Raw genomic sequence first — 55,412 nt, 5'->3', positions numbered from 1 at the left:
CCGTGAGCGCGTGGTCCGACCATCTCGTCGTCCTGCCGGTGGTGCTGCCGATCGCGGTCGCCGGGGCGATGTTCCTCATGGACGAACGCCGCCGGCAGCTGAAGGGGGCCCTCAGCCTCGCCACGGTGCTGGTCCTGCTCGGCATCGCCCTCGTCCTCGTCGGGCGCGCGGGTGAGGCGGCGCAGGTCTACCGCCTGGGCAACTGGGCCGCGCCCTACGGCATCGTGCTGGTGGCGGACCGGCTCTCGGCCCCGATGCTGGCGCTCGCCAATCTCCTCGGCCTGTGCGCCCTCGTCTTCTCCTTTGCCCGATGGGGCGGAGCGGGGCCGCGCTTCCACGGCCTGTTCCTGCTGCTCCTGATGGGCGTGAACGGCGCCTTCCTCACCGGCGATCTGTTCAACCTGTTCGTGTTCTTCGAGGTGATGCTGGCCGCCTCCTACGGCCTCGTCCTGCACGGCTCGGGCGAGGTCCGGATCCGGGCCGGGCTCGGCTACATCGCCGTCAACCTCGTGGCCTCGCTGTTCTTCCTCGTCGGCGTCAGCCTGATCTACGGCACGACCGGCACCCTCAACATGGCCGACCTCGCCCGGCGCCTCGCCGCCCCGTCCGTTGACGAGGTGGGCCTGTTCGAGGTCGGCTGCGCGGTGCTCGGCCTGGCCTTCCTGATCAAGTGCAGCGCCTGGCCCCTCGGCTTCTGGCTTCCGACCACCTACGCGGCGGCGAGCGCCCCCGCGGCCGCGATCCTGGCCATCCTCAGCAAGGTGGGGGTCTATGTCGTGGTGCGGTTGAGCCTGCTCCTGTTCGGGGAGGGCCTGTCCGCCGGATACGCCCAGAGCTGCATCCTCGCGGCGGGCCTCGCCACGATCGGCTTTGGCACGATCGGGATTCTGGCCGCGCGGGAACTGACCCGGGCGGCGGGCTACGCCGTGATGATCTCCTCGGGCACGGTGCTGGCCGCGCTCGGGACCGGCAGCGAGCGGGCGTTGTCCGGGGCCCTCTACTACCTCGTCGGCTCGACCCTCGCGGCCGGCGCCCTGTTCCTGCTCGCCGAGATCCTCCAGCGGGGCCGCGATCCGGCGGAGGCGACGAAGCCGGTCTTCGCCGACGAGTACCGCGATCCCTTCGACGACCCGGAGGCGACGGAGGTCGGCCGGGCGATCCCCGCCGCGGTGTCGATCCTGGGCGTCTGCTTCCTCGTCTGCACGCTGATGCTCGCGGGCATCCCCCCGCTCGCCGGTTTCGTCGGCAAGCTCGCGATGTTCTCCGGCCTGACGAGCGGGACGATGACGGCATCGGCCTGGGGGCTGATCGCGGCGCTGACGCTGTCGAGCTTCGGCACGCTGATGCCCCTGGTGCGGCTCGGCATCTTCAGCCTGTGGGTGCCGAGCGACGATCCCGCCCCGGTGCTGCGCGCGCCGGAATTCGTGGCCATCGCCGGCCTGCTCGTGGCCTGCCTCGTGCTCGCCCTGTGGGGTGGCCCCGTCCTCGCCTATGCCGACGCGACGGTCGCGTGGCTGAGCCGGCCGCAGGATTACGTCCACGCGGTCCTCGGCGCAGCCGAAGGAGGCCGCCCGTGAGCCGGATCCTGCCCTACCCGCTCCTGTCGGCGGCTTTGACCCTGACCTGGCTGGTGCTCAATGCGCCGCCGACGCCGGGCAATGTGCTGCTCGCGCTCCTCGTGGGGCTGACCGTGCCCGCGGTGATGGGGGCGTTGCAGCCCCGGCCGGTGCGGGTGCGCGCGCCGGCCACGATCGTCCGCCTCCTGGGGATCGTCCTCTACGATATGGTTCGCTCCAACCTCGACGTGGCCCGCGTCATCCTCGGTCTGCGCCGGGGCGAGCGGCGGACAGGCTTCGTCACGGTGCCGCTCGACCTGCGCGAGCCCTACGGCCTCACGGTCCTGGCGATCATCCTCACGGCCACGCCCGGAACGCTCTGGGTGCAGTACGATTCTGACACGCGCTGCCTGCTCATGCATGTCCTCGACTACACCGAGGGCAGCGACTGGGAGCGCCGGGTGAAGGACCGCTACGAGCGCCCCCTGATGGAGATTTTCTCATGAGCGCCACCACCGTTCTCGATTGGGGCCTCGGCCTCGCGCAGGGAATGCTGGTTCTGGCGATGGCGCTCGCCGCGTGGCGGATGCTGCGCGGGCCCCGCGCGCAGGACCGCATCCTCGGTCTCGACACGTTCTACCTCAACGGCATGCTGGCCATCGTGGTCCACGGAATGCGCACCGGCAGCGGACTCTATTTCGAGGCCGCGCTGATCCTCGGCATGATCGGCTTCACCGCCACCGTGGCCCTCGCCAAGTTCCTGATGCAGGGCGAGGTGATCCAATGAACGAGGGCGCATTGCCGGCCTGGGCCGCATGGCTCGTCGTCCTGCTGGCGGTGTCGGGCGCCGGCTTCTCCCTCACCGGGGCGTTCGGCCTGATCCGCCTGAAAACCTTCTACGAGCGCGTTCACGCCCCGACGCTCGGCGCGACGCTCGGCACGGCCCTGATCCTGTGCGGCTCGATGCTGCTCCTGTCGTTGCTCGAGGGGCGCCTCGTCCTGCGCGACGCGTTGATCGGCATCTTCCTGACCGTCACCACCCCGGTCACCCTTCTGCTCCTGGCCCGCACCGCCGCCCACCGGGACCGCTACGAGGGCAATCCCGGCGCGCCGCCGGAGGTCTGACAAGACGGTCGCCGCCCGGGCGATCACGCCATGGAGGCGTCGTCCCCCTCGATCAGCCGCAGGCTGCGGCGCAGGCTCTGCGGTGGATGGCCGAAGGCGCGCAGGAAGGCACGACGCATCCGGTCGCGGTCGACGAAACCGGTGTCGCGGGCGACCACGTCCATCGCGTGGCGGCCCTCCTCCAGCATGGCCTTCGCCGCCTCGAGCCGAAGGCGCTCGACGGCCTTTGCCGGGGATTGCCCGGTCTCCTCGCGAAACAGCCGGCTGAACTGGCGCGGGCTCACGCTCGCGGCCTGCGCCAGCTCCTCCACGGTCAGTGGCCGGCGCAGGTTCTCCTTGGCATAGACGAGGGCCCGCCGGATCCGATCCGAGCGCGGCTCGAGTTCGAGCAGGGCCGAGAATTGCGACTGCCCCCCGGGGCGGCGGTGATAGACGACGAGCTTGCGGGCGATCGCGCGCGCGAGGTCCGCGCCGTGATCGTCCTCGATCAGCGCCAGGGTCAGGTCGATCGCCGCGCTCATCCCGGCCGATGTCCAGATCGGGCCGTCGGATACGAAGATGCGGTCGTCGTCGACGCGGATGAGGGGAAAGCGCTCCTGCAGGACACGAGAATGGGCCCAGTGCGTGGTCGCGGCCCGGCCGTCGAGCAGGCCCGCCTCGGCCAGGGCGAAGGCCCCGGTGCAGAGGCCCGCGATGCGCCGGGAGGTCCGACCGGCTTCGGCGATATAGGCGCGTAAACCTTGCGAGAGCGGGCGTGGGAGCAACTCGCCGACCACCATCAGCGTGTCGGGGGAGCCGGCCAGCGGTTCGGTCTCGATGCCGATGCTGAGCGACGAGCGCACGGTGCCGCCCCGCTCCGACATGACCGTCAGCCGATAGGCCTCCCGACCGAGATGCATGTTCGCGAATTCGAAGGCGGACAGGGCGGCGAGCCCCATCACCTGGAAACCATCCTCCAGGATGAACCCGACCTGGCGCATCGGCCGTCCTCCCTCGCTATGTCTCGATTTGACGTTTATACGTCATTTCAGACATCACCGTCCAGGCTTAGGGTCTTGTGATCGCCCGCCGGCGCGTCCGGACGGGCTTCGGGACAGGACCCACGATCATGACCCAGGGAACCGTGCTCGTCACCGGCGCGTCGTCCGGCATCGGCGCCGTCTACGCCGACCGCTTCGCCGGGCGCGGCCACGACCTCATCCTCGTCGCCCGCAACGCGGCGCGGCTCGAGGCGGTGGCCGATAGGCTAAGGCGCCGTCACGGCGTCGCGGTGCGGACCGTCGCGGCCGATCTGACGGATCGGACGGGCCTCGCCGCGGTCGAGGCGATCCTGGCCAGCGACGCCAGCATCACGCATCTCATCAACAATGCCGGCTTCGGCAGCGCCGCGCCCCTCGCCGCGGCCTCGGTCGACGAGATGGAGCGGATGATCGCCATCAACGTCACCGCGCCGATGCGCCTGACCTACGCGGCGGTGCCGGCCTTCACGGCCCGGGGCAAGGGCACGATCATCAACATCGCCTCGATCGCCGCCATCGGGCCGGAGGTGCTGAACGGCGTCTATGGCGGCTCGAAATCCTTCGTCCTCGGCTTCAGCCAGTCCCTGCGCAAGGACCTCGCCGGGACCGGCGTCACCGTGCAGGTGGTGCTGCCGGGCGCGACTGGCACCGAGTTCTGGGACGTTGCCGGCCTGCCTGCCAGCCACCTGCCCCAGGAATGGGTGATGTCGGCCGAGGATCTGGTCGATGCGGCACTCATCGGCCTCGATCGGGGCGAGTTCGCCACCGTGCCGTCGCTTCAGGAGGGGGAGGAATGGGGGGCCTGGGAAGCCGCGCGCCAAGCCATGCTGCCCCACCTCTCGAATGCGGTGCCGGCCGCACGCTACCGCTCAGCCTGAGCGAATCGCCGGGCTCCGGTTTGGCCCTCGAGGATTCGGAACGAGCATCGGGCCGCCACCGCCGGTGCCCGCAGTCCGTAGGGGGCCGACCGGGTTTGGAGTCGGCGCCCGCCAGGCGCCGGATCGGGCCGGAGCGACGCCCCGGCCCGTTCGGCGCAGCGACACCATCGCGGCGATGTCCGAAATCGCCGCGTTTACGGCGTTGCGAATTGCCAAGGCGACGCCGAGCATGGATATTGCAACGCGAAGACTCGAGGGAGTCGATCGATGATCAGCCTCACGATCAACGGCCGCCAACATAGGATCGATGTTGAGCCGGACACACCCCTTCTGTTCGTCCTACGGGACACGATCGGCCTGACCGGCACCAAGTACGGATGCGGCATCGGTCAATGCGGGGCCTGCACCGTGCTCCTCGACGGGCAGGCGACCCGCTCGTGCCAGCTGCCGGTGGAGAGCGTCGGCGCGCAGGACATCACCACCATCGAGGCGATCGAGGCCGATCCGGTCGGTGCCCGGGTCGTGGCGGCCTGGATCGGAATCGAGGTGCCGCAATGCGGCTACTGCCAGTCGGGCCAGGTGATGGCCGCGACCGGCCTCCTGAAGGAGACGCCGAAGCCATCGGAGGACGAGATCGCCGCGGCGATGTCCAATCTCTGCCGCTGCGGCACCTACAACGCCATTGCCGCCGCCGTGCGGCAGGCCGCGGCCTGAGGAGGCAGGCATGAACGACCTGACCCCCTTCTCCCCGTCCGGCGTCCGGCCCGCATCCGAGCCGGTGCGCAACCTGTCCCGGCGCGGCTTCCTCGGCGTCGCCGCGGGCGCCCTGATCCTCGGCGTGAACCTGCCCGGGGAAGCCGCAGCCCAGGCGCGCGCCGAGGGGGCGGCGGCCGTGGCGCCGAAGCCCGGCACCCGCGTCGCCGCCTTCCTCGAGATCCGTCCCGATGGTGGCGTGCGCCTGCTCAGCCCCTTCGTCGAGGGCGGCCAGGGCATCAACACCGGGCTTGCCCAGACCATCGGTGAAGAACTCGACCTCGATCCGGCCCGCTTCGCGGTGGAATGCGCCCCGCCCGGCCCGGACTATGCCGTCGTCAACGGTCTGCGCATGACCGGCGGCAGCTTCTCGACCCGCTCCAGCTTCGAAGCGATGCGGCGGCTCGGCGCCACCGCCCGGGAGATGCTGCTGCGGGCCGCCGCCGCGCGGCTCGCCGTGCCGCAGCACAGCCTCACCACCGACAACGGCCGCGTGATCCACGCCGCCTCCGGCCGCTCCCTGTCTTACGGCGACCTGGCGCAGGCCGCCCTGGCCTTGCCCCCGCGCGACGACGTGGCGCTGAAGGACCCCAAGACGTTTCGCTGGATCGGACGGCCGGTGGCCCGGCTCGACATGCGCGACAAGGCGACGGGTCGGGCGACCTACGCCATCGATATCCGGGTCGAGGGCATGCTCCACGCCGCCGTGCAGCACGCCCCCCATCTCGGCACCGAGCCGCAGGCGATCGCCAACGAGGCGGATATCCGCGCGATGCCGGGCGTGCACACGATCCACCGCCTGCCCGGCGCCGTGGCGGTTCTGGCCGATTCCTGGTGGCGGGCGCGCAAGGCGGCGGAAGCCCTCCAGGTCACCTGGACCGAACCCGCTTCCGAGGGCATCGCCACGGTTTCGAAGGGATTCTCCTCCGCGGCGATGCTGGCGGCCCTGACGGCCACAACCGAGCCCGGCATCCCGGCGGAACAGGAGGGCGACCCGGACGCCGCGTTCAAGGGCGCCGCCACCGTGATCGAGGCGGCCTACGACGCGCCCTATCTCGCCCACGCGCAGCTCGAACCGCCCTCGGCGGTCGCGCGGTTCACGGCGGATGGCAGCCTCGATCTCTGGCTGCCGAACCAGATGCCGGAGCTGTTCCAGCAGATCGCGGCGAAGACCGCCGGTCTGTCGCCGGAGCAGGTGCGCATCCACTCGCCGATGCTCGGCGGCTTCTTCGGGCGTCACTTTTACTATGGCCCGGCCAACCCTTTCCCCCAGGCGATCCTTCTCGCCAAGGCGACCGGCCGACCCGTTCGGGTGCTTTGGTCGCGGGAGGAAGAGTTCGCCATGGACGCGGTGCGTCCGCTCAGCTTCGCCCGGTTCAAGGCCGCGCTCGGCCCCGACGGAATGCCAGTGGCGCTCCGCACGACCGCCATCGGCGAGGGGCCGATCGGCCGCTGGTTCGGCGCGGTGTTCAAGTCGCCGGTCGATTCCTCCGTGGTCGAGGGGCTCGACAAGAAGCCCTACGCGATCCCGAATCGGCGTCTCGATTACGTGAAGGTCGCCCACCCGGTCACGATCGCCTTCTGGCGCTCGGTCGGCCACTCGATGAACGACTATTTCTACGAGAGCTTCCTCGACGAGATCGCCGCGGCGGGCGGCAAGGACCCGTTCGACCTGCGCATGGCGCTCCTGAAGCAGAGCCCGCGGCACATAACCCTGCTGCGGACGGTCGCGGAGCTGGCTGGCGGCTGGCGCCGCGGGCCGTTCACGGCGGAGGACGGCACCCGCCGGGCGCGGGGTGTCTCGATGGCCTCGCCCTTCGGCTCGGAGACCGCGACCATCGCCGAAGTCTCGCTCAAGGACGGCGAGGCGCGGGTGCACGATCTCTGGATCGCGATCGATCCAGGCAGCGTGGTCAATCCGGCGATCGTCAAGCGGCAGGTCGAGAGCGCGGCGGCCCTCGGGCTCTCGTCCACGCTCCTCGAACAGGTGGTCTACGAGAACGGGCAGCGGCAGGCGAAGAACTTCGACAGCTACCCGATCCTCGACCGGGAGCGGATGCCGCGGGTGCACGTCACCATCGTCGAGAGCGGGGCGCCGATGGGCGGGATCGGTGAACCGGGGCTGCCCGGCGTGCCGCCCGCAGTGGTCAACGCCGTCGCGGCGCTCACCGGGCAGCGGGTGCGCAGCCTCCCGCTCGCCAAGACGCGTCTGTCCGGTGTCTGAGGCGGGCGGCGGAATGGCCGCGCCCCTGGCTCCCGCGGCCCCGGAGGCGTGCCCCGTTCCGCTCCCGCGTTTCGATTACCTGCCGGTCGCCCTGTTCGGGTCCGTGATGGGGCTGACCGGCCTGAGCGTCGCGTGGCGCCTCGCGGCGGCGCGCTACGGCCTGCCCGCCCTCGTCGCCGACGCAATCGGCTGGGCGGCGCTCGTCGCCTTCCTCGCCCTCGCGCTGGCCTATGGCACCAAGGCGGTCACCGCCTGGCCCGCGGTGCGGGCCGAGTTCCGCCATCCGATCGCCGGCAACCTGTTCGGCACCCCGCTCATCAGCCTGCTGCTGCTGCCCTTCGTACTCCAGGGGCTCAGCCCGGCGCTGGCGGCTGCGGCCTGGATCCTGGGCGCGGGCGGCATGGTCGCGTTCGCGGTGCTCATCGTCAGTCGCTGGATGGGCAGCCGGCAGCAACTCGCCCACGCGACGCCGGCCTGGATCGTGCCGGTCGTCGGCCTGCTCGACATCCCGCTGGCCGCCCCGATGCTCGGCCTCCCCCACACCCAGCCGCTGGCGCTGTTCGCGCTGAGCGTCGGGCTGTTCTTCGCGCTTCCGCTCTTCACGCTGGTCTTCGCCCGCCTCGTCTTCGAGGAGCCGCTCCCGCAGGCGCAGCGGCCGACGCTGATGATCCTGGTCGCCCCCTTCGCCGTCGGATTCTCCAGCTATACGGCCACGACCGGGCGGATCGACGCCTTCGCCGAGGCGCTGTTTCTCGTCAGCCTGTTCGTGTTCGTGGTGCTGGTCGGCCGCCTGCGGGACCTGCCCCGCTGCTGCCCGTTCCGCGTGTCGTGGTGGGCGGTCAGCTTCCCGCTGGCCGCGATGGCGGTGGCGGCCCTGCGCTACGCCGAGCATGTCGGCGCGGTCCCGGCCGACCTCCTCGCCGTGGCTTTGCTCGCCTTCGCCACGGCGACGATCGTTGCCCTCGCGGCCCGAACCCTCATCGGCATCGCGCGGGGCGAACTCCGACAACTCGCCGGCTGACCGTGCGCAGCATCCGGCACACCCCGTCTCTCCCGAGGACACGCGCATTAGCGAGGAGGCCAACACCATGAGCTTCGTGACAACCAGCGACGGCGTCGCGCTCTACTACAAGGATTGGGGCCCGCGGGACGCGCAGCCGATCGTGTTCCACCACGGCTGGCCGCTCTCGGCCGACGACTGGGACGCGCAGATGCTGTTTTTCGTGCAACACGGATACCGCGTGGTGGCCCATGACCGGCGCGGGCACGGCCGCTCCTCGCAAGTCGCGGACGGCCACGACATGGACCATTACGCCGCCGACGCGTCCGCCGTGGCCGAACACCTCGACCTCCGGAATGCCGTGCATATCGGCCACTCCACCGGCGGCGGCGAGGCCGCCCGCTACGTCGCCCGCTTCGGCGAGCCGCAGGGCCGCGTCGCCAAGGCGGTGCTGGTCAGCGCGGTGCCTCCGCTGATGCTGAAGACCGACGCCAATCCGGACGGTCTGCCGCTCGACGTGTTCGACGGCTTCCGCGCGGCCCTCGCCGACAACCGGGCCCAGTTCTTTTTTGATGTAGCGAGCGGCCCGTTCTACGGCTTCAACCGGGAGGGTGCGAAGGTCTATCCGGCCGTGATCCAGAACTGGTGGCGCCAGGGCATGATGGGCAGCGCCAAGGCGCATTACGACGGCATCAAGGCCTTCTCGGAGACGGACCAGAGCGAGGACCTGAAGGCGATCGGCGTGCCCACCCTCGTGCTGCATGGCGAGGACGACCAGATCGTTCCGATCGGCGCCGCGGCGCTGAAATCCATCAAGCTCCTGCGCAACGGCCGGCTGAAGACCTATCCGGGGCTCCCGCACGGTATGCTCACCGTGAACGCCGACGTGCTCAATGCCGACCTCCTCGCCTTCGTGCGCGAGAACAGCCCCGCCTGAACCCCCGCGGACGCGGCAGGGGGCTCCATGCGAGCCCGCGTCCTGACGGCCGACGGGCGCGTCGTGATTGGTGGCGGTGGGGCCGAGGCGTGGACCGATGCGATCGAAGACGCGTTCGGGAGCGGGTTGGTTGTTTCGGCTACGAGGGGCGCGACAGGCCCGAGGGCCTGTCGCAGTGAGGTCCGCGGGTGGAGAGCACCGCCGAGCACCCGGCGAGCCGTCACCCTTTGGGCAACCCCGGGTGACGCCTGATACGGTCTCCGGCTGATGGCTTCGTTTCAGCCCCCGATCTCGTCTTTCCGGGGCGCGAAGCGAAGCCGGACCCGCAGAGGCGCGCCGGAGGCGTGCCATCGACGACGGGCCGCGACGCCATGCTTGCGCGTCGCATCGCGGGTGGATCCCGGGTTCCACTGCGCGGCCCCGGGATGACGGCGAGGCCAGACCGAAGGGATCAACCGGAAACGGTCTGATCCGGGCTCCGCTTGATCAAAGCGGAGCCCGTATCAGGCAAGCCCGCGCGGCGTTTGAGCGATGCCCAAATCCGCCATCCCGAAGGGATCAACCGGATTTGGGATGACAAGAGCCCGTTTTGCCGCCACCATCGTGCTGATCGGCATCGGGCTCGTCTGGCGCTTGGTTCCGCTCGGTCTGAGCGGGCTTGCGCTCAAATACGGTGGCTCGGTTCTGTGGGCTGCGATGATCTATTGCCCGTGCGCGGCTTTGCGGCCCCGGGGATCGATCGCTGGATCGATCGCTGCGACGGCGCTCATCGCCAGCCTCGTCGCCCTCGTGACGGAGGAGGCCTCGCGGCTCTTCCATTCGCCCTGGCTCGACGCCTTCCGCCTGACGCTCCCGGGTGCGCTGCTCCTCGAACGGGGTTTTTCGCTTTGGGACCTTGTCGCCGACGCGGTCGGAATTGGAGTTGCGGCCCTGTGCGAGCGGATCCACGCTGGGGGGCGCCGACCGTGACTCACCTTCCGCGCGGGGCCGATGCGGTCCCCGCGCGCTCAGACGATAAGGAAGTCGGCGAAGGTCAGGCCCGGTCTCGTGGTGAGCGTCGCGAACTGGACTTGCGCCGCGCTTCCCGTCCCGTCCGGATCGTAGAACAGGGCGCCGGAGGCGGTGTCGTAGACGATGTGCTGTTGCGCGGTCTTCGCCACCGTCCCGGTGCCGAAATCGCTCGCCTGGAAGGGGCCGCCGGCGAGCGCCGTGAAGACGGCATCGTCGAGATGGATCGTATCGTCCACGGCGCTGAAATCCGTGATCGTGTCGCGATTCGAGGCACCCAACGCCGTGTTGAAGACGAAGCTGTCCGCACCCGTGCCACCGGTGAGCCGATCGCTTCCGGTGCCGCCGACGAGTGTGTCGGCTCCCCCCAAACCGCTGAGGGTGTCGTTGCCGTCCAGGCCCGTGAGGATGTTGCCGGCGCCGTTGCCGGAGAGCGTGTTGGCGGCCCCGTTGCCGGTTCCGTTGATCGCGACCCCGCCGACCAGTGTCAGATTCTCGATCGACTGGCCGTTCAGCCAGAAGCTGACCGACGATCGCACCAGATCCGTGCCGCCGCTGCCGGCTTCGATCACCCGGTCGCCGGTATTGTCGACGAGATAGATGTCGTTGCCGTAGCCGCCTGCCAGCGTGTCCGCCCCCGCGCCCCCGTCGAGTGTGTTGGCGCGCCAATCCCCGGTCAGGCGATCGGCCTGGTCCGATCCGGTCAGGTTCTCGATCGAGAAGAATTTGTCGCCCGCGGCATCGCCCGTGTTGAGCGTCGGATCGGCCAGGTTCGCCGTGACGCCTTGGGTGGCCCAGGCATAGGTGACCGTGTCGCTGCCGGAGCCGGGATAGACCGGCTCCTTTGCGGACACATGAAGCTGATACTGAAACGCCGTATTGTAATAATTGTCGACATTAATGTAGTAATCGCCAGTATGCTGCACCGTATAGGTGACGAACGGATCGTTCGTATTGGTAGATCCTGGATCGAGTGGCCCGTTCGCGTCGTAGCCGGTCACAAGCGTGTTGTTCCGGGCGTCGAGCAATCGCAGGGTGATATCTGTGGTCGCCGCCGGTGTCGTGCGGTCGATATCGAGCGTGAGCACGGTGCCGGCGAGAAGCCGCACATGGTAGTAGTCGAATCCGTTTTCGACCGTCGAACCGTTGACCGTTACGTGGGGTATTGTGGTCGAATCGACGATATCCGCATTGGCGGTGCGGCTAAAGCTGTTGGTGAGGTCGGGCGCTTTCTTGATCAGGTTGTCGAACCGGTCGAAGGGATCGAAGACCAAGGTACTGGGTTTAGAGATCGTACCGCTGCCGAGACCGATCTGAGGGGTCGGGCCTTCGAGGGAGATATGAAACTCGTGCGCTTGCGCATAAGCGTTCTGGATATAGTAAATCCCGGACGTGGGAGCCGTGAAGACGAAATAGCCGTCGTTATAGCTGGAAGAGCCCACATCGGGATAGGTTCCGCCGATCCCCCGGAAAAAAGCGAGCTGGGTTTGTGACGCGTTGTAGACGGCGCCCGTACTTCCGTTGTTCGAATTGTACGGGCCCTCCGTCTGTCCTGGCGCGCCGTCGAAATCGAGTGTCATCGTCGTGCCGGCGGTGAGAAAGACTTTATAGTAATCCGTATTGTATCGCGAGGCTGTGCCGTCGAACTTGATCGTGAGATGGGCGGCCGTGGCGGAGTGGAAGACATCGGGATCGTCGTAGACGTAGAAATCGTCGGTGATGGTGACGGCGTTCGCGATCGAGTTGGCATAGCTGTCCCAGTTGGCCGGCAGGGTGATCAAGCCGCTGCCGAGGCCGACACCCGCCGGCTGCTCATCGCCGTAGAAGACATCCGCGCCGCTGCCGCCGCGCAGCGTATCGTTGCCGGCGCCGCCCACGAGGCCGTCATCGCCGGCGCCGCCGATCAACAGGTCGTCGCCGTCATAGCCGTAGAGGATGTCGTCACCGCCCACCGCCGACAGCGTGTCGTTGACATCCGATCCGTCCATGCGGTCGGACGCGGTCGTTCCATTGAAGGCAAAGCCTCGGGTCAGATCCCAGACCGTGCCGTCGTCGAACACCACCTTTTCCAGAACCGAACCGAGTTCCGAGGCACCGCTCGCCGTCGTCGGGGCGGCGACATTGACGAATGACGTGGTGGCGCCAGCTTTCAGCACGAACCGCGCCCCGCCATAGACGGGATCGGTGACCACCGCGACATCGGCCGGCTTCACCCCTGACAGCCGGAGCGTGTCGGTGCCCTCGCCGGGCGCCTCGACGATCCGGTCATAGGCCGAGGTGCCACCGGTTTCGCCCGGACGAACGATGTAGGTGTCGTCCCCCGTGCCGCCGATGAGGGTGTCTGCGCCGGCGCCGCCGTTGAGCGTGTCGTTGCCGCCATACGTCTTGATCGTGTCGTCGCCCGCCGCACCCGACAGCCGGTCGGCGAGATCCGAACCCTCCATCCGATCCGCGCCGGTGGTTCCGACGAAGGTGTAGCCTCGGGTCAGATCCCAAACGGTACCATCGTCGAATCGAACTTTCTCGATGACGGAACCGAGGTTCGAGGCACCGCTCCCCGTCACCCCCGCGGCCACGTTGACGAAGGAATAGGTGCCGTCGGCGGCTTTGAGGCCGAACCGCACCCCGCCATTGCTCGGGTCGAAGACGACGGACACGTCCGCCGGGCTCACGCCGACGAGCCGCAGCGTATCGATGCCCTCTCCGACCTTCTCGATGACCCGATCAATGGGGCCGGTGGCGGGGGAATCGCCCGTCCGGATGACGTATTGGTCGTTGCCGAGGCCGCCCGTCAGCGTGTCCGCATCCTTGCCGCCGTCGAGCGTATCGTTGCCGGCGCCGCCGTCGAGCGTATCGGTGCCGGTGCTGCCTTCGAGCGTGTCGTTCCCATCCTTGCCCGACAGGGTGTCGTTGCCGGCCCGGCCGGCCAGCACGTTGGCGGCATTGTTGCCGAGGATCGTGTCATCGCCCGCACCGCCGAGGACATTCTCGATCAGGGAGCGCGCATCGTTGTTGTAGAGCTGCGCGTTCGCGACGTTTCCGGTCGCCGTGAAGGCTGGGCTTCCCCCGACCACCGCATTGCGCTTGGCGATCTGGGTCTGCGAGAAGGTCGAGAAGGCGCCGGGCGACAGGTCGATCTTCAGATTGGTCGAATAGAGCGACAGATCGTAGGTATCGATCCCGCCGCCGTCCCAGATCGTGCCGTAGATCGTGTTCGTCGCCGGAGCCCCCTGGCGGACGCCGTTGACCGACTGCTCGCCGGTATTGGGATCCCACGCATAGGTCGTTGCGCCGCCATTGGTCGTAAAATTGGCCCCGTACAGATATTGCAGTGCCGCAATGTCGTCCTGCATCAGGGTTTGCGGCATCTGGTGGGAGGCGTTGTAATCCAGCCAGGACGAAGATCCAAAAAAGATTGAATAGTTCGAGGTGCGAGTCCCCTGCTGGAGGCCGAGCGTCTCGCCGACACCCCGCATGATGTTCAGATAGCCGAAATTGCCTTTACGTGGGGCGCCGTAGGTGAAGTTGTCCGTATCGAACCATGCATCGCCCGCCTCCGGCGTGGTCCCCGGCGCGTTGAACATGGTCGAGTTGAAGCCGGAAATCGGCGGCGCGTCGCTGTCGTAGACCGTCGTCAACTGGCTGAAGCGCAGCGTGGCGTGGTTTGTCGCGCTCTCTGTGACCTTCGTGAAGGTGAGATTGGTATAGGATGCGATCAGGTCGAGGGCGTTGATCGCCGCTTGCTGCTGCGCGGCGGTGAAGGTGGTATGTTCCGCCCACCACGGCCCCCGCCCAACGCCGGGATACTCGAAGCCACCGGAGGGATGGACGATGTCGCCCGTCGGATAATACGAGTAATAGGACCCGGAGGTCGGGAAGCTGTAGGTCAGGTTCGACGCCGACCAGCGGGTTCCAGCGAGAATCGGATCGATGTTGGTCCGTCCAGACGGCGGAACACTCTCACTCGGAGCGGATCCATCAGCGGCCAGGGCGGCATCGGACGCACGCGACATGTTCGTTCCCTTCCGAAACCGAGATCGAGACAAGGCCCAGGAGATCGCATCCCGGATGATTGTCTAAATTCTTGTGCCGCATCGGTTTTTCTGACCTTCGGCGTTCCCGTTTCGGGCCGAAGCGTCACGCCCGTGCCCGCATGAAGCTTTGCAGGCTTGTCATGGACATTGGGCTCGCCGCACGTCTCCACCAAGGCATAGTACAGGGGATCGGATTCTGTCCACCGAGGCCCCGACAGGCGGATCGATGGATGTCGGCGTCACGCGGGCCGGCGCGGTACTCGAGGGTGCGCATCGGCCCACGCCGATGACGGAACCATCAAGACGATGATCGTCCTGCGTCAGCAACGCCGCAACGATCGTCACATCCGTCTGCTTGGCTCCCGCGTATCGCGGGGCACCGCCAAATCAGCAGGCCTCGTCGAAAGGGTTGCGCTTCGCCGGAGGTGCGGAGCGACCGGGCCTGTCCGCACGACCCTCAATCGTCGACCGGCCCCGCGGTACAGAAGCTGCCGCCCTGGAAGCGCACCGCCGGATCGTCCGGATCACCCCGGGGCGTCGCGGCGAGAACCGCGTCGCGAAAGGCCGCCGCGCTGTCGACGGGGCGGAAGCCCAGGATGCGCGCGGCCCGATCGTCCCAGAAGGACGGGCCGTTATCCGAGGTCGGCATTGCGATCAGGTGGCCGACGCGCTCCGCCTCCAGGGCCTTGAACACCAGCTGGCGCAGATCGCGGTAGGACAGCCACGTGATCAGGTGGCGCCGATCGTTCGGTTCCGGAAAGCAGGAGCCAATCCGCAGGCAGACGGTCTCGATGCCGAACTTGTCGAAGTAGTAGCGCGACAGGCTCTCTCCGAAAGTCTTGCTCACGCCGTAGAGGCTGTCGGGCCGCACCGGCGCCGCCGCGTCGATCGGGGTGGTGCGCTCGTGGAAGCCGACTGTGTGGATCGAGCTGGCGTAGACGACCCGGCCGACGCCCCGCTGCCGGGCCGCCTCGTAGACGTTGTAGGTGCCGACGACATTGGACGGGAGGACGGACGACCAGGGTCCCTCCCGGCTCTGCCCGCCGAAATGGACGATCGCGTCGCAGCCCTCGGCGAGGTCCAGCAGGGCCGGACCGTCGGCGAGATCGGCCGGCCGGTCCTCCTCGTGCGCCGCGGGGTCGGCCACCGGAATGCGGTCGGTCAGCCGGAGATGGCTCGCCCAGGTCGCCCCATCCCGCCGCAGCTCCGTGCCCAGGGCGCCGGCGGCTCCGGTGAGCAGGACGCGGTGGTGGATCGGCATGGGACCTCCTCGCCGTGCGGGCCGGCGCGGCGTCGCATCAGGCGATGAGCTTGTCCAGGGTGATCGGCATCGAGCGCACGCGCCGGCCGGTCGCATGGTAGACCGCGTTGGCAATGGCGCCCGCGGTGCCGGTGATGCCGATCTCGCCGACGCCCTTGATGCCGAGCGGGTTCACGTGCGGATCGTGCTCCTCCACGAGGATCGCCTCGATGGACGGCACGTCGGCGTTCACCGGCACGTGGTACTCCCCGAGATTGGCGTTCATCACCCGGCCGGTGCGGGGATCGACCAGGGCGTTCTCGTGAAGCGCGAAGGACACGCCCCAGATCATCCCGCCGTAATACTGGCTCGTGACGAGGCGCGGATTGACGATGCGGCCCGCCGCGAAGGCGCCCACAAGCCGCGTGACGCGGATCTGACCCAGATCGGGATCGACGCTGACTTCCGCGAAGACCGCGCCGTGGGCGTGCATGGCGTAGGAGTCCCGCGCCGCCGGATCGGGCGAGCCCTGGCCGGAGGCCGACACCGACCCCCGGCCGGCACGCTCGAGAATCTCGGTGAAGGACTCGCTGCGGCCCGCGTCGTCGCGGCGCACGAGGCGCCCATCGCGGGCGTAGACGCCGGCATTGCCGGCACCGAACAGGGGCGAGCGCTCGTCGTTGGTGGCGAGATCGGAGAGTTGCGCCAGTGCCGCGGCGGCCGCGGCATGGATCGCCGAGCCGGCGGTCGCGGTGTGGGCCGAGCCGCCGGCGATGCCGCCATTCGGCAGGTCCGAGCTGCCGCTCCGGAAGTCGAGGCGATCGAGATCGATCCCCAGGCCGTCGGCGGCGATCTGGGCCAGGGCGGTCCAGGCCCCCTGGCCCATATCGTGGGCGCCGATAGCGACGGTGCCGGTGCCGTCGGCGCGGATCTCGGCCCGCGCCTCCGCCTGCATCATCAGGGCCGGGAACAGGGCGGTGCCGACCCCCCATCCGATCAGCCGCCCGGCCGCGTCGCGCATGGAGCGCGGGGCCGCTGAGCGCCGCTCCCAGCCGAAGCGCGCAGCGCCCTCCGCGTAGCAGGCGCGCAGGGCCTTCGAGGAGAAGGGCCGGCCGGAGATCGGCTCGGCCTCGGCGTAGTTCTTCAGCCGGAACGCCAACGGGTCGAGGCCGCAGGCCTCGGCCATCTCGTCGATCGCCGCCTCCAGGGCCGCGCTGCCCGAGGCCTCGCCGGGCGCGCGCATGAACAGGGGCGTGCCGGTATCGACCCGCACGCCCGAATGCCCCGTGGAGAGGGCGGGCGCCGCGTAGAGGTAGCGCGACAGGGCGCTCGCCGGCTCGTAGAATTCGTCGAAGCTGCTGGTGGCCGTGAGGGTGTGATGATCGAGGGCCGTCAGCGCCCCATCCGCATCGGTGCCGAGGCGCAGGGTCTGGCGGGTCTCGGCGCGGTGGCCGACGGGGCCGAACATCTGCTCGCGCCGCAGCACCAGCTTGACGGGACGTTCGACGAGCTTTGCCGCCATGACCCCGAGCACCTGCGGCCCGGACAGGAAGCCCTTCGATCCGAAGCCGCCGCCGAGGAAGGGCGAGCGGACCAGGATGTTCTTCGGACTGATCCCGAACAGGCCCGCGAGGCGCATCTGCGCCATGGCCATGCCCTGGCTCGGCGTGTCGACGGTGAGGCGGTCGCCGTCCCACTGCGCCACGATGGCGTGGGGCTCCATGGCGTTGTGATACTGCGCGGGCGTCTCGTAGACCGCCTCGATCCGCCGTCCGGCCCCGGCGAGGCCGGCCTCGACATCACCTCTCGCGGCACTGGTCTTGTCACCGGCGCCGACCGTTCGCGGCACGTGCGGGGTCTGGCCGTCGAGGCCGATGCGGGGAGCCTCGGTCTCGTAGCGGGGCGCCAGCAGCTCGGCCCCCTCGGTCGCCGCCTCCAGGGTTTCGGCGATCACCACCGCGATCGGCTGGTGGGCGTAGCGGACCCGGTCGCTCTGGAGCAGGTCCAGCTTGAACATGAAGGGATTGTCCTTCGCGTCCGGGTCGAGGGCGAGCCGTGGGGCGTTCTCGGGGGTCATCACGGCGACCACGCCCGGATGGGCGCGCGCCGCCGCCACATCGAGATGGGCCACCCGACCTCGGGCGATGCGGCTCACGGCGACCACCGCGTGCAGCATGCCCTCGGGACGGTTGTCGGCGGCGAAGGTGGCGCCCCCCGTGACCTTGAGCAGGCCGTCGCGGCGTGTCAGCGGCTGGCCGATGCTCGACCCGTGCCGGGCCTGCTCGATGGCGATGTCAGGCATGGAGCGGCTCCATCTCAGCGGCGAAGGCGGAGGCGGGCAGCGCCGGCATGCGCGCGGGCGTGCCGGCGGCGGCCCGTTGCAGCACCCGCACGATCAGCCGGCGGGCGAGTTCGATCTTGAAGGCGTTGTCGCCCGACGGCTTGGCCTCGGCGAGCGCCGCGTCGGCGGCTGTGCGGAAGGTCGCGTCGGATGTCTCACCGCCCGCCAGAGCGGCCTCGGCCTCCCGGGCGCGCCAAGGCTTGAGGGCGAGGCCGCCGAGGGCGAGGCGCCCCTCCGCGATCCGCGTGCCCTCAAGGCGCAGCGACGCGGCCGCCGAGACCACCGCGAAGGCGTAGGAGGTGCGGTCGCGGATCTTGAGATAGCGGGAATGGCCCGCGAAGCCGGCGGCCTGCGCAGGCAGCGTCAGGGCCACGATCAGGTCGCCCGGCGCCAGCACGCTCTCCCGCTCGGGCGTGTCGCCCGGCAGGCGATGGAAGGCTTCGAGGGGCACCGCGCGCGATCCGTTCCGGCCTTCGATCTCGACGCTCGCATCCAGGGCCACGAGGGGCACGCAGAAATCGGATGGATGGGTGGCGATGCAGGCCTCGCTCCAGCCGAGCACGGCGTGCAGCCGGGTCTCGCCGCCCCGTGCCTCGCAGCCTGCGCCGGGCTCGCGTTTGTTGCAGGCGCTGGCGGGGTCGTAGAAATAGGGGCAGCGGGTGCGCTGCATCAGGTTGCCGGCCACGGTCGCGGCATTGCGCAACTGGGCGGAGGCGCCCGACAGCAGCGCTTCGGCCACCGACGGATGCGCGCCCGCGAAATCCGGATCGTAGGCGAGGTCGCTGTTGCGCACGAGGGCGCCGATCCGGAACCCGCCGTCCGACACGGGCTCGATCCGGTCGAGGCCGGGCAGATGCGTCACGTCCACGAGACGGGTGGGGCGGGCGACGCCGCCCTTCATGAGATCGAGGAGGTTGGTGCCGGCGGCGAGATAGGCGGCGCCCGGCTCGGAGGCCGCTGCGACCGCCTCGGCGACGCTGGCGGCGCGGACGTAGTCGAAGCGGTTCATGCAGCAGTTCCCCGTTCCTCGGACGCCATCCGGTCCTGCGCCTCGAGCACGGCCTGGGTGATGCCGATATACGCGCCGCAGCGGCAGAGATTGCCGCTCATCGCCTCGCGCACCCGCTCGGGATCCTGGCCCGCATGGCCCTCGGCAATCAGGCCGACCGCGCTCATAATCTGACCCGGCGTGCAGAAGCCGCATTGGAAGCCGTCATGGGCGATGAAGGCCGCCTGCACCGGATGCAATGCGTCGCCCTGCGCCAGCCCCTCGATCGTCGTCACCTCGGCGCCGTCGAGGCTGATCGCCAGAGCGAGGCAGGCATTCACCCGCCGCCCGTTCACCAGGACGGTACAGGCGCCGCATTGGCCTCGGTCGCAGCCCTTCTTCGAGCCGGTCAGGCCGAGGCGCTCCCGCAAAAGGTCGAGGAGGGTGACGCGCGGATCGTCGAGAGCGACGACACGCCTCTCGCCGTTGACGCTCAAGGCGAGGGAGAGGCTCGTGGGCTGTGGCATGGGTCGGCCCCCAATCTGGAAGCGTTTCAATCAGCCCAGCCACACCTAGCTCAGAGCGTTGCTCCGGCTAGTGCGGTGCCGAAGCACTGCGGCACGATCGATCAGGCCCGGCCGGGTCGGCCGGGCCTCTGTCCTGCGCCTATTTCGGGAACTGCGCCGCGCTGGCGGCGTCCTTGCTCAACGGCTTGTCACCCGGCTGGACGCCGTTCTTGCTCAGGATCCACGCGGTGATCGGGTCGATCTGGTCGTCCGGCAGCGAGCCCGGTGCGTTCTGCGGCATGTTCTGCTGAATGTAATTGCGCAATTCGGCCACCGGCTTGCCGGCCCACTTCTCCTTGAACCCGTCGCCGACGAGCGCGGGACCCTGTGCACCCTGCATGTTCGGCCGGTGACACTGGGCGCAGTGGTTGTTGAACTTGGTGTGCCCGTCCTCCGCTTGCTCCTTTGAAAACGGGCTGGCATCGGCCAGCGCCGCGCTGGTGCCCAGGACGACGCTGAGTGTCAGGCCGGCGCAGATTGTCCGCACGCGCATCGAGCTTCCTCCGATCGGCCTCTTGCAGTGTCCGCGGGGCTCGGGCCGTTCGAGCGGGGCGCGGCTGACGGCGATCCGTGGCGTTCGGTCGCGGCGGGCCAACTCTTGAGACTTTCATAAGGATGCATGGTGCGTTGGAATTATTCGAAGATGTGATGGCAGGATCCGAGAGAACCACAGCGTATTGCACCGCCAAAATCCGAGTCTTGCACTGCGACTGGACCGCTTGCCCGACCGGAGCGCCGAGAAGGGTCGGTGGATCGGCAGGCCGCGCCGGCTCGGCGGGGCGGCCTGCCGATCCTCGACGCTCCTTGAAGAAAGGCGGGACGGGATAAAAGACCCGGGAAAATCAGGTATCGAGTTATGGGATATTTCGGTAATCAAGCGGACGGGCGCGGCGGGGTGGGAGCGGATCGGTGAAGGGGCGAGGCAGCTCGACGCGGTGGCTCGTCGGCGCGCTGGTCGTCGCCCTGTCCGGCCTTGCGCTCGCGGTCGAGCCCCGCTTGCTCGGCCATTTTCCGGACCTCGACGGCCTGCGCCGGGTGGCGGCGCAATGGCAGGGTGGCAGCGCCCCCGCTTCTCGGACGGCCCCCCCTGCGGCTCCTCCTGCAACCCTTTCCCGAAGCGATGCCCCCGTCGCCGGACCGGTCCAGCGCACGGCCCTGGAAGGCGGCCGGGTGGTGGTGCGCCTCGATGCCGAGGAGCGGGACCGGGTCGGCGTCGAGACCGCCCGGGTGGCGCCGATGCGCCATCGGATCGAGATCCAGGCCTATGGCAGCGTGCTGGATCTCGCCCGGGTGACCGACCTGACCAACGCCTATGCCAGCGCCCAGGCGATGCTGCGCACGGCCCAGGCCAAGGCCGACGTCTCGAAGAGCGCGCTCCAGCGGGCTCGCAGCCTCGGCCAATACGCCACCCAGGTCCAGGTCGAGACCGCGGAGGGCACCTATCAGACCGATCAGGCGGCCCTCTCGGCGGCGCAATCGCAGGTTCGCACCCTGGCGGCGACCGCCCAGCAAGAATGGGGGCCGGAGATCGGCCGGGCCATCGTCGAGCGCTCCTCCGCCGTCACCCGGCTGATCGAGCGCACCGAGTTCCTCGTGCAGGTCACGCTGCCGCCCGGCGAGACGCTGAAGGGCCGGCCCGATCTCGCCTTCGCCGAGGTGCCGCCCCAGAGCGAGCGGGTGGCCCTGCGCTACGTGTCCCCCGCGACGCGCACCGACCAGCGCATCCAGGGCGTCAGCCTGTTCTATACCGTGGCCGGCGACAGCGGCCTCCTGCCCGGCATGAGCACCCTGGCCTTCATCACCACCGACCGGGGCGCCAACGGCCTCCTCGTGCCGGAGGGCGCGGTGGTGCACTGGCAGGGCGGAGCGTGGTTCTACCGCGCCGTGGCCGACGGGGCCTTCGCCCGCCATCGCCTCCTGCCGGGTACGCCGATGTCGGCCGATTCCTTCGTGGTCGGCGACCTCGCGGAGGAGACCGAGATCGTCACGCAAGGGGCCCAGGCGCTCCTCTCGGAGGAGGCGCGGGCGCAGTCGCCGGCCCCCATGGACGACGACGACTGAGCATGTCCGCGCCCTCCCCGCATCTTGGGCCCCAGGCCGCCCTGGTCGCCTTCGCGGTGCGCTTCCCCGGCGTGGTCCTGGCGCTCGCCCTGGCGCTCGCGGTCTACGGCGCGATGGCCTTGGGCGAGGCCAAGTACGACGTCTTTCCCGAATTCGCCCCGCCGATGGTCACGGTGCAGACCGAGGCGCCGGGCCTGAGCCCGGAGCAGGTCGAGGTCATCGTCACCCAGACCATCGAAGGCGCGATCAACGGTTTGCCCGGGGTCGCCTCCCTGCGCTCGAACTCGATCCAGGGCCTGTCGGTGGTGAGCGCCACGTTCGACACCGGCAGCGACATCTACCGGGTGCGCCAACTCGTCAACGAGCGCCTCGCCGCGGTCGCCGGCCGCCTGCCCCAGGGCGTGATGCCGCCGGCCATGACGGCGCTGACCTCCTCCACCGGCACCGTGCTCCTCGTCGGGCTGACCTCGCAGACCCGCTCGCTCCTCGACCTGCGCACGGTGGCGGACTGGCGCTTGCGCCTGCGCCTGCTCGCGGTGCCCGGCATCGCCGAGGTTCTGGTCTACGGCGGTGATCTCCGCTCGATCCAGGTGCAGGTGCGCACGCACGACCTCGTGCGGTTCAATCTCGGCCTCAACGATGTGCTGGCGGCGGCCCGCAAGGCGACCGGCGTGCGCGGCGCGGGCTTCGTGGACACCGCCAATCAGCGCATCGCCCTTCAGACCGAGGGGCAATCGCTGACCCCGGAGGAAGTCGCCCGGACGGTCCTCGTGAACGAGGGCGGCGCCAGCGTGACGCTCGGCGACGTCGCCGAGGTGCGCGACGCTCCCGAGCCGCCGATCAGCGCCGCGCAGATCGACGGGCAGACCGGCGTGTTGCTGATGGTCGGCGCGCAGATCGGGGCCAACACCGTGGACGTCACCGCCCGCGTCGAGGCGGCGCTCGCGGAGCTGCGGCCGGGGCTGGAGCGCGAGGGCATCGCCCTGCGCGCCGACCTGTTCCGCCCGGCGAACTTCATCGCGGTGGCCAACGGCCACGTGATCCAGGCCCTGGCGCTCGGCGGCGTCCTCGTGACCGTGGTGCTGTTCCTGTTCCTGCTGGACTGGCGCACCAGCCTCGTCAGTGCGGTGGCGATTCCGCTCTCCCTGCTCGCGGCGGTGGTCGTGCTCGCCGCCCTCGGCGAGAGCCTCAACGCCATGACGCTGGGCGGGCTCGCCATCGCCATCGGCGAGGTGGTGGACGACGCGGTGATCGGCGTCGAGAACGTGGTCCGGCGCCTGCGGGAGAACCGTCGAATTCCCCTGCCCCGGCCCGGTGCCGAGATCGTCCTCGACGCCGTGATGGAGGTGCGGGTCTCGGTCACCTACGCGACCGTCGCGGTTCTGCTGGTCTTCCTGCCGGTGCTGGCGCTCACGGGGGTCGCCGGCCGCCTGTTCGGCCCGCTGGCGCTCGCCTACATCCTCGCCGTGCTGGCCTCCCTCGCAGTCGCGCTGACGCTGACGCCGGCGCTCTCCATGCTCCTCCTCGCCCGACGGCGCGACCTGCCCTCCCGCGATCCGCCGCTGATGCGGGCCTCGCGGTCGGCCTATGCCCGGCTGCTCGGCCGCATGGAGCGGCGCCCCCGCATGGTGATGGCGGCGGGCCTCGCCGCCGTTCTCGGCGCGGGTGCGCTCACGCCCTACTTCGGCGGTGCCTTCCTCCCGGACCTCAAGGAAGGCCACCTGATCCTGCACATGGCCGCTGCCCCGGGGACCTCGCTCGAGGAATCCCTGCGGCTCGGGCGGCACCTGACGGCACGGCTGAAACAGGTCCCCGGGGTGCGCACGGTCGCCCAACAGGTCGGACGGGCCGAGGCCGGCTACGATGTCGGCGGAACCCATTACAGCGAGATCCACATCGACCTGACCCCGGGCCTCGACGGGGACGGCCAGGAGCGGGCCGGGGCCGGCATCCGGGCCGTGATGGCGGCGACGCCGGGGGCGAGCTTCTCGCTCAAGACCTTCCTGACCGAGCGCATCGAGGAGACGGTCTCGGGCTTCACCGCACCGGTCGCGGTCCATGTCTTCGGCAACGACCTGGAGCGGATCGAGGCCGCCGCCCGGGACGTCGCCCGCGAACTCGCCGAAGTGCGCGGGGCGGCCGACGTGCAACTCGCCTCACCGGCGGGGCTGCCGCAGGTCAACGTATCCCTGCGCGCCAGCGACCTGCGCCATTGGGGCCTCGATGCCGTCGAGGTGCTGGAGATCGTGCGCACCGCCTATCAGGGCGACGTGGTGGGCCAAGCCTACCAGGGCAACGCGGTGTTCAACGTCATCGTCATCCTGGAACGCGCCGCCCGGACGCGGATCTTCGCGATCGGCGACCTGCCGATCCGGGTGCGGGGCGGCAGCTTCATTCGCCTCTCCCAGGTCGCCGACATCTACGAGACCTCAGGACGCTACGCCGTGCAGCACCGCGGCGCGCAGCGGGTGCAGACGATCACGTCCAATGTCGAGGAGCGGGACGTCGCCTCCTTCGTCGAGGCGGCCCAGCGCAAGATCGCCCGCGAGGTCAAGCTGCCCGATGGCGTCTATGTGAGCTTCACCGGCTCGGCGGAAGCACAGGCCCGGGCCCGGCGCGACCTGATCGCCTATTCGGGCCTCGCCGGCCTCGGCATCGTGGTGTTGCTGGCGGTCGTCACCGGATCGACCCGCAACCTCATTCTGGTGCTGGTCAACCTGCCCTTCGCCTTCGTCGGCGGCGTCATCGCCGTGGCGATGTCGGGCGCAGTCGTCTCGCTCGGCTCCATTGTCGGCTTCGTGACCCTGTTCGGCATTTCATTGCGCAACACCATCATGATGATGTCGCATTACGAGCACCTCACGACTGTCGAGGGCCAGGTATGGGGGCCGGAAACCGCGATCGCGGGCGCGGCAGATCGTCTCGTGCCGATCCTGATGACGTCGCTCGTCACCGGCCTCGGCCTGCTTCCGCTGGCGCTCGGCGCGGGCGAGCCGGGCCGCGAGATCGAAGGTCCGATGGCTCTGGTGATCCTCGGAGGCCTCGCGAGTTCGACGGTTCTAAACCTCCTGATCCTTCCGACGCTTGCCCTGCGCTACGGCGGCTTCCGCCGCGTCGGGGCTTCGGAGGCGGCGCGCGAACCGGTGGCCGGGGTCTGAACTCGGCCGTCCGCACTGAGCGGGCGGAGTTCCCTTACATTTGCCATTCTACGTTCCGGCGGAGGCATTGGACTTGAGTGTTCCGGCCTCAATACCCACAAGCCATGCGTAGTTTTTCAGAATCGTCTCTTGCATCATTTCGCGACGCGTATGATCTTCGCGAGCGGGGGCCTCTGGAGCGGACAAGCAGAATGACGGAAGAAAACCAAAAATCGTTCAACGACTTCGTAGAGCTCGCGAGCGACATCGTCTCGTCCTATGTGTCGAACAACTCGGTGCCTGCATCTGAGCTTCCGGCCTTGATCATCAACGTGCACGTGGCACTGACCAGCCTGGGCGGGACCGCCGTTGCCGCGGCGCCGGCTGAGGAGGTCGTCGAGAAGCCGACCCCGGCTCAGGTCCGCAAGTCCGTGACGCCGGACGCGATCATCAGCTTCATCGACGGCAAGCCGTACAAGACGCTGAAGCGTCACCTCGGCACGCACGGTCTCGATCCGTACTCCTATCGCCAGCGGTACAACCTGCCGAACGACTATCCGATGGTCGCGCCGAACTACGCCGCGCAGCGTTCGGCCCTGGCCAAGTCGATCGGTCTCGGCCGCCCGGGTGCCCGCGCGGAGGAGCCGCAGCCCGAGACGAAGCCCCGTTCCCGCCAGAAGGTCGCCTGACCCGGCGCGGCGCGATCCTCGGTGCGGCGCCCCTCGGGATCGTGACGCCCGGCTCAGGGCTCCTTGGTGTCCTTCGCCGCTTCACTTCCCTATGGTCCGGAACGATGGGCGAACCTTTCGTCCGTCCCCCCGGCGGGCGGCCGAGACGGGATATCAATGGCGAGCGCGGCCTATCTCCTTCTCGACGTGGCGGGCATTCCCTGTGCCCTGCCGCAATCCGACATCCGCGAGGTCCTGCCGCTCCCGCGCCTGCACGCGCCGCCGGAAGCGGGAGGGCCGCTCGCGGGTCTGCTCAACCTCGGGGGCGCGCCCGTGCCGGTGGTCGATCTGGCGGCCTTGTTCGGCCTGCGCGCCACCGATCCGAGCGACCCCTATCGCCACGTGGTCCTGGCCGGCGACCGCCGCCTCGGCCTCCTCGTCGACCGGGCCCTGGACATGGTGCGGGTTCCGGAGGGGAGCCTGCGTCCGGTCGCGCCCGACCGCAGCCTGAACGGCTGCGTCGTCGCTGAATTCGCCCAAGGGTCTGGGCAAGGGGCTGGGCAAGGGTCCAGGCTCGTGCATCTTCTCTCGCTGGCCCGCATCCTCTCCCGGGAGGAGCGCGTTCGCCTCGACGCTCTGGCCGAGCGCGCCCGCGCCCGCCTGACCCACTTCGCGGTGACGGGGGCGGCCTGAGGCCTGCCGTGATGGGGCCGGTCGAACGGACGCGGCGCGCCGGGGGCGCGGCCGCCGATGCCGGGTTCCCGGTCCTGAAGGCGCGGGTCATCGCCCGAACCGGGCACAATTACTACGCCGACAAGGACGACCTGCTCCACGACCGGGTCCGCCGCCGCCTGAAGGTCTGCGGGCTGCCCGACTGCACGGCCTATCTGGCTCTGCTCGACGGGCCCGGCGGACGCGAGGAGTGGGTGGAGCTGGAAGCCGAGATCACCATCGGCGAGACGTTCTTCTTCCGCTATGCCGAGCAATTCGAGGCGTTGCGCGACACGATCCTGCCGGACCTGATCGCCGCACGGCGGGCCACCCGGACCCTGCGGATCTGGAGCGCGGGCTGCTCCACTGGTGCCGAGCCCTATTCCCTGGCGATCCTCGTTCACGAACTCCTCGGTGAGGCCCTGCCGGACTGGTCGGTGACGATCCTCGGCACCGACATCAGCGAGGCCGCCCTCGCCACCGCCCGCGCGGCCGAGTTCGGCCCCTGGGCGCTCCGGACTCTCGGTGAGCCCGAACGCGTCCGCTGGTTCCGCAACACGCCGGCCCGGCCCGGTCAGCCGAGGGGCGGTTACGCCCTGCGCGCCGTCTACCGCCGCATGGTCCGGTTCGAACGGCAAAATCTGCTCGCCCTGATCGAGGCCGTGGCCCCGGGCGCCGCCTACGACCTGATCCTCTGCCGCAACGTGCTGATCTACTTCAGCGCGGACCATGTGAACCGCATCGTGCGGGCGCTGGGTCAAAGGCTCGAAGGCGGCGGCTGGCTGCTGATCGGCCACGCCGAGCCCAATCCGGCCTTCGGACAATGGCTGGAGCCGGTGGCCCTGCCCGGTACCGTCGCCTACCGCCCGACCGGGACGGTGACCGCCCCCTCGTCCGCACCGCCCGCCTTCGTCCCCGCTCCGGTCGTGCCCGCTCCCGCCGTGGTTCCCGTCGTCCCGGCGCCGCCCCCGGTGGTGGTGCCGGCTCCGGCCACGCGGCCGTCGATCGAGGGAGACCGGCCGGATGACGGCGAGCCCGGCGCCTCGCCCGCCGCCCTGCGCGACAGCGTCCGAAGCCTCGCCGATTCCGGCAAGACCGCGCAGGCTTGGCGCGTTCTCCAGGAGGGTCTCGCGGCGTATGGCACCGACCCGGCCCTGCGCTACTACGAGGGCTTGCTCGCGCTCGATCTCGGTCGCGAGGCGGACGCCGAGCAGGCCCTCCGGCGGGCCCTGTTCCTCGACCGGGGCTTCGTCATGGCCCATTACCAGCTCGGCCTGCTCCTGGCCCGGAGCGGACGTCCATCCCAGGCGGCCCGTGCCCTCGACAACGCGCTGCGCCTCGCGCAAGGACTGCCGCCCGGGATGGGGCTGCCGGAGGGAGATGGGGTGAGCGCCGCACGCATGGCCGAGAACGCGCGGGCGCTGCTGGCCGGAATCGCCGGAGCCACCCCATGAGCGAGACCGCCCTCTCCGTCCGCACCGCCGCGCTGCTCGACGCCCGCGCCGCCGCCCTGGCCGGACGGACGATCGACCAGGCGCCCGCGGCGGCGGTGACCGCGTTCCTCGTCTGCGCCTGCGGTCCGGAACGCTACGGCCTGCCGCTCGCGGCGGTGGCCGGCGTGACGCCGGAGCGGCCCTGCACGGCCCTGCCCGGGGCGCCCGCGACATTCCGGGGCATCGCAGCGACGGCCGGTGTGATCGTCAGCGTGCTCGATCTCTCCGCCTGCCTCGGCCTCGACGGCGCAGGCGGCGCGAGCGGCCATTTCGTGCGGCTTCGGGGGCCGGATCCGCCGGTCGTCCTCGCCGTGGACCGGGTGGTCGGCATCGCCCAGATCGAGGCGGCGGCGCTGCATTCCGATCCGTCGGAGGCGCAGGCTCTGGGAGGCCGGCCGCTTCTCGGCTATGCCCCTCCGGGTTCGGACCGGACGGGCGATGTCCGCGACGGTTTCGCGATCCTCGACCTGCCGGCTCTGCTGGCCCGCTTCCTCGCCTGACCCACCCGAACCCGCCGCCCCTTTCTGACCCGCCGGAGCCATCGTACGCCCGTGTCGCTCTCGATCGGAAAACGCATTCTCCTCGGCTTCGTGGCGGCGAGCCTCATCGTGGCGATGCTCGGAGCCTACGCGCTCCGGCAGATCGCCACCGTGCGCGACATGACGGACCTGATCGTGGCCCGGGACATCGCCGTGCTGCGCCAGCTCGACGACCTCGGCAACATCTCGCGCAACATGGGGCTCGTGCGCCGCAACGCGGTGATTTCGGTGCTGGCCCAGGCGCAGAACGCCGCCCCGATGCGCCAGCAGGACGAGTTTCTGGGCAGCTGGCGCCAGAACGCCACGGAGCTGGAGCGGCTGCTCAGCGTCATCACGGCGGAGATCAAGGAATACCGCGCCGCCTCGATCTCGACCGACCGGACCACCGCCTGGATCCGCCTCGGCGGGGTGATCGACGAGGTGTCCGAGGGGTTCCGGCAGGTGCGCGCGGCGAGCGAGGTCCAGCTTCAGGCGGTCAACGCCCGGGACGTGGCCACCGTCGAGGCCCGTAACGAGGAGATCAACCGCCTGCATGACGGACTCCTGCGCGGCATCGCCAATGCCCGCATCGCCCTCGACGGCGTGATCAGCGCGGGGCAGCGCAGCGTGCGCGAGGTCTACGAGGCGAGCCGCCTGTCGATCGCGCTCACCGTCCTCGCCTCGATGATTCTCTCGGTTCTCGTCACGATTCTCATCAGCCGCGCCGTGGTGCGTCCGCTGGAGGAGGTGATGCGCTTCGTCGAGCGCATCGGTTCCGGCGACCTGACGGGACGCATCGCCCGCACCGGACAGGACGAGATCGGCCGCCTCAGCGCCACCCTCAATGGCATGACGGCGGGGCTGGCCGATCTCGCCCGCACCAACCGGGCGGCGACCACCGACCTCAACGCCGCGGCGGCCGAGATCCGCGCCTCCGCCCAGGAGCAGGCGGCCAGCGTCGAGGAGCAGTTCGCCGCCGTGCAGGAGACCGCCGCGACGGTCGACGAGATCACCCATTCGGGGGCGCAGATCTCGAAGCGGGCGAGTGAGGTCATCGCGTCGGCCCAGGCCGCGGCCCAGACCGCCCGCTCGGGGCTGCGGGCGGCGACCGATACCGCCAAGGCGATGGACTCGATCCGCGAGCAGGGCGAGGCGGTCGCCGGCAACATCGTCGCGCTGTCGGAGAAGACCCAGGCGATCGGCGAGATCATCGTCACGGTCAACGATATCTCCGAGCGCACGCATCTGCTGGCGCTCAACGCCGCGATCGAGGCGGCCGCGGCGGGCGAGAGCGGGCGCAGCTTCGCCGTCGTCGCCTCCGAGATGAAGCTCCTCGCCGATCAGGCCAAGGCGGCGACGACGCAGGTCCGGATGATCCTCTCGGAGATCCAGCGCGGCATCAATTCGTCGGTCATGCTGACCGAGGAAGCGGTGAAGCGCGCCGCCACCGGAAAGTCCCGCACCGACGCCACCGTGCGCACCATCGAGGAGATGGCCGCCCGCGTGGAGGAAGGCGTGCAGACCTTCCAGCAGATCGTCGCCTCGACGAACCAGCAGCAGCTCGGCATCGAGCAGGTGATGGGCGCCCTCCAGAACATCCGGCAGGCGAGCCAGCAGACGGCCGCCGGCACCCGCGAGGTCGAGACGGCGTCCGCCAACCTCACCGAACTCGCGCAGGGTCTGATGGCTCTGGCCGAGCGCTACCGTCTCTGAGGAGGGCGCCTCCCCTCGCCTCGCTTGGGCGGGGGAAACCCCGTCGCGGCGGCGCCCGGTCGGAGGGCGTCGCCATTGGCCCTACGCCTCCGTGTAGCCGCCCATGGCGCAGACCCGGGCCCATTCGGCCGCCGTCACCGGCTGGACCGAGAGGCGCGAGTTCGTCACCAGCGCCATGCCGGCCAAGTCCGGCTCCGCCTTGATCGCGTCGAGGGTGACCGGTCGCGGCATCGGGGCGACCGCCCGCACATCGACCATGCCGAAGCGCCCGCTCGCGTCGGTGTGGTCGGGATAATAGGGTCGGATCACCGCGACGATGCCGACCACGGCCTTGCCCTCGTTCGAGTGGTAGAAGAAGCCGCGCTCGCCGACCTGCATCGCCTGCATCTGGTTCTTGGCGAGGTGGTTGCGCACGCCATTCCAGAAGGTGCCCCCCTCCCCGGCCGCGACCTGCTGATCCCAGGACCAGGTCGAGGGTTCGGACTTGAACAGCCAGTAACTGCTTTTCATGATGTTTTATACCGCAGAGATGTCACTGGTTTTTACTCCTGTTGAAATCCGGATGTCGCCGGAGCCATTCTTCCAGTGAAACGCTGGATCTATCATTTGCTAGGCTCCGCATGCCATCGAAATACTCTTTATTGTAATTTCCGGCATCATTAGACAGCAAAAATCCTGGCAAAACTGTTGAGTCTTTTCCATAAATTTGCGGAACTAAGTAGGTGCTCCCCGATTTTTCGGTTGGATCGAACATATAGATCCGTGATGTAAATTGACGGGTTGTAAATCTTATGGAGAGCGTTGAGCATATTTTTTCTTTTGACCGGTTTTCTTGCAGCGCAATGAGGGCGCTGATATTTTCGTTGACAATATAATGTAGCCTTTTTTCTTCATATCCCATTGTGCGGGCAACAAAACTCAAATCTTCAGTATCAGGGTTGAGGGAAACAAAGTTTACACTGACGCAATCTTCAAGTTTTTTCAACAAAACGTCTTGAAAGGCGGGAATCGATATATAAAAAGACGTCCCAAAAAACCATATTTATTTTTTTGATTTTTCCATGTAATGTTTCATCCGACCTTCTTCGGATGATAAAAAATCATTCGACCTCCTGAAGACTGCGATCAATCCAACGTTTCCATTGCCGGAAATAACATATTTGGCAAAATAACTTTGTATCCCTGGGAACTGACTGATTGCTGTTACGAGCGCCCCAATAGTTGTGACAAGTCCAACAACTGCGCTCAACGTGTTCGAAAGTGTGAAAATATTTTTTGTCATAAAGTATCCCTCGCTTTCAGGCGGACTATATTTGTGAGATTTTAACTTCTTGAATAAATTGTGATTTTGTCAATGGGCGCATAATATGGCGATTATGCAATATTTGACAATTAAACTTCTATTTACCGACAGAATAAGAAGTAAGTATTTCCATAAATAACAATATTTCGATTTTTCTGAGTTACAACGATTCGTCCCAAAAGGCGAGGCTGTCGCCGTTGATCGGCGCGCCCGCCGCACGGTTGCGCTCCGTCACCTGGGCATGGAACGCCGCCGCCGTCTCACCGCCCAGCAGGTCGCGCACCGCGGTGAGGATGCGGGTGATGCGCAGATGGTTGTGGTCGTAGGGGCGCAGCCAGAAATCGGTATCCGCGTAGAAGCGCGCCATCCGCGCCAGCACCTCACCGAGGCCGCGCCGGGCCGCCGCGTCCGCCCGGATCGCCGCCGCCTCCGCCTCGGTCAGAACCGGGGCGCCCGGCACCGCGCGGCTCGCTTCGGCCAGGGGAAAGCACCACTGGATGAAGTCGTGGACGCCCTCGATGCGGGCATCGTCGAAGGCGAGCACGTCGGCGAGGCGGCGTCCGCTGCCGTCGCGCCCCTGGCCCGCGAGAAACGCGTGGATCGGTCCGGCCGCCGCCGTCATTCCACCTCTCCCTTGAGCGGGCGGGACAGCAATCGCGCCATCGCGGCCTCGACGGTCAGCGCGCCGGCGACCACCGCCGCCACCGCCTCGGCCACCGGCATCTCGACGGAGCGGGCCCGGGCGAGGCCCACCAGGGCGGCGGCGGTGAAGGCGCCCTCGGCGAGCTTGCCGCCCGAGGCCGCCTCCGGCGAGGCCCCCTGCCCCAACCGCTCGCCGAAGGCGAAGTTGCGCGATTGCGACGAGGAGGCGGTGAGCACGAGGTCGCCGAGGCCCGACAGGCCCATCAGCGTCTCGGCCCGGCCCCCATAGGTGCGGGCGAAGCGCATCAGCTCGGCGAAGGCCCGGGCGATGAGGGCCGCCTGGGCGCTCTCGCCGAGCCCCCGCCCCGCGACGATGCCCGAGGCGATGGCCAGCACGTTCTTGCCCGCGCCGCCGATCTCGACGCCGCGTACATCGTCGGTGTGGTAGAGCCGGAAGGCCGGACCCGAGAGCAGGCCGGCGAGATGCGCCGCCCGGCGCCCGTCGGCGCAGGCGAGCGTCACCGCCGTCGGTAGGCCGCGGGCGACATCGCCGGCGAAGCTCGGGCCCGAGAGCACCGCCACCGGTGCGTCCGGCCCCAGCACATCGGCGGCGACCGCGCTGGTGAAGGCGTCGCTGCCGCGCTCGATCCCCTTGGCGCAGAGCACGATCGACGCGCCCGGACGCAGCGCGGGCGACAGGTCCCCGAGAACGGCGCGCAGGGTCTGGGCGGGCACGACGAGGAGCACGGTCGCGGCGTCCCCAAGCGCGCCGGCATCGGCGGTCGCCCGGACCTTCTCGTGCAGGCCGATGCCCGGCAGGTAGCGGGCATTGGTGCGATCCTCCTGGATCCGGGCTGCAGCCTCGGCGTCGCGCATCCAGAGGATGACCGGACGGCCCGCTGTCGCGGCCGCATTGGCGAGCGCCGTGCCCCAGGCCCCTCCCCCGATCACCGCCACGCCGCCGCGATCCTCCATCGACGCCTGTCCCATCTCGCCGCTCCGTCAGGACCGTCCCGTTCGCCGCAGGCTCGGGCACCGCGGCTGCATCTAGGCCCTGGCGCGGCGTTGACGAAGGGCACCCGCGGCGAATTGCGCCCTCAGCCTCGTCCGCGGTGGAGAGAGCGACGACCGGAGCGCGCGAGAAAACCCCCGGTTAAGCCTAAGCGCCTATCACCGGACCATCGAGCCTGGTGTTGAAAGGAGCGCCGATGACCAGGGACCAACTCGCGACCGAACTGAAGCGCATGGCCTCCTCGCAGGTCAGCGACATCGAGCGCGCGGTCAAGGCGGGCCACAAGACCATCGCCCTGAACGAGCTGGCCGATCTCGACCGGCAGCTCAAGGCGCTCGCCACCGCCCTCAAGGCCAAGCCGGCGGTTCGCGCCTGACCAGACCGCCCGGGCCGCACCGGGCCCGGGGGCGAGCCCCCGGGGCGGCGCGTCCCTGGCCGGCGGACTCGCATGCGTCGCGCGCGTGGCAGAACCGTCCGGCTCGCAGGAACGTGACGCTTGATCGCTTGTCTCGGCCGCCGGGCCAGGGCTGTCTTCGGTCCCTCACCGAATGGGAGACGGCCGATGGCGCCGCGCGATCCCCTGCTCACCCCCATCCCGATCGCCGAACTTCGGCCCACCCAGATGACGGTCGGCCTGCGCGAGGTGGCGGAGAAGCGCCGCCGCTGGCGGGCGCACGACGCCGACAAGAAGGCGGCGTTCCTCGGCGCGCACATGATCCCGGTGCTGCTCGGCCCGAAGAAGCGCTTCTACGTGATCGATCATCACCACCTCGCCCGGGCGCTGCTGGAGGAGGAGGTCGAGAGCGTGGCCGTCACGGTCGTGGCCGACCTGCACCATCTCAACAAGGAGGCCTTCTGGACGGTCGCCGACCACAAGGCCTGGGTCCACCCCTACGATGTCGAGGGCCGGCGGGTCGCGTTCTCGAAGATCCCGAAGCGCATCGCCGATCTTGCCGACGATCCCTTCCGCAGCCTTGCGGGGGAGCTGCGCCGCGCTGGCGGCTTCGCCAAGGACACGACGCCCTTCAGCGAGTTCCTGTGGGCGGACTTCCTGCGGCGCACGATGAAGCACGACACGGTCGAGAACGACTTCGCGGCGGCCCTCGAGCGGGCCCTGCGCCTTTCGAAATCGCCGAAAGCCGGCTACCTGCCCGGTTGGTGCGGGCCGATCGACGGCTGAGCCCAACGTCCCGCTCCCGGGACGAGGCCGAGCGCGCCGACGGCCGCGACGAGGGCGAGCCCCGCGGCAATTACGGCGTTCCAGCCCGCGAGCGAGAGGCCGAGGAAGCGCCATGCGGCGGTCGTGCAATCGACCGGGCGCACGGTCTCCAGGCTCTTGAGGAAGTCGCCGACATCGGCCGGACCGGCGCCTGCGCCGCCGCCGCAATCGTTGGGCCCCGGCCAGAACGCCCATTCGGCGCCCGCATGGTAGACCCCGAGCCCGGCCCCATAGAGCATCACCAGCGCCACCAGTCCGAGCGCGAACCGGGCCGGGCGCGGCGGCAGGAATGCGGCGAGGAGGGCGAGCGGAACCGTCAGGTAATAGGGCACGCGTTCCGTCAGGCAGAGCTTGCACGGCACGTAGCCCAGGCCGTGCTCGAACACGAGGGCGCCGCCGACGGTCAGCGCCGCCCCGAGGGCGACCCCGAAGGCGAGCATGCGCACGGTCACAGCACCACCTTGAAGGCGACGAAGCCGAGGAGAATCACGGCGACGAACAGACCCGCCACGACGTTGAGGTGGCGGTCGAGCACCGCGCGGATGCCGACCCCGTAGCGCCCGAGCAGGCCGGCCAGCAGGAAGAAGCGGGCGCCGCGGGTCACGATGGACAGCACGGTGAACCAGAACAGAGAATAATGGGCGAAGCCCGAGGTGATGGTGACGAGCTTGTAGGGGATCGGCGTCAGCCCTTTGAGCAGGATCACCCAATGCCCGTAGGTGGCATAGGAGGCCTGGAAGGTCTCGGCCTTGTCGGAGAGGCCGTAGAGCTTGAACAGCCACTGCCCCACGGAATCGAACAGCAGCGCGCCGATGGCGTAGCCGAACAAGCCGCCGAGCACCGAGGCGACGGTGGCGATGGTGGCGTAGAGCCAGACCCGGTCCGGTCGGCTCACCGCCATCGGCACCAGCATCGCGTCCGGCGGCACGGGAAAGAACGAGCTCTCGGCGAACGACACCGCCCCGAGCGCCCAGGGCGCCGACGGCTTGGCGGCGAGGGCGAGTATCCACTCGTAGAGACGGCGGATCATGGGGCCTCGTTGGCGTTCGGGTGAGCGGCGCCCTTTCAGCACAGATGCGCTCCGGAGGCGAGAGCACGGTCTGGGCGGACGCCGGGGAGAGGGTACGGTCCGGCGCGCCCGGTCGCGTCGCCGGGTGGGCCGGATCCGTCGCGGCGGGGGAAAATTCGGTCTGGCCCGGGCGCCCGGGCTGTGCCATGAGGCGGGACCGTCGCGGGTATGGCGGAATTGGTAGACGCGGGCGACTCAAAATCGCCAGCCGCAAGGCGTGGGGGTTCGATTCCCTCTACCCGCACCATCGGCCCGTCTCCGGGAAGGGCCCCCTTCCCGGATGGGAAATCCGATCCCTTCCAGCGATTGGTGGTGGATCGTCAGCGCGACATCATCGCGTAGGCCTGGATGCCGGCGGGCGTCATGATCACGACGAACAGCACCGGCAGGAAGAACAGGATCATCGGGACGGTCAGCTTCGGCGGCAGTGCGGCGGCCTTCTTCTCGGCCTCGTTCATGCGCTGGTCGCGGCTCTCCTGAGCGAGCACCCGCAGCGCCTGGCCGAGCGGCGTGCCGTAACGCTCCGCCTGGATCAGCGCCGTGGTCAGCGCCTTCACCGGCTCCAGGCCGGTGCGGAGGGCGAGGTTCTCGTAGGCGGCGCGGCGCTCCGGCAGATAGGACAACTCGGCGGTGAGAAGCGCCAGCTCCTCCGCCAGCACGCCCGACTGGGTGGTGATCTCCACGCTGACGCGGCGGAAGGCGGTCTCGATCGACATGCCGGATTCGACGCAGATCAGGCACATGTCGAGCGCGTCGGGCCAAGCCTTGCGGATGTCGAGCTGCCGCTTGCCAGTGATGTTGGTGAGGTAGATCTCGGGCAGCTTGAAGCCGATATAGGCGGCCACGAGAACGATGCCGGCGCGGATCAAGAACGGCTGATCGAGCACTTCCAGCACGAACAGGTACAGGACCGCGCCGACGGTCACGATGCTCGGCGTCACGAGGCGGAAGAACAGGAACGCGGTCTCGGCCCCCGCGCCGCGGTAGCCCGCCAGGGTCAGTTTGGACTTGGCGGTGTCCGTGCCGAGCCAGCGAGTCAGATTGAATTGCTCGACGACCCGCTTCATGTAGACCTTCGGCTCGCTCCGCAGCGTGCCCCGGCTCGTCAGCCGCTCGCGCTCGCGCATCCGGATCTGCTCGCGCTCGTCGCTGACGAGCTTCATCCGCTTGCCGAGGAGGTCGGTCTCGACGAAGGGCTGCAGCACCGTCAGGAGGGTCGCGGTGACGGCCACGGCCATCAGCACCATCGCCATGAAGCGCGGCGAGAGGGCAGTCTCGATGAGCTGTTCAAACATCGGCCACGGTCCCGGGCGTGAAATGGCCCCCGCGCCGGGCGCGGGGTCGTGTCAGTGTCGGCGCAACGGGTCGGCCATGACCAGGCCTCGCGAGAGACCCCGATGCGGCTTGGTCGGGGGCCGCATCAGACCTCGAAGTTGATCATCTTCTTCATCACCGTGATCCCGATGCCCATCCACACCGCCGAGATCGCCAGCGCCAGCTTGCCGATCGTCGTGGTCCACAAGAGCGAGATGTAATCCGGATTCGAAAGGTAGGTGGTGCCGGCCACCACGAAGGGGAGCGAGGCGATGATCATGGCCGAGACCTTCGCCTCCATGCTCATCGCCGCGATCTTGCCGGACATCTTCTTGCGCTCGCGCAGCACCCGCGACAGGTTGCCGAGCGCCTCCGAAAGATTGCCGCCCGCCTTGGCCTGGATGCCGATCACCACGGCGAAGAAGTTCACCTCCGTGACCGGCACGCGCTCGTACATCCGCAGGATCGCGTCGCCCATCGGCAGGCCGAGGGTTTGCGCCTCCATCGCCACGCGGAACTCGCTGCGCAGCGGCTCCTTGGCCTCGCGGGCGATGATGCGCAGGCAGTCGCCGAGGGGGATGCCCGAGCGTAGGCCGCGCACGACGACGTCGATGGCGTTGGGCAATTCGTCGATGAAGGCGGCGATGCGCCGCGTCTGCATCCGCTTCAACATCCAGGCCGGCGCCCCGAAGAAGGCGACGAACAGCACGAAGAGAGACAGGAACGGCAGGCCCGTCACGAACAGCACGGCGAGCGCCGCCCCCACGGCCGCGAGGCTTGCGACCGCGTAGTACTTGCGCCGGCCCCAATCGAGCCCGGCTCGGGCGATCCGGAGTTCGAGGGTGACCTTGGTCTTGTCCTTCTTCGCCTCGAGCTCCTTGAGGCTCTTGGCGACCTGATCGCGCCGACTCGCGGCCGCGTTGCGCTCGCCGACGACCGCGCGGGTCTGACCGAGGGCCTTGCGGCGCTGCTCGGCTCGCCGCTCGCCCGAGAGCCAGGGCATCAGGGCCACGTAGGCGAGCGAGCCCGCCGCCACGGCGACGAGTCCGACCGCGAGCGGAAGGTTGGCCGCGCTCACGTCTCGATCCCCGTGGGGGCGGCGGCGTCGAGGGCCTCGGCCAGAGCCCGCTCCTCGCCGTAATAGCGGGCCCGCTCCCAGAAGCGCGGCCGGCCGATCCCGGTCGAGCGGTGGCGGCCGATCAGGCGTCCGTTGGCGTCCTCGCCGAGCACGTCGTAGACGAACAGATCCTGGGTGATGATGACGTCGCCCTCCATCCCCATCACCTCCGTGATGTGGGTGATGCGCCGGGAGCCGTCGCGCAGGCGCATGGCCTGGATGACGATGTCGATGGAGCCCGTGATCATCTCGCGCAGGGTGCGCGAAGGCAGCGAGAAGCCGCCCATGGTGATCATCGACTCGATTCGGGCGAGGCATTCGCGCGGGCTGTTCGCGTGGAGCGTGCCCATCGAGCCGTCGTGGCCGGTGTTCATCGCCTGGAGGAGGTCGAAGGCCTCCGGTCCGCGGACCTCGCCGACGATGATCCGCTCGGGCCGCATGCGCAGGCAGTTCTTGACGAGGTCGCGCATGGTGACCTGGCCCTGGCCCTCCAGGTTCGGCGGCCGGGTTTCGAGACGCACCACGTGGGGCTGCTGGAGCTGAAGCTCCGCGGCGTCCTCGCAGGTGATGATCCGCTCGTCGTTCTCGATATAGGCGGTGAGGCAGTTGAGCAGGGTCGTCTTGCCCGATCCGGTGCCGCCCGAGATAACGACGTTGCAGCGGACCTTGCCGATGATCTGCAGGATGCGGGCGCCCTCGGGGGAGATCGCGCCGAAGCGGACGAGCTGGTCGAGGGTGAGCTTGTCCTTCTTGAACTTACGGATCGTCAGGACCGGCCCGTCGATGGCGAGCGGGGGGGCGATGACGTTCACGCGGGAGCCGTCCGGGAGGCGCGCGTCGCAGATCGGCGAGGATTCGTCGACGCGCCGGCCCACCTGGCTGACGATGCGCTGGCAGATGTTCATCAGCTGCTGGTTGTCGCGAAAGCGCACGCTCGTGAGCTGGATCTTGCCGCTGACCTCGATGAAGGTCCGGTCGGCGCCGTTCACCATCACGTCGGCGATGTCGTCGCGGGCGAGCAGCGGCTCGAGCGGGCCGTAGCCGAGTACGTCGTTGCAGATGTCGTCGAGCAGTTCCTCCTGCTCCGCGATCGACAGGACGATGTTCTTGAGGCCGATGATCTCCGAGACGATGTCGCGGATTTCCTCGCGCGCCGCCTCGCCGTCGAGGCGGGCGAGCTGGGCGAGATCGATCGCCTCAATTAGCGCGCCGAAGATCATGCTCTTCGTGCGGAAGTAATCCTCCGACTTCTGCGGCGCCGGTGCCGGCGCGGCCGTATTCGCCCGCGGGGGCGGCGCCTCCGGACGGGCCCGCCCCTCGTCCTGAAGGACCGGGGCCGGGGACGCCGCCTTGGCCGGAATCACCGGTGCGGGGGCGGAGACGGCGTTGGAGCGTCGACCGAACATGGCGCCGCGCCTTCAGGAGAGCGGATGAGGAAGGGCGGATGACACCGTCAGGACGCCTTCCTGCGGGTGAGCCGGGCCAGGAGCGGCTCCAGCAGATTGACGCGGGCGCGCCGCGTCTCCGCCCGGCCCGTGACGAGCGCGGCGAGGTCCGAGAAGATCTCGGCGGGTTTCGAGCCGGCCTGGACCTCGGCGATCATCTGTCCGTTATTGGCAGCGGTCCCGAACAGGGCCGGATCGAAGGGGATCGTCGCCTGGATGGTCGTATCGAGGGCCTTGGCGAATTCCGCCGGGGCGATCTCGGGCCGCTTGGGCATCCCGGTGCCGTTGAGGATCACCCGGGCCTGGGTGTCGTTGGGGCGGTTCTGCTGGAGCAGGGCGAGCAGGTTCTTGGTGTTGCGCAGCGAGGCGAGATCGGGCGATGCGACGATCAGGATCTCGTCGGCGGCGATCAGCACCCGGCGCGTCCAGGCCGACCAGTGGTGGGGCACGTCGAGCACGATGCAGGGCACCGCCGCGCGCAGGAGGTCGGTCAGGGCATCGAAAGCCGGCTCGGTCAGGTCGGTGGTGCGATCGAGCGTCGCGGGCGCCGAGAGCAGGCTCAGGTTGTCCGCGCATTTCGACAGCAGCCGGTCGAGCAGGTTGGCGTCGAGCCGCTCGGGCGCGAACACCGCCTCGGCGATGCCCTGGGGCGGATCCTGGTTGAAGTTGAGGCTCGCCGTGCCGTAGGCGATGTCGAGATCGGCGATGACGGTCGAGGTGCCGAGCTCCCGCGCGACCGTCCAGGCAAGGTTGTGGGCGACCGTCGAGGCGCCCACGCCGCCGCGGGCGCCGTAGACCGCGACGGTGCGCCCGACCGGCTTCGCGCCGGGGGCCGAGAACAGGTCCGACACCGCCGCGATCAACGCCACCGGCTCCACCGGGGCCATCAGGTACTCGCTCACGCCCCGCTGAATGAACTGCCGGTAGAGCAGCACGTCGTTCACATGGCCGACGACGAGGACCTTCGTGCCCTCGTCGCAGACCTCGGCCAGCTGATCGAGGCATTCAAGCGGGCGCGACTTGGTGCCAACGAATTCCAGCAGGATCACGTTGGGCGTCGGGGCGTGCCGGTAGGCTTCCACCGCCGCCGCGCCGCCGCCCATCTGCACCTTGACGTGCGCCTTCTGCATCCGGCGGTCGGACACCACGGATTCGATGATCGCGGCGGTCTCCGGCGTCTCGCAGAAGGCCTGGATCGTGATCCGGGGCACCGGGGCGATCGTCCGCTCTGAGGCCTCGTGGATGTCCGGCATGACGGGGTTTCCGGTTCGGGTTCGGGGGGACGCAGCAGAGCGGGGAAGAGCTTAGTTCCCGACCTCGTCCTTGACGTTCGTCTTCCCATCTTGACGCCACTGCGTTGACGGATCCTTGCCCTCGCGCAGTTGGCCGATGTCCTTGGTCCGGCGCACGGTGTCGATGCGGCCCTCGGGGCGCCCGCGCACGAGGTCGATCGGGTCGGCGACCTGGGCGGCGACGTTCGACTGCATGGCGCAGCCGAGGTTCCAGTTGGGCTCGTTCGACCAGTCGGACCGCACGTCGCTGACGCCGAGGTCCTGCGGCCAGAGCCCACACTTGCTGGAGACCTTGGCCTGCATCCGCTGGAAGCTCAGCCGCACCGGGCTGGCGAGTCCGGGATTGGCGATCGGGTAGCCGCCGATCAGCCAGCCGCCGGGGGGCAGGCCGATGTCACCCCCGAGGCGGCGGATCGCCGCGCCGGTGCGCTCGACCGGGCCGGTCAGCGCCGGCGCGACGCCCCGGGGCAGTTCCATCGTGATCTGGCCGCGGCCGTAGCGGCGATACTCGATCAGGAAGGCCTCGAGGTCGGCGGCCTGGCGCGGGTCGAGATGACCGATGCCGGTGGGGAAGATGTCGAGGGTCCGGTCGGAATCGGCGAGCACGATCGGGTGCCGGGTGCGCACGTCGATCGGGTAGGTCGAGCCGGTCGTGGCGACCCGGTCGGCGCGGCAGGCGCCGAGCAGTCCGGCGACGGCCAGTACGGCCAGCGGCGGGAGCGAGCGCGCGAGAGGACGAGAAAGGGAGGACATCGGTCGTCGATCCTGCTGGGGCGTCGCGCCCGCGATCCATCTGATCCGGCCGGGCATCGCGCCCGACCCGCTGCGCGTGGTGCCGTCAATCGGCGATGAAGCCGACGCGTCCGCGATAGGCCGGTCCCAGCGTGCCGCCGCCGACCTTGCCGTAGAGACGGTTGAGCCGTCCCAGCAGCACCGCCTGGCCATCGGGCGCATCGACGAAGCCGTCGTCGGGCCGCTGCACCTGCCGCGCCTCCATCGGCTGCGCGATGTAGGGGGTGACCATGATCATCAGTTCGGTCTCGTCGCGCTGGTAGTCGCGCGAGCGGAACAGCGCGCCGATGATCGGCAGGTTCATGACGCCCGGCAGGCCGCTGATGGCCGCCTTGTTCTTCTGCTGGATCAGGCCGGCGGTCATCATCGTCGCGCCGGAAGCGAGCTCGACCGTCGTTTCTGAGCTGCGCTTGGTGGTGGCCGGCACCGGGGTCGGGCGGTTGTTCAGGTAGTAAGTGAAGCTGTTCTGCGGATCGAGCTCGACGACGTCCGTCGCGACCCGCACGGAGATGCGGTTCTCGGCCAGGACCACCGGCGTGAACGACAGGCTCACGCCGTAGGGCTTGTAGGTGAGCGAGACGACGCAGCTTTGATTGATGGCGGTCCCTACCGCCACGGTCGAGGAAGCCGAGCAGTTCGTCGGGACTGGGATCTCGCCGCCAGCCGTGAACTTGGCGGCTTCGCCGGAGATCGCCGTCAGCGTCGGCTCCGCGAGGATACGCGAGACACCGGCTCGCTCGAAAGCCTTCAACGTTGCCTGCAACGAGAAGCCTCCAGCCTTTACGGACGCTGTGAGCTGATTGGCCACCGGTGAATTGGTGCCCGTCAGCGGAAACCCGGTTTCATTTGCAAGAAACGAGTTACCTGTCTGAAGCATATCGACCGGATTCAGGGCGCTCCAATTGCCGTAAGCGTTAATCCCGAACTGCTTGATAACGCTGCGCGAAACCTCGACCACGGTGACGCGCAGCATCACCTGATCCTTGTTGCGCACCGACAGATTGTTGATCACCGCGCCGCGCACGCCCGCTCCCGCGCCGCCGCCGATGCCGACGAAGGCGTTGGCGATGTCGATCGCCTGCTGGGCCTCGGAGGCCGAGCCGACGCTACCGGAAAGCACGATCGAGTCGCCCACCGCTTTCACGTCGAAGCGGCCCGCGGGCAGGCTCTGCTGGAGCGATTGCTTCAAGACGTTGATGTCGCGGGCGATGGTGACGTCGAGCGCCGCGATCTGGCGGCCCTCCGCGTCCATCACGAAGATCGAGGTGGCGCCGTTCTCGATCCCGATCAGAAACAGCTTGCGGCTGGAGCGGACCACCGCGTTGGCGACGGCCGGATTGGCCACGAACACTTCCTTGGCGTCCCGGGGCAGATCGACGATGAGCGAGCGACCCTTGGTCAGCTCGACCTTGCGCGACTGGCCGGATTCGGACGGGCTGACCGTCAGGACGGGCGAACCGCCCACCTGGCCGAGGACCGGCGCCGGGCCGAGGGCGAGGCAGGTGCCGGACAGGAGGGCGACGGCGATCGCCCGGGAGCGGAATTCAAGCGACATCGTTCTCGTCCTCACCGGCGCTGCTGCTTGGCGACGCCGAAGCGCACCACCGTCATGGCTCCCTCGGATTCCGCATCCGCCACCACCGTGGGCTGCCCGGCATCCTGCACGCTGCGCAGCACCAGGGAGAGCTGCCCGACCCGCTGCGCGAGGGTGACGATTTCGGCCTGCGCCGGGGTCAGCGCGAGGGTGGCGGTCTCGGCGGTCACGACGTTCACGCCGCCCTTCTCCTGGACGATCTGGCCGACTGCGAGCACGCGCACATCGGACAGCAGCGTTTCAGCGAACTGGTCGTTGGCACCGCCGCTTTCGTCGCGGGCGGTCTTGATCACGTCCACGTGATCGTTGGGCAGGATGAAGCCGCCGGCCGAGCTCGAGCCGCGATTGTCGGTGGTGATCGCCACCGCCCGCATCCCGGGGGGCAGGATCGCCGACATGAAGCCGCTGCCGGCCTTGACCAGACGCTCATGCCGGATCGGCTCGTTGGCGGAGAAGGGTGTGCGGACGATCGAGCCGACCGCGTCCTCGAGCCCCTTCGGCGACGCCTTCTTCTCGACGTAGGAGGGGGAGAGCGCCTGATCGGGCCAGGACATCCAGCGCAGATCCTCGGGCTTGAGGGTCTGGCCCATGGGAAGATCGGCGGCCGCGACCAGCACCTCGGACAGGGCCATCTGGGCGGTCGGCTCGATCCGCAGCACCGGCTCGGGCAGCTTCTCCTCGCCACTCATCAGGAGGGCGGCACCGCAGCCGGCGACGATCGCGACGGTCAGGACGGCGAGACGGGCAGGTTTCATGGCGGGCGTTCGACCGTGCCGACGGCATTCCCGCCGTCATGCTCCGAGATTTGCCCGAGATTGGTGTAGTTAAGGTTAACTGCTCGTCACCAATGGCTTTCCGGGTTCGTCCCGTTTGGTCGGGGGAAATGGGTTGGCCCCAAACGCGAAACGGCCGCCCCGGGGGCGGCCGCGTGCCGTCGTGGCAGGCTCGCTCGACGATTACATCAAGGCGAGGCGCTCCCAGCCTGCGGCGTCCGGCATGACGATCAGCGCCGCCGCCGCGAGGGCGATCCCGTAGGGAATGCCGGTCCGGCTGTCATGCAGATGCACGGCGAAGGGAAGCCGGCTGGTCGCCATCGGCAGGGGGAAGGAGCGGGCATAGAGAATAGCGAGGGTCAGCCCTCCGCCGAGGACGGAGGCGACGATCAGGTAGTCGGCCAAGTGGCCGATTCCGAGCCAGAGCGCGGTCCCGGCGGCGAGCTTGGCGTCTCCGCCTCCCACCCAGCCGCGGGCGAACATGGCGAAGGCCACGAGGAGGGTCAGGCCCCCGGCGGCGAGATGCCAGCCGAGTTCGGCCAGCGCCATGCCGCTCACCAGAGCGTAGATCGCGAAGGCCGCGACCACCAAGCCCGTGACGCGGTTCGAGATCCGCATGGTCAGGAGGTCGCTCGCGGCCGCGTAGGCCATCAGGAACGGGAAGGCGATGCAGAGAAAGAGGTTGGCTGTGCTCATCGTCGGAGGTCACTTCCTGCGAACGCTGCGTCCGGCCTGATCGGGTCAGTCCGGCCTTGTCAGCTCCGTGGCTTGCCGCGGATGGTCTCGACGAACCGGTCTGGTCCGGATCGGCCGGCGCCCCTGACGGCGCCGCGGGGTCGGTCGGCCCCGGCACAACGAGATCGGCATCCCGTCCGGCGCGGATCTCGCCGCAGCCGGATGGGATGCGCGAAGGTCCCCGACAACCGATGGGGCGATGCGCCCCACGTGTGTCGGCAGAAGCGGCTTACTGGATCTTGGCAGCCTGGGTCTGGATGGCGTCGCCCATGGTCTCGAAGGCCGCCTTCAACTTGCCCTGGAAGGCGGTGAAGATGGCGACGATGGCAATGCCCATCATGGCGGCCACGAGGCCGTACTCGATGGCGGTGGCACCGGACTCGTCGGCAACGAAGCGCTTGGCAAGATTCATTCGCTGGGTCTCCTGCGTGTGATGGACCTCCGGAGCCTCCCGAAATCCGGGCGAGGCCGGAATTCGGTGGCATCGGGGGCGGTGGATCGGGGTGGGCAAGGTGACGATCTCTGCGATCCGCCGGGTCGATGAAGTCGGCCGGCGGCGTCGCCAGCGCGGAAGCGAGAGCGTCCTCGCTTACTGGATCTTGGCGGCCTGGGTCTGGAGGGCCGTGCCCATGGTCTCGAAGGCCGCCTTCAGCTTGCCCTGGAAGGCGGTGAAGATGGCGACGACGGCGATGCCCATCATGGCGGCCACGAGGCCGTACTCGATGGCGGTGGCGCCGGACTCGTCGGCAACGAAGCGCTTGGCGATGTTCTGCACGGGAATCTCCACTTGAACTCTAGTTCCGAACGACCGTCGAAAGTCTGTTCAGGCTTCGATCGGCGACAGGGCTAGAATTAGTCCCGCCAGGTTGCGTTTGGGTTAAATGGATCTCAGAACCGCGCTTCCGGACGGGACTTCTTTTCTTGAGTTAACGATGGGTTTCTTGGATCGCCGACGGCCGATCCATCGGCCCGGGCGCGCATGGCAAGCCTTTGACCGGGGCTGCCGGCCTCGGCCGAAGGGCGCTTTAGCGGTTCCTTCACCACTTTCCGGTCTCATGAGAACCGCGAGACGAAAGCCCGTCCGCAGGCCGGCGCCTGCGAGAGGCGGGCGGCACTCTCCTCGCGCGACCGGATCGACCGCCCATGCCCCGCCTGCGCCCCGCCCTTCGTACGGCCCGCGTTGCCGCCCCGGCGCTGCTGACGCTTCTCGCCCTCGCGGACGGCGCCCGCGCCATCGAGCCGATGCCGCAGAGCGTCGTCTCCGTGTCCGTCGACAATGCGAAGGTGATCCGCCTGCCGGAGAAAACCGCCACGGTGATCGTCGGAAATCCGCTGATCGCCGACATCACGCTTCAGAAGAGCGGCATCGTGGTGCTCACCGGCAAAAGCTTCGGCAGCACGAATCTGATTGCCCTGGACGGCAAGGGCGCGATGCTCGCCGAGTCGACCATCAGCGTGCAGGCCCCGGAGGCCTCGATCATCACCGTGCACCGCGGTCTCGATCGGGAATCCTATTCCTGCACCCCGAACTGCCAGCCCTCGGTCCAGCTCGGCGACGCCCAGAAATACTTCGCCGACACCAGCGGCCAGGCCGAGCAGCGCCGCAGCCTCGCGAGCGGCAGCAAGTAGCCGTCGCCAGAGCCTGCGGATCCGCTCGTCCGTTTAGATCGTCTGATTGTAGGCGCCGACCTCCGGGTGCTGGCGCAGCACGCCGTCGACGGCCTTGAACATCGCCTGCAGCCGCGCCTCGGAGACCGGGCTCTCCACCACCACGACCAGTTCCGGCTTGTTCGAGGAGGCCCGCACGAGGCCCCAGGTGCCGTCCTCGGTCGTCACCCGCACTCCGTTGACCGTCACGAGGCTGGTGATCGCCTGACCGGCCACGCTCTCGCCGGTCGCCTGCATCGCCCGGAACCGCTCGGTCACCGCCTCGACCACGCCGTACTTCACCTCGTCGGCACAATGCGGCGACATCGTCGGCGAGCCCCAGGTCTTCGGCAGCGCCCGGTAGAGGTCGGCCATCGATGTGTGTGGATTGCGGTCGAGCATCTCGATCACCGCGATCGCGGTGAGAAGCCCGTCATCGTAGCCGCGCCCGATCGGCTCATTGAAGAAGAAATGGCCGGATTTCTCGAAGCCCGCCAGCGCGCCGAGTTCGTTGACGCGGCGCTTGATGTAGGAGTGGCCCGTCTTCCAGTAATCCGTCTTGACCGCGCGCGATTGCAGCTCCGGGTCGGCGGCGTAGAGCCCGGTCGACTTCACGTCGACCACGAAGGTCGCGCCGGGATGCAGCTTCGACAGGTCGCGGGCGAGCATCACGCCGATCTTGTCGGCGAAGATCTCCTCGCCCTGGTCGTCCACCACACCGCAGCGGTCCCCGTCGCCGTCGAAGCCGAGGCCCACATCGGCGCCGGTCTCCTTCACCTTGGCCGCGATGGCGTGCAGCATCGCCATGTCTTCGGGGTTCGGGTTGTAGCGCGGGAAGGTGTAGTCGGGCTCGACATCCAGCGGGATCACCTCGACGCCGAGGCGCTCCAGGAGCTGCGGGGCGAAGGCGCCGGCCGTGCCGTTGCCGCAGGCCGCGACCACCTTGAGCTTGCGCGAGACCGGCTTGGCCCGGGCAACGAGATCCTTGAGGTAGGTTTCCGCGAACCCCTCGACGAACTCGTAAGAGCCGCCGTCGCGGTACTGATAGGTGCCGCCCGTGACGATCTCCTTCAGGCGGCCCATCTCCTCCGGACCGAAGGTCATCGGGCGGTTGGCGCCCATCTTCACGCCGGTCCAGCCGTTGTCGTTGTGCGAGGCCGTGACCATCGCCACGCAGGGACAATCGAGGGCGAACTGGCCGAAATACGCCATCGGCGAGAGGGCGAGGCCGATATCCTTCACCCGAAGGCCCGCCGCCTGCATCCCGGCGATGAGCGCGAGCTTGATCGAGGAGGAGTAGCTGCGGAAGTCGTGGCCGGTGACGATGTCGGGCCGCACGCCGCGTTCGTGCACCAGGGTACCGATCCCGAGCCCGAGGGCCTGGACCCCCATCAGGTTGATCTCCTCAGGGAACAGCCAGCGGGCGTCGTACTCGCGAAAGCCCGTGGGCTTCACGAGAGGCAACTGCTCGAAGGCGAAGGTGTTGGGGTCGAGCTTCGGCAGCGGCTTGGGAAACATCGCGGACCCCTCGCGTCGTCGGTGGCGGTACCGGCTGTAGCCCGTAAGGCGCGGCGAGGGGAAGCGTGGGCGCACCGCCTCGCCGACTGGGGAATCCTCAGAACACCCGTTTCTCGCGGATGTCGCCGTTGAAGCCGACATGCAGCAAGCGCTCGCGCCCGTCCGTCCCCTTGGCGGCCACGTCGAGGTGGCGCGGCCCGCGGCCGGCGACCCGCACGTCGGTATAGCCGGCGGCCTCCACCTTCGCCTTGAGGGCGGGCAGGTCGATCTCGGGGCCGAGGCCGACCTTGTCCTTCATCCAGTCGAAGCCCCCGGGAGCGGGCCCGCCGGATGGCTTGAGGCTCGTGACGGTGCCGTCGGCCCGCGTGAGGGAAGCGGCGTGCAGGAAACCCTTCTCGAAGCGGCCCCGCACCGTCACGGTCTCGCCCTTGCGCACGACCTCGCTGCCCTCGCCGTGCCGGCCGGTCTCGACCAGGGCCCGGCCGCTCCCATCCTGCAGGATGAACTTGTTGCCGAAGATCTCGGCGACCTCGCCCTTCACCGCCACGGCGCCGGAGGGCGCGAGGGCGGAGATCGCCACGGGCTCCAGCGGCGTCGTCTCGATCCCGCCCTTCTGAGCGAGGGAGAGGCCAGTGGCGCCGAGCGCCAGCGGCAACGCCAGCGCGCCGACGACGAGGCCGCGGCGGAGGGCGGGGCGGCGACGCGCGGCCGGGACGGGGTTGAGGGAGGGCTGGTCGGTCATCGGGGAAATCCTGCGAAGCGGGAGCGGGAGACATCTCCGGTCGAACGTCCGTCCGCCGGGATGGAGACGGTTTTGGGGGGACGCCCGAAATCCGGCCTGAACCCACCGGTTCAGTTTCGGTTAAAGGTCGGCGCCTAATGGGCGACGCCCGTTCCGGAACACCCCTGCGAGGCCTTCGACGCCGATGAAGCTGCTGCTCGCCGAGGACGACGCCCCGCTCGCCGCGGAACTCCTGCGGGCGCTGCGGGCCGAGCATTTCGCGGTCGACCATGCGGCGAACGGCGAGGACGCCCGGCATCTGGGTGAGACGGAGCGCTACGACGCGGTGGTGCTCGATCTCGGCCTGCCGGTCGTCGACGGCGTGACGGTTCTGCGCGACTGGCGGGCGGCGGGACTGACCCTTCCGGTCCTGATCCTCACCGCGCGGGATGGCTGGAGCGACAAGGTCGCGGGCTTCAAGGCGGGGGCCGACGACTACCTCGTCAAGCCGTTCCGGGTGGAGGAGTTGGTGATCCGCCTGCGCGCTCTGGTGCGCCGGGCCAGCGCCCACGGCGCCGCCCGGATCACCTGCGGTCCCCTCGTCTACGATGCCGGGCTCGGCAGCTTCGAGCGGGACGGGCTGCCGTTGCGCCTCACCGGGCTCGAATGGCGCGTCCTGACTTGCCTGATCCTGCGCAAGGATGCGGTGGTCCCACGCGATGCGCTCATCGAGCGGGTCTATGACGGCGATGCCGACGTGGATTCGAACTCCGTCGAGGTCATCATCACCCGGTTGCGTCGCAAGATCACGCCGGCCCGCATCGAGGCCGTGCGCGGCCACGGCTGGCGCCTCCATGCGGAACCCGAGCCGTGACGCCGCCGCCGGACGCGACCGCCGAGCGCCGCGGCGGCTCGCTTCAGCGGCGCCTCTTTCTCGGAGCGCTCGTCTTCGTGACGCTCGCCCTCGTGGTGGCGGGCCTCGCCATCGGCCTCGTGCTGCACCGCTTCGCCCGCGGCCAGATCGACGCCCGGCTCGACGGCGCGCTGTTCGCGATCCTGGCGGACCTTGGACCCGGCCGGAGCGGCCTGACCCTGACCCGGCCGCATGACGGGCCGCCCTTCGACCGCGACCTGTCTGGCTGGTACTGGCAGGTCCGGACCGGCGACGCGGTGTTGCGCTCCGCCTCGCTCGCGGGGTTCGATCTCGCCCTGCCGCCCATCCGCGAGACGCCCCCCGGGAGGCCCCGCCCGGCCGACGGCACGGGCCCACGCGGCGAGGCTCTGATCCTGCGCGTCCTGTATCGTCCCGGTGACGCCAGGGCACCCGATACGGTTCTCGTGGCCTCGGCGCCGGCAGCAACCCTGCACGGTCCCCTGCGCGAGGCCGGCCGGACCCTCGCCGTGGCGCTCGGCCTGCTCGGGCTCTGTCTGCTCGCGGGCATCGCGCTTCAGGTGCGGCTGGGCCTGCGCCCGCTGCGGAGGCTACGGGACGATCTCGCGGCGGTTCGGGCTGGGACGCAAACCCGCGTGCCCGCCGGGCAACCGGAGGAGATCCGCCCGCTCGTGGTGGAGTTGAACCTGCTGCTCGATCAGAACGAAGCCAATCTCGAGCGCGCCCGTGCGCATGTCGCCAATCTCGCCCACGGCCTGAAAACACCCCTGGCGACGTTGGCCTTGACCGCCGAACGCCATGCGGCGCCCGACCTCGCGCCCCTCGTCGCATCGATGGATCGCCAAGTGCGCCACCACCTGCGCCGTGCCCGCGCTGCCGCCCTCGGCGGTCCGGCGCGGGCGCGCGCCGACCTTCGCGCGCATGTCGACGATCTGGCCGGAACGCTCGCCCGTCTGCACGCGGAGCGCGGCCTCGCCATCGACGTGGAGATCTCGGCGGGGATCCCAGTCGCCTGCGACGCGCAGGATCTCGACGAGATGCTCGGCAACCTGATCGACAATGCCTGCCGCTGGGCCCGTCAGCGGGTGCGGATTCGCGCCGAGCGAGCCGGCATCCAAGTCGAGGTGCGGGTCGAGGACGATGGCCTCGGTCTGACGCCGCAGCAGACAGCCCAAGTTCTGCAGCGCGGCCGTCGCCTCGACGAGAGCATGCCCGGCCATGGATTCGGCCTGCCCATCACGCTCGAACTCGCCGAACTCTACGGTGGGTCGCTGCATTTGGAGCGATCCGACCTCCACGGGTTGTGCGCCCGATTGCGCCTTCCGGCCTGACCCTCGAGGCAAGCCGGCCGCCGCGTCGGCGGCGGCCGGAGAGCATTACTTCTCGGCCTTGCTGTCGCTGCTCGTGGCGCTCGCCGCTCCCGAGCCCTGACCCACCGCGCCGGTGGCGTCGGAGGCGCCGGCCTTGTTCTTGTCGAAGCCCGCGGCGTTAGGCGAGCCCTGCATCTTATTGGCTTCGCCTGGCTTCATCGGCTGGCCGGGCGCCGTGGAGGAGGCGCCGGGCTGCTCCGTGGCGAGGGCGACGCCACCGAGGGCGAGCGTGGCGAGAACGACGAGGGACGCGCGTGTCATGGTTTCCTCCATTTTTGTTCGATGTCTTGGGACTGATGTCTTGGGACTACGGAAACGAAATTTCGGTGAGGTGTGTTCCTGCCTTCGCAGGCATGATCTTGTTTGGCGAAACGATCGACCGCGATGGTCTTCATGGACACTTCGGGTGGCCCTGGATTTATTGCGCAGCGCAATATCCCCGCAGGACGATCACCCGAGGCGGAGCCCGCAGACGTCACCGAAGGCCGTTGCCAGGTTCCGCCTTTGCGTGTAAGGCCCGCCCGCGCCCTTGAGACACCCTTGGAGGCACGGGCGCGCTGGGGAACGGTTGGGCCGTCCGCTTCGGGCGGCCTTTGTCGTTGGCTCAGGCCCATTATTCGAGAAGGATCACGCCATGAGCGCCACCAAGACGCTTGAGGCCGTGGCACGCGACCGGGTCGGCAAGGGGGCCGCCCGGGCCGTTCGTCGCCAGGGCCAGATTCCCGCCGTCATCTATGGCGGCAACCAGGCTCCGCAGGCCATCGCCGTCGACCTCATCCGCACCCGCACGCTGATCTACGCCGGCGGCTTCAAGACGACGCTGTTCGACATCACGGTCGGCGGCAAGAAGACCCGCGCGATCCCGCGCGACTTCCAGCTCGATCCGGTCACCGGCGTGCCGCTGCACGTCGACTTCCTGCGCGTCGTCTCCGGCCAGACCGTGACGGTCGACGTGCCGGTCCACTTCCTCAACGAGGAGAACGCGCCGGGCATCAAGCAGAAGGGCGGGACGCTCAACGTCGCCCTGCACACGCTCTCGCTCGACGTCGCCCCCGACCAGATCCCCGACGCGGTCGAGATCGACCTGACCGGTCGCGACATCGGTGATGTGATCCACGTCTCCGACGTCAAGATCCCGGCCGGCACCTATACCGGCGAGGCGACCGACACGATCGCCAACATCCTGCCGCCGACGGTGCTCGGCGCCGAGGTCGAGGCCGAGGAGGCCGCGATCGCCGAGGCGCAGTCCGCCGAGGCCGCCGAGGAGAAGGCCGAAGAGGCCGAAGAGGCCGAGGGCGACAAGCCCGCCGACTCCGAGGCGTGATCCGGACGGGCGCTCGCGCGCCCGGCCCGCTCTCATCGATGCCCTGGCCCCTGGCCGGGGCATCGTCGCATTCGGAAGGGGCGACCCATGCGGCTCATCGTCGGCCTCGGGAATCCGGGCCCGCGCTACGCGCGCAACCGTCACAATATCGGCTTCCTGGCCGTGGACGAGATCGCCCGCATGCACCGCGCGAGCCCGTTCCGCCGCCGCTTTCAGGGCGAGGCGGCCGAGGTCACCCTCGGGACGGAGCGCGCGATCCTGCTCAAGCCCCAGACCTTCATGAACGAATCCGGCCGTTCGGTCGGGGAAGCGCAGCGCTTCTTTAAGATCGCGCTGGCCGACGTGATCGTGCTCCACGACGAACTCGATCTCGCCCCGGCCAAGCTTCGGGTGAAGCTCGGTGGCGGCAATGCCGGTCATAACGGGCTGCGCTCGATCACGGTGCAATGCGGCAACGACTATCGGCGGGTGCGCCTCGGCATCGGCCATCCCGGAGACAAGGCGCTGGTTCACGCCTACGTCCTCAACGACTTCGCCAAATCCGAGGAGCCCTGGGTCGAGGATCTCTGCGGTGCGGTGGCCGACCACGCGCCCGTTCTCGCCGCGGGCGACGATGCCAGCTTCCAGAACAAAGTGCATCTCGCCATGGCGGGGCGCGGCTGGGAGGCGGTGAAGACACCCGCGGAGGCCGGCAAGGCCAAGGCCCGGGACACGAATTGACACGGCGCTGCCGGAGTCCGATGGAGCCCGCAACCGGGCGCGGCTCCCGACCCCATCCCACCGACCTGTAGGACCAGCCATGGGCTTCAAATGCGGCATCGTCGGCCTGCCGAACGTCGGCAAGTCGACCCTCTTCAACGCGCTGACCCAGACCGCGGCGGCGCAGGCGGCCAATTACCCGTTCTGCACCATCGAGCCGAATGTCGGTGAGGTGGCGGTGCCCGATCCGCGGCTCGACGCGCTGGCGAAGATCGCCGCGTCCAAGGAGACCATCCCGACCCGGCTGACCTTCGTGGACATCGCTGGACTGGTACGCGGCGCCTCCAAGGGCGAGGGCCTCGGCAATCAGTTCCTTGCCAATATTCGCGAGGTCGATGCCATCGCCCACGTGGTGCGCTGCTTCACCGACGGCGACGTGACCCATGTCGAGGGCAAGGTCGATCCGATCGCCGACATCGAGACCATCGAGACCGAGCTGATGCTCGCAGACCTCGACAGTCTCGAGAAGCGGGTCGTGGCCTTGGAGAAGCGCGCCAAGGGCTCGGACAAGGAGGCCAAGGAGTTCCTCGACCTCGTGAATCGAGCCCTTCCACTGCTGCGGGAGGGCAAGCCCGCCCGCGTCGTCGAGCGCAAGCCCGAGGAGGAGCGGCTGTTCCAGCAACTCGGTCTGATGACGGCGAAGCCGGTGCTCTACGTCTGCAACGTCGATGAAGGCGACGCCGACAAGGGCAACGCTCATTCCCAGGCGGTGTTCGACCGGGCCAAGGCGGAGGGCGCCGTCGCCGTCGTGGTCTCAGCCAAGATCGAGAGCGAGATCGTGGTGATGCCGCTGGCCGACCAGGGCGATTTCCTGGAGGCGGTCGGCCTGGCCGAACCCGGCCTCAACCGGGTGATCCGGGCGGGCTACGATCTCCTCGGCCTCGTCACCTACTTCACCGTCGGCCCGAAGGAAGCCCGGGCCTGGACGATCACCAAGGGAACCCGGGCGCCGGCGGCGGCAGGCGTGATCCACACGGATTTTGAGAAGGGTTTCATCCGCGCCGAGACCATCGCCTACAAGGACTACACGACGCTGAACGGCGAGGCGGGCGCCCGCGATGCCGGCAAGCTCAGGCTCGAAGGCAAGGACTACATCGTGCAGGACGGGGACGTGCTGCACTTCCGCTTCGCCAACTGACGGGTTCGGGCGTGACGCTGCAAAAGCGCCACGACCGGCCTCTGACGCCGGCCGAGGCGGTCGCCCTGCAGACGCGCCTGCGTGCGGAGGTCGTGGCGGACCGCCCGATTGATCTGGCGACGGTCCACCTCTTGGCCGGCGTGGGTTTGAGCGTGAAGAACGAGCGTTCCCGCGCGGCGGTCGTGGTGGCGATCTTCCCTGATTTTCGCGGCGCCCGAGCAGCCGACGCCGTTCCCCGTTATCCCGGGCCTCCTGAGTTTCCGGGAGGGGCCGGTGCCGGATCGAACCTACCCGACCCGATCCACCGCGCATACGAGGCTGCCGGCCGGTTCTGACGGCTGCCTCGGAAGGCCCGCCCGTGGTAGCCGATCGCGCAACGCGCCACCGCATTGTCGGCCTTCCATGACGCTCCTCTCCTTCGACGACCTCGCTCCGGGCCAGGACTACACCGCCGGTCCGCTCACGGTGACGCGGGACTCGATGATCGCCTTCGCGCGCGACTACGATCCGCAGCCCTTCCACCTCGACGAGGCGGCAGCGAAGGACACGTTCGTCGGCACGCTGATCGGATCCGGCTGGCAGACGGCGGCCCTCGGGATGCGCCTGCTCGCCGAGGCGCTGATCCTGCGCTCCACCTCGATGGGCTCTCCGGGGATCGAACGGCTGCGCTGGCTCAAGCCCGTTCTTCCGGGCGACAGGCTGAGCGCCCGGGTCCGGATCGAGGAGGTGCGCGCCTCCACCTCCAAACCCGACCGGGGGATCGCGCGCCTCGCGATGACCCTCACGGACGCGCACGGCGCCCCGGTGATGACCCAGTCCTTCGCGGTGATGTTCGCCCGGAGAGGGGCGACGCCGACGCCCCGCGTCGTGTCGCGCGAGCCTGGGTCTGATGCCGCATCGCAGGACGACGCGGAGGTCATCCCGTACCTCGGGGAGGCCGCGATCGGGAGTCTGCGCGACCTCGGCACGCATCGCTTCGACGCGGAGGACATTCTCGCCTTCGCGAGGCTCTACGATCCCCAAGTCTTCCATACAGATCCGGAGGCCGCGCGGGCGACGCATTTCGGGGCGCTGTGCGCCTCCGGTTGGCAGATCGCGGCGGTGTGGATGAAGCGGCTTCACGCCACCTTCGCCCGCGACCGCGCGCTGACCGCGCGTTCGGGCCCGGTGCCGCAGTTCGGCCCGTCGCCGGGTTTCCGGGATATGCAATGGCTGCGTCCGGTCTATGCGGGCGACACGCTCCGCTATGCCAGCCGCCTCGTCGACCGGCGCGCCTCCGCATCCCGGCCCGGTTGGGGCATCGCGACGCATCACAACACGGCGGAGAACCAGCACGGCGAGCCGGTCTTCGCTTTCACCGGCTCGGTCTTCTGGCAATGGGCGCCCTGATCGAATGCGCGAGGGGGCGAGGCGTGCGCAAAGGCTCCCTCCCCTCCCCTCCCCTCCCCTCTCTCGAGCGGAGGCTTTCGAGTCATCGTCCTTGCAGGGCCCCGAACGCAAAAAGCCACCTGATCGGGGGCTGCGGGTGGTGGGGTGGGGGATGTTTTGGTTGCGGGGGTAGGATTTGAACCTACGACCTTCAGGTTATGAGCCTGACGAGCTACCGGGCTGCTCCACCCCGCGGTGATGGTCGATCCGGACCGAAGGCCGGCAGGGACGCCGGGTGTGGCGCGCCGGCTGGGGTCCGGGATCGTGGGTGAGGGAATGGGGGGACGAGGACGTGCGCTGGGCAGGCCTGGCGGCGACCGACTCTCCCGTGTCTTGAG

The 55,412-nt window shown here is 69.0% G+C and carries 53 protein-coding genes and 2 tRNA genes (1 of these 55 running past the window's edge); 28 read left to right on the top strand and 27 right to left on the bottom strand.

Translation table 11 applies throughout. The annotated features are described in order from the left end of the window. The 4 genes in view from LW587_RS03005 to mnhG are tightly spaced (each overlapping or abutting the next) and all read left to right on the top strand, a layout consistent with a single transcriptional unit that may run on beyond the window. Window positions 1-1,577, top strand: partial view of a monovalent cation/H+ antiporter subunit D gene (locus LW587_RS03005; RefSeq protein WP_232628119.1) — the 3' portion only. Its footprint begins 28 nt before the window's first position; only the last 1,577 of its 1,605 coding nucleotides appear in the window; its start codon lies beyond the left edge, outside the window; it ends in the stop codon at window positions 1,575-1,577. Continuing rightward, window positions 1,574-2,062, top strand: coding sequence for a Na+/H+ antiporter subunit E (locus tag LW587_RS03000; protein WP_232628118.1), 489 nt, complete (start codon window positions 1,574-1,576; stop codon window positions 2,060-2,062). Before LW587_RS03005 ends, LW587_RS03000 begins: the two co-directional genes overlap by 4 nt. Then, window positions 2,059-2,343, top strand: a complete 285-nt coding sequence (locus LW587_RS02995) for a K+/H+ antiporter subunit F (protein WP_232628117.1) — start codon at window positions 2,059-2,061, stop codon at window positions 2,341-2,343. Before LW587_RS03000 ends, LW587_RS02995 begins: the two co-directional genes overlap by 4 nt. Beyond that, window positions 2,340-2,681, top strand: a complete 342-nt coding sequence (gene mnhG / locus LW587_RS02990) for a monovalent cation/H(+) antiporter subunit G (protein ID WP_232628116.1) — start codon at window positions 2,340-2,342, stop codon at window positions 2,679-2,681. Before LW587_RS02995 ends, mnhG begins: the two co-directional genes overlap by 4 nt. A 23-nt stretch (window positions 2,682-2,704) precedes the next feature. Here the strand turns inward: mnhG and LW587_RS02985 are convergent, their stop codons facing one another. Continuing rightward, window positions 2,705-3,661 carry a GlxA family transcriptional regulator gene (locus LW587_RS02985; RefSeq protein ID WP_232628115.1) on the bottom strand — a complete coding sequence of 319 codons (957 nt, stop codon included), beginning with the start codon at window positions 3,659-3,661 and terminating at the stop codon, window positions 2,705-2,707. A gap of 128 nt (window positions 3,662-3,789) precedes the next feature. Here LW587_RS02985 and LW587_RS02980 point away from each other — a divergent pair, with 128 nt between their 5' ends. From LW587_RS02980 to LW587_RS02955, 6 genes are all read left to right on the top strand, one after another. Continuing rightward, on the top strand, window positions 3,790-4,578 hold the full coding sequence (locus LW587_RS02980; protein ID WP_232628114.1) for an SDR family NAD(P)-dependent oxidoreductase: 789 nt from the start codon (window positions 3,790-3,792) through the stop codon (window positions 4,576-4,578). 267 nt (window positions 4,579-4,845) lie between these two features. Continuing rightward, on the top strand, window positions 4,846-5,292 hold the full coding sequence (locus tag LW587_RS02975) for a (2Fe-2S)-binding protein (protein WP_232628113.1): 447 nt from the start codon (window positions 4,846-4,848) through the stop codon (window positions 5,290-5,292). 10 nt (window positions 5,293-5,302) lie between these two features. Continuing rightward, window positions 5,303-7,555: a xanthine dehydrogenase family protein molybdopterin-binding subunit gene (locus LW587_RS02970; protein WP_232628112.1), complete on the top strand. Its 2,253-nt coding sequence runs from the start codon at window positions 5,303-5,305 to the stop codon at window positions 7,553-7,555. 13 nt (window positions 7,556-7,568) lie between these two features. Next, window positions 7,569-8,576, top strand: a complete 1,008-nt coding sequence (locus LW587_RS02965; protein WP_232628111.1) for an SLAC1 anion channel family protein — start codon at window positions 7,569-7,571, stop codon at window positions 8,574-8,576. A 67-nt stretch (window positions 8,577-8,643) separates the two neighbouring features. After that, entirely contained in the window at window positions 8,644-9,492 is an 849-nt protein-coding gene (locus tag LW587_RS02960) for an alpha/beta fold hydrolase (protein WP_232628110.1), read from the top strand. Window positions 9,493-10,023: 531 nt separating this feature from the next. Next, window positions 10,024-10,461 (top strand): ribosomal maturation YjgA family protein, encoded by a 438-nt coding sequence (locus tag LW587_RS02955; RefSeq protein WP_232628109.1) that lies wholly within the window; start codon window positions 10,024-10,026, stop codon window positions 10,459-10,461. 38 nt (window positions 10,462-10,499) lie between these two features. Here LW587_RS02955 and LW587_RS02945 read toward each other — a convergent pair whose 3' ends face one another. The 6 genes from LW587_RS02945 to LW587_RS02920 form a co-directional block, all read right to left on the bottom strand. Next, entirely contained in the window at window positions 10,500-14,513 is a 4,014-nt protein-coding gene (locus LW587_RS02945; RefSeq protein ID WP_269780285.1) for a M10 family metallopeptidase C-terminal domain-containing protein, read from the bottom strand. 478 nt (window positions 14,514-14,991) lie between these two features. Next, on the bottom strand, window positions 14,992-15,795 hold the full coding sequence (locus LW587_RS02940; RefSeq protein WP_232628108.1) for an NAD-dependent epimerase/dehydratase family protein: 804 nt from the start codon (window positions 15,793-15,795) through the stop codon (window positions 14,992-14,994). 37 nt (window positions 15,796-15,832) lie between these two features. Then, a complete protein-coding gene (locus LW587_RS02935) occupies window positions 15,833-18,076 on the bottom strand; it encodes a xanthine dehydrogenase family protein molybdopterin-binding subunit (protein ID WP_232628107.1) in 2,244 nt (747 codons plus the stop codon). Then, complete coding sequence (locus LW587_RS02930; protein WP_232628106.1) at window positions 18,069-19,124, bottom strand: FAD binding domain-containing protein; 1,056 nt, start codon at window positions 19,122-19,124, stop codon at window positions 18,069-18,071. Before LW587_RS02930 ends, LW587_RS02935 begins: the two co-directional genes overlap by 8 nt. Next, window positions 19,121-19,630, bottom strand: a complete 510-nt coding sequence (locus LW587_RS02925; protein ID WP_232628105.1) for a (2Fe-2S)-binding protein — start codon at window positions 19,628-19,630, stop codon at window positions 19,121-19,123. The genes LW587_RS02930 and LW587_RS02925 overlap by 4 nt, the downstream gene beginning before the upstream one ends. Before the next feature lie 139 nt (window positions 19,631-19,769). Beyond that, entirely contained in the window at window positions 19,770-20,162 is a 393-nt protein-coding gene (locus LW587_RS02920; protein WP_232628104.1) for a c-type cytochrome, read from the bottom strand. A 416-nt stretch (window positions 20,163-20,578) separates the two neighbouring features. Here LW587_RS02920 and LW587_RS02915 point away from each other — a divergent pair, with 416 nt between their 5' ends. The 7 genes from LW587_RS02915 to LW587_RS02885 all read left to right on the top strand — a co-directional run bounded on the left by LW587_RS02915 (window position 20,579) and on the right by LW587_RS02885 (window position 29,970). Next, window positions 20,579-21,730, top strand: coding sequence for an efflux RND transporter periplasmic adaptor subunit (locus LW587_RS02915; protein WP_442919085.1), 1,152 nt, complete (start codon window positions 20,579-20,581; stop codon window positions 21,728-21,730). Between the two features lie 2 nt (window positions 21,731-21,732). Beyond that, window positions 21,733-24,888 carry an efflux RND transporter permease subunit gene (locus LW587_RS02910; RefSeq protein WP_232628103.1) on the top strand — a complete coding sequence of 1,052 codons (3,156 nt, stop codon included), beginning with the start codon at window positions 21,733-21,735 and terminating at the stop codon, window positions 24,886-24,888. Window positions 24,889-25,079: 191 nt separating this feature from the next. Beyond that, window positions 25,080-25,556 carry a MucR family transcriptional regulator gene (locus LW587_RS02905; RefSeq protein ID WP_232628102.1) on the top strand — a complete coding sequence of 159 codons (477 nt, stop codon included), beginning with the start codon at window positions 25,080-25,082 and terminating at the stop codon, window positions 25,554-25,556. Between the two features lie 156 nt (window positions 25,557-25,712). Continuing rightward, window positions 25,713-26,228 carry a chemotaxis protein CheW gene (locus LW587_RS02900; RefSeq protein WP_232628101.1) on the top strand — a complete coding sequence of 172 codons (516 nt, stop codon included), beginning with the start codon at window positions 25,713-25,715 and terminating at the stop codon, window positions 26,226-26,228. Between the two features lie 8 nt (window positions 26,229-26,236). After that, window positions 26,237-27,700 (top strand): CheR family methyltransferase, encoded by a 1,464-nt coding sequence (locus tag LW587_RS02895; protein WP_232628100.1) that lies wholly within the window; start codon window positions 26,237-26,239, stop codon window positions 27,698-27,700. Continuing rightward, complete coding sequence (locus LW587_RS02890; RefSeq protein ID WP_232628099.1) at window positions 27,697-28,239, top strand: chemotaxis protein CheW; 543 nt, start codon at window positions 27,697-27,699, stop codon at window positions 28,237-28,239. Before LW587_RS02895 ends, LW587_RS02890 begins: the two co-directional genes overlap by 4 nt. 51 nt (window positions 28,240-28,290) lie before the next feature. Beyond that, complete coding sequence (locus LW587_RS02885) at window positions 28,291-29,970, top strand: methyl-accepting chemotaxis protein (RefSeq protein ID WP_232628098.1); 1,680 nt, start codon at window positions 28,291-28,293, stop codon at window positions 29,968-29,970. An 81-nt stretch (window positions 29,971-30,051) separates the two neighbouring features. Here the strand turns inward: LW587_RS02885 and LW587_RS02880 are convergent, their stop codons facing one another. The 4 genes from LW587_RS02880 to LW587_RS02865 form a co-directional block, all read right to left on the bottom strand. Continuing rightward, complete coding sequence (locus tag LW587_RS02880) at window positions 30,052-30,480, bottom strand: EVE domain-containing protein (protein WP_232628097.1); 429 nt, start codon at window positions 30,478-30,480, stop codon at window positions 30,052-30,054. A 22-nt stretch (window positions 30,481-30,502) separates the two neighbouring features. Further along, window positions 30,503-30,955, bottom strand: a complete 453-nt coding sequence (locus LW587_RS02875) for a hypothetical protein (RefSeq protein ID WP_232628096.1) — start codon at window positions 30,953-30,955, stop codon at window positions 30,503-30,505. Between the two features lie 478 nt (window positions 30,956-31,433). Beyond that, window positions 31,434-31,895, bottom strand: coding sequence for an opioid growth factor receptor-related protein (locus LW587_RS02870; RefSeq protein WP_232628095.1), 462 nt, complete (start codon window positions 31,893-31,895; stop codon window positions 31,434-31,436). Continuing rightward, window positions 31,892-32,890, bottom strand: coding sequence for an NAD(P)H-dependent glycerol-3-phosphate dehydrogenase (locus LW587_RS02865; protein WP_232628207.1), 999 nt, complete (start codon window positions 32,888-32,890; stop codon window positions 31,892-31,894). Before LW587_RS02865 ends, LW587_RS02870 begins: the two co-directional genes overlap by 4 nt. 233 nt (window positions 32,891-33,123) lie before the next feature. Between LW587_RS02865 and LW587_RS02860 the strand changes: the two genes are divergently transcribed. Both LW587_RS02860 and LW587_RS02855 read left to right on the top strand, forming a co-directional pair. Further along, the gene (locus tag LW587_RS02860; RefSeq protein ID WP_232628094.1) at window positions 33,124-33,303 is read left to right on the top strand and encodes a hypothetical protein; all 180 of its coding nucleotides are present in this window, start codon (window positions 33,124-33,126) and stop codon (window positions 33,301-33,303) included. A gap of 186 nt (window positions 33,304-33,489) precedes the next feature. Then, entirely contained in the window at window positions 33,490-34,107 is a 618-nt protein-coding gene (locus LW587_RS02855) for a ParB-like protein (RefSeq protein ID WP_232628093.1), read from the top strand. Here LW587_RS02855 and LW587_RS02850 read toward each other — a convergent pair. Next, entirely contained in the window at window positions 34,071-34,586 is a 516-nt protein-coding gene (locus tag LW587_RS02850; RefSeq protein ID WP_232628206.1) for a disulfide bond formation protein B, read from the bottom strand. The genes LW587_RS02855 and LW587_RS02850 overlap by 37 nt on opposite strands. A gap of 8 nt (window positions 34,587-34,594) precedes the next feature. Further along, window positions 34,595-35,176 (bottom strand): YqaA family protein, encoded by a 582-nt coding sequence (locus LW587_RS02845; RefSeq protein ID WP_232628092.1) that lies wholly within the window; start codon window positions 35,174-35,176, stop codon window positions 34,595-34,597. 201 nt (window positions 35,177-35,377) lie between these two features. On the opposite strand from LW587_RS02845, the gene LW587_RS02840 reads away from it, so the two are divergent. Then, window positions 35,378-35,462: transfer RNA gene (locus tag LW587_RS02840), tRNA-Leu, on the top strand. A gap of 73 nt (window positions 35,463-35,535) precedes the next feature. Here LW587_RS02840 and LW587_RS02835 read toward each other — a convergent pair. The 10 genes from LW587_RS02835 to LW587_RS02790 all read right to left on the bottom strand — a co-directional run bounded on the left by LW587_RS02835 (window position 35,536) and on the right by LW587_RS02790 (window position 45,052). Then, the gene (locus tag LW587_RS02835) at window positions 35,536-36,510 is read right to left on the bottom strand and encodes a type II secretion system F family protein (protein ID WP_232628091.1); all 975 of its coding nucleotides are present in this window, start codon (window positions 36,508-36,510) and stop codon (window positions 35,536-35,538) included. Between the two features lie 125 nt (window positions 36,511-36,635). Next, entirely contained in the window at window positions 36,636-37,607 is a 972-nt protein-coding gene (locus LW587_RS02830; RefSeq protein ID WP_232628090.1) for a type II secretion system F family protein, read from the bottom strand. Then, the gene (locus LW587_RS02825) at window positions 37,604-39,052 is read right to left on the bottom strand and encodes a CpaF family protein (RefSeq protein ID WP_232628089.1); all 1,449 of its coding nucleotides are present in this window, start codon (window positions 39,050-39,052) and stop codon (window positions 37,604-37,606) included. Before LW587_RS02825 ends, LW587_RS02830 begins: the two co-directional genes overlap by 4 nt. Window positions 39,053-39,099: 47 nt before the next feature. Next, window positions 39,100-40,344, bottom strand: a complete 1,245-nt coding sequence (locus tag LW587_RS02820; protein ID WP_232628088.1) for an AAA family ATPase — start codon at window positions 40,342-40,344, stop codon at window positions 39,100-39,102. A gap of 51 nt (window positions 40,345-40,395) precedes the next feature. Continuing rightward, a complete protein-coding gene (locus tag LW587_RS02815; protein WP_232628087.1) occupies window positions 40,396-41,136 on the bottom strand; it encodes a CpaD family pilus assembly protein in 741 nt (246 codons plus the stop codon). A gap of 85 nt (window positions 41,137-41,221) precedes the next feature. Further along, window positions 41,222-42,730: a type II and III secretion system protein family protein gene (locus LW587_RS02810; protein WP_232628086.1), complete on the bottom strand. Its 1,509-nt coding sequence runs from the start codon at window positions 42,728-42,730 to the stop codon at window positions 41,222-41,224. An 11-nt stretch (window positions 42,731-42,741) separates the two neighbouring features. Continuing rightward, window positions 42,742-43,524: a Flp pilus assembly protein CpaB gene (cpaB, locus tag LW587_RS02805; protein ID WP_232628085.1), complete on the bottom strand. Its 783-nt coding sequence runs from the start codon at window positions 43,522-43,524 to the stop codon at window positions 42,742-42,744. A gap of 201 nt (window positions 43,525-43,725) precedes the next feature. Beyond that, window positions 43,726-44,238, bottom strand: coding sequence for an A24 family peptidase (locus LW587_RS02800; protein WP_232628084.1), 513 nt, complete (start codon window positions 44,236-44,238; stop codon window positions 43,726-43,728). Window positions 44,239-44,506: 268 nt separating this feature from the next. Then, window positions 44,507-44,689: a Flp family type IVb pilin gene (locus LW587_RS02795; RefSeq protein WP_232628083.1), complete on the bottom strand. Its 183-nt coding sequence runs from the start codon at window positions 44,687-44,689 to the stop codon at window positions 44,507-44,509. A 177-nt stretch (window positions 44,690-44,866) separates the two neighbouring features. Then, a complete protein-coding gene (locus LW587_RS02790) occupies window positions 44,867-45,052 on the bottom strand; it encodes a Flp family type IVb pilin (protein ID WP_232628082.1) in 186 nt (61 codons plus the stop codon). Between the two features lie 368 nt (window positions 45,053-45,420). Here LW587_RS02790 and LW587_RS02785 point away from each other — a divergent pair, with 368 nt between their 5' ends. Continuing rightward, on the top strand, window positions 45,421-45,906 hold the full coding sequence (locus tag LW587_RS02785; protein WP_232628081.1) for a pilus assembly protein N-terminal domain-containing protein: 486 nt from the start codon (window positions 45,421-45,423) through the stop codon (window positions 45,904-45,906). Window positions 45,907-45,939: 33 nt separating this feature from the next. Here LW587_RS02785 and LW587_RS02780 read toward each other — a convergent pair whose 3' ends face one another. Next, window positions 45,940-47,442 carry a phosphomannomutase/phosphoglucomutase gene (locus tag LW587_RS02780; protein WP_232628080.1) on the bottom strand — a complete coding sequence of 501 codons (1,503 nt, stop codon included), beginning with the start codon at window positions 47,440-47,442 and terminating at the stop codon, window positions 45,940-45,942. Between the two features lie 97 nt (window positions 47,443-47,539). Then, window positions 47,540-48,184, bottom strand: coding sequence for a DNA-binding protein (locus tag LW587_RS02775; protein ID WP_232628079.1), 645 nt, complete (start codon window positions 48,182-48,184; stop codon window positions 47,540-47,542). A 184-nt stretch (window positions 48,185-48,368) separates the two neighbouring features. On the opposite strand from LW587_RS02775, the gene LW587_RS02770 reads away from it, so the two are divergent. Then, window positions 48,369-49,037: a response regulator gene (locus tag LW587_RS02770; protein ID WP_232628078.1), complete on the top strand. Its 669-nt coding sequence runs from the start codon at window positions 48,369-48,371 to the stop codon at window positions 49,035-49,037. Continuing rightward, entirely contained in the window at window positions 49,034-50,386 is a 1,353-nt protein-coding gene (locus tag LW587_RS02765) for a sensor histidine kinase (protein ID WP_232628077.1), read from the top strand. The genes LW587_RS02770 and LW587_RS02765 overlap by 4 nt, the downstream gene beginning before the upstream one ends. A gap of 45 nt (window positions 50,387-50,431) precedes the next feature. On the opposite strand, the gene LW587_RS02760 is transcribed toward LW587_RS02765, so the two are convergent. Further along, the gene (locus LW587_RS02760; RefSeq protein ID WP_232628076.1) at window positions 50,432-50,686 is read right to left on the bottom strand and encodes a hypothetical protein; all 255 of its coding nucleotides are present in this window, start codon (window positions 50,684-50,686) and stop codon (window positions 50,432-50,434) included. A gap of 373 nt (window positions 50,687-51,059) precedes the next feature. Here LW587_RS02760 and LW587_RS02755 point away from each other — a divergent pair, with 373 nt between their 5' ends. From LW587_RS02755 to LW587_RS02735, 5 genes are all read left to right on the top strand, one after another. Next, window positions 51,060-51,749, top strand: a complete 690-nt coding sequence (locus LW587_RS02755; protein ID WP_232628075.1) for a 50S ribosomal protein L25/general stress protein Ctc — start codon at window positions 51,060-51,062, stop codon at window positions 51,747-51,749. Between the two features lie 87 nt (window positions 51,750-51,836). Continuing rightward, window positions 51,837-52,469 carry an aminoacyl-tRNA hydrolase gene (pth, locus tag LW587_RS02750; RefSeq protein WP_232628074.1) on the top strand — a complete coding sequence of 211 codons (633 nt, stop codon included), beginning with the start codon at window positions 51,837-51,839 and terminating at the stop codon, window positions 52,467-52,469. Between the two features lie 79 nt (window positions 52,470-52,548). After that, on the top strand, window positions 52,549-53,646 hold the full coding sequence (gene ychF, locus LW587_RS02745; RefSeq protein ID WP_232628073.1) for a redox-regulated ATPase YchF: 1,098 nt from the start codon (window positions 52,549-52,551) through the stop codon (window positions 53,644-53,646). Window positions 53,647-53,657: 11 nt separating this feature from the next. Continuing rightward, entirely contained in the window at window positions 53,658-53,981 is a 324-nt protein-coding gene (locus tag LW587_RS02740; RefSeq protein WP_232628072.1) for a hypothetical protein, read from the top strand. A 67-nt stretch (window positions 53,982-54,048) separates the two neighbouring features. Then, window positions 54,049-55,035: a MaoC family dehydratase gene (locus LW587_RS02735; protein ID WP_232628071.1), complete on the top strand. Its 987-nt coding sequence runs from the start codon at window positions 54,049-54,051 to the stop codon at window positions 55,033-55,035. A 157-nt stretch (window positions 55,036-55,192) separates the two neighbouring features. Here the strand turns inward: LW587_RS02735 and LW587_RS02730 are convergent. Then, window positions 55,193-55,269 (bottom strand) — tRNA-Met (locus LW587_RS02730). Window positions 55,270-55,412 lie beyond the last annotated feature (143 nt).

The sequence above is a fragment of the Methylobacterium sp. Leaf118 genome, assembly GCF_920984675.1.
Lineage (GTDB): Bacteria > Pseudomonadota > Alphaproteobacteria > Rhizobiales > Beijerinckiaceae > Methylobacterium.
Note: the sequence above shows the minus strand (reverse complement) of the source record. Positions and strands in the feature narration are given on the sequence as shown.

Bases quoted from the DNA above. Each gene is read 5' to 3' on its own strand.
- LW587_RS02925 (WP_232628105.1), bottom strand. From the start codon at position 19,630: ATGCCACAGCCCACGAGCCTCTCCCTCGCCTTGAGCGTCAACGGCGAG.
- LW587_RS02780 (WP_232628080.1), bottom strand. From the start codon at position 47,442: ATGTTTCCCAAGCCGCTGCCGAAGCTCGACCCCAACACCTTCGCCTTC.
- mnhG (WP_232628116.1), top strand. From the start codon at position 2,340: ATGAACGAGGGCGCATTGCCGGCCTGGGCCGCATGGCTCGTCGTCCTG.
- LW587_RS02845 (WP_232628092.1), bottom strand. From the start codon at position 35,176: ATGATCCGCCGTCTCTACGAGTGGATACTCGCCCTCGCCGCCAAGCCG.
- LW587_RS02785 (WP_232628081.1), top strand. From the start codon at position 45,421: ATGCCCCGCCTGCGCCCCGCCCTTCGTACGGCCCGCGTTGCCGCCCCG.
- LW587_RS02960 (WP_232628110.1), top strand. From the start codon at position 8,644: ATGAGCTTCGTGACAACCAGCGACGGCGTCGCGCTCTACTACAAGGAT.
- LW587_RS02865 (WP_232628207.1), bottom strand. From the start codon at position 32,890: ATGGAGGATCGCGGCGGCGTGGCGGTGATCGGGGGAGGGGCCTGGGGC.
- LW587_RS02880 (WP_232628097.1), bottom strand. From the start codon at position 30,480: ATGAAAAGCAGTTACTGGCTGTTCAAGTCCGAACCCTCGACCTGGTCC.
- ychF (WP_232628073.1), top strand. From the start codon at position 52,549: ATGGGCTTCAAATGCGGCATCGTCGGCCTGCCGAACGTCGGCAAGTCG.
- LW587_RS02825 (WP_232628089.1), bottom strand. From the start codon at position 39,052: ATGTTCGGTCGACGCTCCAACGCCGTCTCCGCCCCCGCACCGGTGATT.
- LW587_RS02945 (WP_269780285.1), bottom strand. From the start codon at position 14,513: ATGTCGCGTGCGTCCGATGCCGCCCTGGCCGCTGATGGATCCGCTCCG.
- LW587_RS02930 (WP_232628106.1), bottom strand. From the start codon at position 19,124: ATGAACCGCTTCGACTACGTCCGCGCCGCCAGCGTCGCCGAGGCGGTC.
- LW587_RS02755 (WP_232628075.1), top strand. From the start codon at position 51,060: ATGAGCGCCACCAAGACGCTTGAGGCCGTGGCACGCGACCGGGTCGGC.
- LW587_RS02910 (WP_232628103.1), top strand. From the start codon at position 21,733: ATGTCCGCGCCCTCCCCGCATCTTGGGCCCCAGGCCGCCCTGGTCGCC.
- LW587_RS02900 (WP_232628101.1), top strand. From the start codon at position 25,713: ATGGCGAGCGCGGCCTATCTCCTTCTCGACGTGGCGGGCATTCCCTGT.
- LW587_RS02940 (WP_232628108.1), bottom strand. From the start codon at position 15,795: ATGCCGATCCACCACCGCGTCCTGCTCACCGGAGCCGCCGGCGCCCTG.
- LW587_RS02855 (WP_232628093.1), top strand. From the start codon at position 33,490: ATGGCGCCGCGCGATCCCCTGCTCACCCCCATCCCGATCGCCGAACTT.
- LW587_RS02860 (WP_232628094.1), top strand. From the start codon at position 33,124: ATGACCAGGGACCAACTCGCGACCGAACTGAAGCGCATGGCCTCCTCG.
- LW587_RS02965 (WP_232628111.1), top strand. From the start codon at position 7,569: ATGGCCGCGCCCCTGGCTCCCGCGGCCCCGGAGGCGTGCCCCGTTCCG.
- LW587_RS02835 (WP_232628091.1), bottom strand. From the start codon at position 36,510: ATGTTTGAACAGCTCATCGAGACTGCCCTCTCGCCGCGCTTCATGGCG.
- LW587_RS02980 (WP_232628114.1), top strand. From the start codon at position 3,790: ATGACCCAGGGAACCGTGCTCGTCACCGGCGCGTCGTCCGGCATCGGC.
- LW587_RS02920 (WP_232628104.1), bottom strand. From the start codon at position 20,162: ATGCGCGTGCGGACAATCTGCGCCGGCCTGACACTCAGCGTCGTCCTG.
- LW587_RS02905 (WP_232628102.1), top strand. From the start codon at position 25,080: ATGACGGAAGAAAACCAAAAATCGTTCAACGACTTCGTAGAGCTCGCG.
- LW587_RS02970 (WP_232628112.1), top strand. From the start codon at position 5,303: ATGAACGACCTGACCCCCTTCTCCCCGTCCGGCGTCCGGCCCGCATCC.
- LW587_RS02770 (WP_232628078.1), top strand. From the start codon at position 48,369: ATGAAGCTGCTGCTCGCCGAGGACGACGCCCCGCTCGCCGCGGAACTC.
- LW587_RS02820 (WP_232628088.1), bottom strand. From the start codon at position 40,344: ATGCCGGACATCCACGAGGCCTCAGAGCGGACGATCGCCCCGGTGCCC.
- LW587_RS02955 (WP_232628109.1), top strand. From the start codon at position 10,024: ATGCCCAAATCCGCCATCCCGAAGGGATCAACCGGATTTGGGATGACA.
- pth (WP_232628074.1), top strand. From the start codon at position 51,837: ATGCGGCTCATCGTCGGCCTCGGGAATCCGGGCCCGCGCTACGCGCGC.
- LW587_RS02870 (WP_232628095.1), bottom strand. From the start codon at position 31,895: ATGACGGCGGCGGCCGGACCGATCCACGCGTTTCTCGCGGGCCAGGGG.
- LW587_RS02815 (WP_232628087.1), bottom strand. From the start codon at position 41,136: ATGTCCTCCCTTTCTCGTCCTCTCGCGCGCTCGCTCCCGCCGCTGGCC.
- LW587_RS02985 (WP_232628115.1), bottom strand. From the start codon at position 3,661: ATGCGCCAGGTCGGGTTCATCCTGGAGGATGGTTTCCAGGTGATGGGG.
- LW587_RS02935 (WP_232628107.1), bottom strand. From the start codon at position 18,076: ATGCCTGACATCGCCATCGAGCAGGCCCGGCACGGGTCGAGCATCGGC.
- LW587_RS02810 (WP_232628086.1), bottom strand. From the start codon at position 42,730: ATGTCGCTTGAATTCCGCTCCCGGGCGATCGCCGTCGCCCTCCTGTCC.
- LW587_RS02760 (WP_232628076.1), bottom strand. From the start codon at position 50,686: ATGACACGCGCGTCCCTCGTCGTTCTCGCCACGCTCGCCCTCGGTGGC.
- LW587_RS02800 (WP_232628084.1), bottom strand. From the start codon at position 44,238: ATGAGCACAGCCAACCTCTTTCTCTGCATCGCCTTCCCGTTCCTGATG.
- LW587_RS02850 (WP_232628206.1), bottom strand. From the start codon at position 34,586: ATGCTCGCCTTCGGGGTCGCCCTCGGGGCGGCGCTGACCGTCGGCGGC.
- LW587_RS02890 (WP_232628099.1), top strand. From the start codon at position 27,697: ATGAGCGAGACCGCCCTCTCCGTCCGCACCGCCGCGCTGCTCGACGCC.
- LW587_RS02995 (WP_232628117.1), top strand. From the start codon at position 2,059: ATGAGCGCCACCACCGTTCTCGATTGGGGCCTCGGCCTCGCGCAGGGA.
- LW587_RS02735 (WP_232628071.1), top strand. From the start codon at position 54,049: ATGACGCTCCTCTCCTTCGACGACCTCGCTCCGGGCCAGGACTACACC.
- LW587_RS02775 (WP_232628079.1), bottom strand. From the start codon at position 48,184: ATGACCGACCAGCCCTCCCTCAACCCCGTCCCGGCCGCGCGTCGCCGC.
- LW587_RS02975 (WP_232628113.1), top strand. From the start codon at position 4,846: ATGATCAGCCTCACGATCAACGGCCGCCAACATAGGATCGATGTTGAG.
- LW587_RS02795 (WP_232628083.1), bottom strand. From the start codon at position 44,689: ATGAATCTTGCCAAGCGCTTCGTTGCCGACGAGTCCGGTGCCACCGCC.
- cpaB (WP_232628085.1), bottom strand. From the start codon at position 43,524: ATGAAACCTGCCCGTCTCGCCGTCCTGACCGTCGCGATCGTCGCCGGC.